We start from the raw sequence: 57,671 nt of genomic DNA, 5'->3' as shown, positions 1-57,671 counted from the left end.
ACCAGCCACACCATAAAAACACGCCATAAAAACCTAGGACCCTCCTACCTGGGGTTCTCCGGTTATTGGAGGAGGGAAGTGGGTATACTACTTTTTTTATCTCATACTATATTCTTTTTCTTGCAGAGGCGACGCGTAATGGTTGGGGAAATACCACCTGGTCTTATAATATTTGAGCCAACATCCAAGGGTACTGCAACAATACTTAAGGTTAAAAAGATACTTGTTACAACAAAGACGAAGTATCAAGATGTCGTGATAGCTGATTTAGAAGACTATGGCCGGGCGCTAATACTAGATAACTATGTGCAAAGTAGTGAAGCTGATGAATATATTTACCACGAAGTTCTTGTACACCCAGCTCTAGTGACACATCCTAATCCAAGAAAAGTATTGATTATAGGTGGTGGTGAGGGCGCTACACTGCGTGAAGTACTCAAACATAATACCGTTGAAGAGGCGGTCATGGTTGATATTGATGGCGAGGTTGTTGAGTTTGCGAAGAAGTATCTAGAGTATATGCATAAAGGAAGTTTTAGTAATCCCAAAGCCAAAATAGTGATCATGGATGGTAAAGAGTATGTTAAGAAAACACCTGATAAAACATTTGATGTGGTTATAATGGATCTTACCGACCCATATTCTAGTGAGATAGCAAAAGAACTTTATAGTAAAGAATTCTTTGGTGAAATCAATAGAATTTTGAGTGAAGATGGTATAGTGGTCACACAGGCGGGTAATGCCTTCTTTTACTGGGATGTCTACAAGTGGGTTAGAGACAACATTGCAAGCAATTTCCCTATAGTGGTAGAGTACGAAGAATGGGTCCCCGTTTTCGGGTATGCCTGTAACTTCATTATTGGCAGTAAAGTACATGACCCAACCAAGTTGAGTAGCGAAGAAGTTGAGAAACGGCTTAGAGAACGAAATGTAGAAACAGTATTCTATAATGGTAAAGCACATGTAGGCATAATGTATAAACCAATTACATTACCAATAAGATTGAAGAAAATACATTAGACGAATATATAGCTAGGCTTTTATTTTTATAAAATAGTTCTATAAACTATTTAAAGAAAAACAAGTGTGATTATAGTAGTTTAGGAAAGCGATACTTATTTTTGCTTAGATGATAAAATAATGGTTCTGGAGGTATTCTATTGTCTTGAGCACCCGTGATTATAGAATATATGATCACCCAATTATCGATTTTAGACGTGGACGTAAAATAACATTTTACTTCGAAGACAAAGTCATAGAGGCCTATGAAGGAGAAAGCATTCTTGCAGCACTTTATGCTGTGGGCATAAGGATTTTCTCATGGAGCCCCAAGCTATCTCGTCCACGAGGAGCCTTCTGTATGATCGGCAAATGCAGCAGTTGTCTAGCAACCGTTGATGGGATACCGAATAAACGTATTTGCATAGAGCCTGTCAGAGAGGGAATAAGAGTCTACAGACAAAAAGGTCTACCCGAGACGCCGAATGTTAAACAAATTGAAGAACTTGATACGGTTGAAGTAGAGACAGACTTGCTTGTCATCGGTGGTGGTCCAGCTGGTCTCCAAGCAGCTTTGACTGCATCAAAACTTGGTCTCAATGTAGTTATCGTTAATGACCACTATAAGTTAGGCGGACAGCTCGTAAAACAAACACATAGATTTTTCGGGGCAAGACAATTTAATGGTGGTATGCGTGGCTTCAAAATAGCTGAAATGCTTGAAGAAAAAATAAGGAAACAAAACAACATTAAGGTCTATACACAAGCACTAGCCTATGGTTACTTCAAAGGAGGAATTGTTGGAGTAGCTGTACGTGGACCAAAACCCGTGAATCTCCTCGTAAAACCAAAGGCCATAGTGGCAGCTACGGGTGCTTCAGAAAAGGGATTGACGTTTGAAAATAATGACCTGCCAGGTGTTATGGGTGCTGGTGGAGCGCAAACTCTCATGAACGAGTATGGTGTACTGCCTGGAGAGAAAGCTTTGATCATAGGATCGGGTAATGTTGGGCTCATTATTGCCTACCAGCTTATGCAGGCAGGGGCAAAAGTACAAGCCATAGCTGAGATCTTGCCGAAGATCGGTGGTTGGTTTGTTCATGCAGCCAAGATAAGAAGGTATGGAGTAAAGATACTTACCAGACACACTATAACTAAAGCTATTGGCGAGACTCATGTAGAGAAAGCTGTTCTACAAATGGTTGACGAAAACTTTAGACCAGTCCCTGGCACAGAAAAAGAGTTCGATGTAGATCTAGTATTGTTGTCAGTTGGGTTAACCCCTGATACGAGGTTCTTCAGTCAAGCTGGGGCTGTTATGAAGTGGATTCCAGAGTTAGGAGGATTAACACCTATAAGAACAAGATACCTTGAAACAAGTGTTGAAGGACTGTACATTGCTGGCGATGCAGCTGGTATAGAAGAGGCTACTACAGCGTTCATAGAGGGCGAGATTGCCGGGTTATCGGCGGCAATAAAACTTGGTGTCGATAAAAAAGAGGCTTACGAGAGAAGAGAAAAGCTGCTCGATTATCTCTGGAACGAGTACAGGATGTCTCCTGTGGTAGAGCGTTCTCGTATAGGTAAGTTGAAGGCAACTGTTTCTGAAGAAGAAATGGAGAAGATCAGGAGGGGGTTATGATGGGGTTCAAGGAAACAGGTGTTATTACTCCTCGTGAGTTAGAAGAAAAAGGTCTTCTACCACCGAAAGAGAGACTTGAGAAAGGCCCTGTAGTGATAATTGAATGCCCTGAGGAAATACCATGTAATATATGTGTTGACGCTTGTCCGTTCAATGCCATAATTATGGATAAGATCTATGAAATACCGAGAGTACAGTGGGATAAATGCACTGGTTGCGGTACATGTGTTCCACAATGCCCTGGGCTAGCCATATTTGTTGTAGATTTATCTAAACCAGATAAGGCATTGTTGACGCTGCCGTATGAATTCAAACCAGAGCCTACTAAGGGAGCTGAAGTAGATCTTCTTGATAGAGAAGGTAGAGTTGTTGGTAAAGGGAAGATAGTCAATGCACGTGTTTATGATAAAACATGGGCTGTTACAGTTGAGATCCCACGTGATAAATGGCTTGAGGTGAGAGGGATATGGATCCCAAGAAAGTAATTGTGTGTAGGTGTGAAGACGTTACTCTAGAAGATATATACAAAGCTATCGAAGAAGGCTACACTGATCTCGAGTCGCTGAAGAGGTATTTACGAATAGGTATGGGTCCCTGTCAGGGTGCTCACTGTATACCCATTGTGGCACGTATACTCGCGTCAAAAACTGGCAAGAAATTCGACGAAATCTATATTCCCGGTAATCGTCCCCCACTAAACCCTATTCCATTAAAGTACTTCTTGAAGAAACAACAGGGGTGATGGCTCATGGTAGGGAAAGCTGATATTGTGATTATTGGTGCAGGAATTATTGGCGTTTCAACAGCGTATAATCTTGTAGAAAAGGGTATTCGCAACATAGTTATCATTGAAAAGAATTATCCCGGATCCGGCGGGTCCTTCCGTTGTGCAACAGGTATTAGAGCATCGTTTACAAGTGAGGAACACGTCTTGCTCATGAAAGAAAGCGTGAAGCTATGGAAGGAACTATCAGAGAAGCATGGCTTCTTCTACTTAAGAGGAGGATACGTATGGTTGTTGTCTACTGAAGAGCAATTAGAGTTGTTTAAGAAATTTGTTGAATTCCATAATAGTCTTGGTGTTCCCACGAGAATAATTAGTGTTGAAGAGATCGAGAAGCTTGTACCAACGATTAACACTAGTGGGCTAGTAGGAGGAGTATATGATCCTCTTGCAGGGAAAGCTGACTGCTTCAAATCACTGCTTCTGCTACTCAAGTATGTAAGAGATAAGGGTGTACAAGTGTATACTGGTACTTTGGCGAGGAAAATAGTTGTTGAAAATAGTCGAGTACAAGGTGTTGAGACAGATAAAGGGTTTATTGAGGCTAAAAAAATCGTTGTTGCTGCAGGATATGGTTCCAGAGATTTATTAAAGACAGCCGGAGTAGATGCGCCACTGAATAACTTGCCCAAACACGCCCTTGTTACCGAGAAATTTAATGAGAGATTCAAGCCTTTACTCGTTGACTGGAGCTCTACGTCATATATGGTACAAACATCATCAGGAACATTCCTAATTGGTGCCGAGATCGAGGAAGAATATAATGTTAAACCTGTCAATAGGATAGAATTCCTCTACAAAGCAGCTCAAGTATGGGTAAAATATTTCCCATGGCTCGCCGAGATAAATGTCTTAAGGTATTGGACAGGATACTACGTTATGACACCGGATCATCATCCAATACTGGGTCCAATAGATGATATAGATGGACTATATGTCGCAACTGGGTTCAGTGGACACGGCTTCATGATGGCCCCTATTGTAGGCAAACTTATGGCTGAATGGATTATTGAAGAAAAACCAAGTATTCCTATTGCAGAAAACTTGAAGCTAAAACGATTCCGTGAAGGAAAAATGATAAAGGAAATAGCGGTATTTGGATAAAAATAAAATTTTTTACATAATATTTTTGATCTCAGCGAGGCAGGCTTCATCAACTATGTAGTCAGTTGTGCGTAACCTCTTCATCGACCCTATCTTACAGGAATATTTCTTCTTCGTAACCTCTATTAAAAGTACTAAGTGAGTACTTTATTCTTGTAAGCATTAGCGTTAATAATAGTCTTATACTGTTCTTTCGTGGTTCAAGAGTATCTTTGTTATCATTACTTGTTTCAAGTTCTTCAATCGCTTTATCAATAAGGGATGAGAATGTCTCTCTTATTCTTGGGTTGGGGTCATTAGTTATTTTCGATAGAGTATCTGTTATCTGAAGTACTGTCTTGTATTCATCTCTAGAAGATTCAACTAAATAATGAGCTGCATCATGGAGTTTATTTATGACGTTTGTTAAGGTCTCGTTATTAATTAATGGAGTTTCATTCAATATTTTTAGTGCCTCGATGATTTTTTTGATTGCTATGGTATCGCAAATACCTTTGACTGCTTCTCCAAACATGTATGAGTCTTTTTTGCCGGACTTTAATCTAGATAATAGTTTTTTGAGGAGCATAGAGTAATAGTTTTCAGCGTTATACATGTATTCATGTGCCTTATCAAATTCTTTTGCGAATATATTGTGGAAACCATAGAACTTCATGGCTCGTGCCAATGATAGTAATGCACGGTGTTGCACACCTCTGGCTTGATAGTATTTGGCAGCTTCTTCAAAGTCTTTCGCGGCTTCTTCAAGTTTTCCTTCATTGACGCTTATTCTTGCGTGAACTTCGTAATACCAAGATAATGCGGCATTCTTGAGGTGCGGACTAAGTATTTCATCAGCTATTTTTATTGCTTCTTCGAATATCTTCAAAGCATTCTCTAGATCCTTTTCAACAAGGAGCTTGCACTCGCCACTACTAATTAATGCTTTACAGTACATTGCTTTTGCTTTGTTTTCATACTCGCTTCCAAGCATTCTATATATTTGTGAAGCCTCGTAGTACAGGTCTTTAGCAATACATGATTTACCATGCATTATTTCTAGCTCGGCTTGAAGTTCCTTGCTTAATGCCCTAGCTATTTCTGCTTCTCTAAACGAGCCTGAAGACGCGTAGTATTCTATGAGTCTTTGGAGCTCAGATATAGCCTCATTATATTTTCTATGGTGTGCTAGATTCCGTGCTTTGCTCAATATGTATTTTGCATGTGAACGATAAGCCTCTTTAGCTAGCTCAGGATGGCTTCTGGCAATATTGACTGCTCTATTATACAGTGTTTGAGCTACTTCAAATAATAGATTATGATAGAAGTAGTCACCAAGACGCTCGTAAGCATTGTATTTATATTTATTCTTTAGTATAAGTAGCTCTTCATAATCTGTGTCAAGTTTTGATAGAATATCTGCAACGATCATTGCAAGTGCTTCATAGGCAGCTGCTTCAAGTAATCTACCTTCTTTCAAGCTTGCATCTGCTCTGGCTTCAAGACCCGATAATAGATCTGCTAGTGCTTTAGCTGGTTCTCTTTCACTTGACACTATACCGCTTAATGCTAATCTATTCAGGATTTCTCCAGTTCTATCAACCGGTATATTTAAACTTTTAACGATACATAACACCAGGTCATCCGGTCTTCTTATAAATATTGTTGCAGATAATCTTTTTATGACATTAACTATGGCTTTAATTCTATAATCTATTGGTTTGGGCTTGTACATTCCATCAGTTTCTTGTATAAAACCCATAAGGAGCAATAGTAGTATTATTTTCTCGACAAGCTTTTCGTGGACACTATAGACTTTATGTACGCCTCCATACAGAGTCTTTAGGGCAACTTTTGCACTTATCTCCTTAGCTTCTAGTCCGGGATTCTTTTCAATAACATCGTATACTGGATGAGCTACTGCGAAAAATGCTTTGACACCACGTGTTGTCAGTATAAAGAAAACCTCGTCATTCTTTTGAAAAGACTTTAAGACGCCTTTGTTTACAAGCTTGTACACTAGGTTAGGATTTAGCTTATCAAATATTGTACGGGAAATATAGTCTTTGAACGTACATGCTCGTTTCTCGCTAAAGTTTATAAACATTGTATTAAGCATTACATCGAGTTCGATATTGTTTAGACTAAAATAAGCTATCCAATTGACTTCTTTCTCTTTAACTACCAAACTTCGGCCCCATGTATATTTATGATAATGATATAATATATTTTTTCAATAATATCAGATTGAAAATTGATTACTACTCTTTTCTGGTCTAAAATCTTACTATTAAAATAAGGTTTTAATTCATCAAAGATGGTTACTATAGAATGTTGGAGGTGGTCTACTATCCAGTACAAAGACGTAGTTGACGAGATCTATAAGATTCTACATCCACGGCCAATGAAGTTCTTTACAGCAGGACCTGTTGCTTGTTTCCCTGAAGTACTAGAGGTAATGAAAGTACAGATGCTCAGCCACAGATCAAAAGAGTATCGTGAACTACACAAGGATACTGTTAAGAGGCTAGCAGAGTTTCTTGAGGCAAAGAAGAGTACGGTAATGTTGTTTCCAAGCAGTGGAACAGGGATCATGGAGGCTAGTATAAGGAACGCTGTTACACCTGGTGGAAAAGTATTGGTTACAATTATTGGTGCGTTTGGGAAGAGATACAAGGAAGTTGTTGAAACCAATGGACGCATACCTGTTGTCCTCGAGAAACCACCAGGCGAGCCCGTGCTACCCGAGGAACTCGATGAAGCCTTAAAGAAGAATCCCGATGTAGAGGCTGTCACTATAACATACAATGAGACCAGTACTGGAGTCTTAAATCCATTGAAGGAGCTTGCTAAGGTCGCTAAAGAATATGACAAAATGGTTTTCGTTGATGCCGTATCGGCTATGGGTGCAGCTGACATCAAAGTTGATGAGTGGGGTATTGATATAGTCTTTGCTAGTAGTCAGAAAGCATTTGGGCTACCACCAGGTCTAGCAATGGCAGCATTTAGTGAAGAAGTCTTCGAGAAAGCTAAAAAGATACCAAACCGTGGATGGTACTTCGACTTACTGCTCTTCAGGAAGTATCAGGAAGAACAATGGTCTACACCACAGACACCACCAATCCCACAGATAGCTGCACTAAACGCCATACTAAGGATTATAGAGAGAATGGGCGGTAAGTACGTCTGGCTCGACATGTACCAGAAGAGAGCCGAGATGATAAGAAAAGGTGTACAGGAAATAGGGCTAGAACTCTTTGCACGCCCAGGATACTACAGCCCAACAATAACAGTAATAAAGTCACCACCAGGAATCAAGGGCATAGAAGTATATGAAGCAATGAGAAAACGTGGCTACGAAATAGCGAAAGGCTATGGGCCAGTTAAAGAATACACGTTCCGTATAGGACACATGGGTTATATCACATTCGACGATATAAAAGAACTTCTTGAAACACTTAGGGAAGTAATAGACGAGCTAAAGAAAGCCAAGGGTCTAAAATAAACACATGATAGTTTTATAACATTCCTTTTCTTTTTCTTTTCTGTTTAATTATGGAGATGTATGTTTAGAAGTACATGGTGTCTACTAGCGGTAAGCTTAAACACTCTTAAGCACTATTATGTATCTGAAGATGATGAACGACTTCGGGACAGAATATAAAGATGAAGAACCGTGTAAGGGCTGATATAATATTCGGCAATGATACTTTGATTAAGTAAAAAATCATGTATCCTTAATACACTCTATTTACATCTTTAATTAAATTGTATAGCACAAAAACAATTATAGAAGAAGTGCTGTTATACTATACATAGTCTCACTAAGTAGTATTGTTTATGGTGATGATGAAAACCATGTATCTAGAGCCACTTGGGCTACCTTATATAATTCTCATGTCTCTAACGGGTTTTATTGCATTAATTGATGCGAGGGTCACCAAAAAGTTTAAGATTTCATACATTATCATCATCTATATTATTATGTTTGCTTTAATTTATGATGCTGGCACTAATCTACCTAGAACTTTACGTAATACTGCTGGAGTACTTTTGTTCATGATAATTGTATCAATGTTCGTCCCCATACTATTATATTTCAGCTTCTTTGAACATGAATCTCTCCATCCATGGATGTTTGAGCAAAGTGTTGAAGAATATAAGCGAAGTTTTCTTGGAATCGATATAGTATATTATGTGTTCGCTCATAACCCTCGTGCAGTTGTCTTAACGTTGTCTCTACCAATCATACTGGGCATCACATCATTCTTTTACTCAGCATTCCTATGGATGCTTAGGGATGATGTCGTTTTTATGGCTGATATCCATTTGTTAAGGATAATAGACACATGCCTATCTATAGTATTATTACTGACGCCACTTATTATTGGTGGTCTTCTTTTACTAGGAGTAAACACGCTATGGCAGATTTATGGGGATAAATATGTTGAAAAAAGTGGTGAAGATTCAGGGCGTGAAGAGGATGAGGTAAAAGAAGAGGTATTATATGATGTTAATCCAGGTATGATACGTCAGTAGTTTTCATCCCAATGGAACTCATGTGTTTTACTCTCGCTTTAGGTATAATGTCTCTTTGATAACAATAACCCTAATATTAAACCTGCTATCAAGACAAATATTGCTACCATACCTGTATTCAACCAATTACTTTGAGTAATTGTTGTAGTAGTATTAATGATTGCCGCAGTGGTTTCAGTTTTTGTTTTAGTTATTGTTATTGTTGTAGTTATTTCCTCGGTCACCGTGGATGTTGTTATGGTCGTAATAGTGTGTGTTACTGGTTCTGCAAATGGTTGTGATGTTGTGGAAACAGCTGATACAGGTGATGATACCGCTACTGCATATAAGTGTTTTATGTTATAGTCGGGCTTATAGACGACACGATAATATGCATGGGGTTCAACTTTCTCAAACACATAAGTTATAGTGTTTTCTCCTTGGGCAAAGACCTTGCTTATAGTACTCCATGATATACCGTCATCGCTTCCTTGGAGAATGATGTATCCTTGTAGTCTTGATGCCTCAGCTGTTATTTTAACGGTTATTTTGTAAGACAGTACATCCTTGTCAATACTAACTATTTTTGCTTCTACTGGTACACCAAGTATATTGGGTACCATGTGGTATTTTCTTAGCCCATTTATATCCTCTACTTCGAGATAAGCTACTGCCACTTGAGAATAACATGAAGTGTCACTTCTCATTAGGACGCCAACATATTTTATGTCATCGTAATCATACATGGTATTCGCGTAACGCCAAGTAAACCTCTTTGCCTTATTATAGCCCTCATTTTCTTTCCATAATTCTACAGTAAAGTTGTTTTGTCTATAGGTTACTTGACCCCAGTAGCCTACAGTAGGCCACCATGGTATTAAATAACGGTATTCACCGTACCATTGTTCTAGGTCACCTTTTTGCCTCCATGCATTAAAGTCGTATGGATATCGTCCATAGTTTTGTTCGGTGCTGAATCCTGCAACGAGTTTCATCATACCACTTGCATTGTTCCAGTGTTTATCGTTTAGCGAAGGCTCTTGTTTCCATGAAACTAATGCAAATCTTAGCCTCATTTCACGGCCCCATATATGCTCGGTCTCCATTAATGCTTTAACTCTGACATAGTCTCCGCTATTGTCTACAGGTACGTATATTGCTGCAAACGGGAAATCTTCATGTATATTGGAGTATATGTATAATCTCACAACAGGATAGTCTTCACGAATACCATAGTCTATTGATGCTGCATCACTATGTATAAAGTACACTCCACCAGCTTTATGTATGAATATATATGTCTTAGAACTCCAGTATTCTCTACCGTTTTTATCTACTATGTGTATCTGGAGTTCATGTTGCCATTCACTATACTCTTCTGCATTGAAATAAGTTTCATAGAGTCCACCGTATTCATTAGTTTTTACTGGAGTGAAATCACTGATCTTCATGCCATCAATATATAGTTCTACTTTGTCTATAGGGTTATTAGATATAGCAAAGGCAACAACTTTAACTATACCACTTACAACAGCTCCCTGCTCTAAGTTAACGATCAATCCGATAGGATATTCGCCTGGACGGGCAAGCGTTGTTGAGACAATGCCATTATATACTGTTATTATTCTATACACGTAACCTTTTCCTGTATACCAGCTTCCAACACCTGTTGGCCATGGCCCTCTTAGGGTTAGCGGTGCTGTGCCAATCCAGTACTTGCCATAGTGGAAAGTGACCCAGTTCACGTGTACATGGCCATAAATGTATCCAAGGACTTTGCTGTAACTTGATATTATTCTAATGAATCTCCATGGGTCACATCCAATATCATTAAATGGAGTGGCTCTGTAATCCCATCCACCTGCTGTAACGTTTTCATCAGTATAAGGACCTGGCGGGTGGTGTCCAAAAACCCATATCCCCACGCAATTAGGGTCGTTCTCAGCTTCTTTGATTACTCTTTCTAGCCAGTCAAGCCTACCTGTATCAAGGCATCCTCCTGTCTTTCCGACAGCAGCTGTGCCAACAGCGATATATCTAACATAATGAGTACTATTGATATACTTGTCCCAAACATAGTATGGGGACCCCATGTATTGTCTATAATAGGTATCAGTTGATTTGAAATCATGATTTCCTGCAGTATCTAGTCTATCAATCCCTGTTCCAGTTAAGTCGAGGGTATTCTTGTAGTATTGATAATAACTGTAATCACCAGAGCTATCGACAATATCTCCAGTATTTATTATGACGAGAGGTTTTATGGGAAGCATACTATACAGGTTCTTAACATCGCTTGCAAACACCTCTAATTTAGATTTATCACATAATTTACTGCCAAGATGCAGGTCTGTTATATGAATAAAATAGTAGAAGTAACCATCTTCTTCACCGCTATTATTAGCGTACACTATAGAATATGATGAAATTAATGATAACATTAATGTAATTATTAAGAAAACTATTGTAACCGCTTTCTTATCCAAAGCGTGCCACCTTACATGGTTTTTCTTTCTAAAATATATCTAGCCAAGGTGCGTATAATACTAGTGCTTTCTACAATTACTTACTGTTTTCCACTCATCATGTCTAATAAGTTCCTATATCCGATTTAATGGTGGCCACCAAGGATGATGTGATGACGTATAGCTGCTATGCGTGTTTATATTACATAATAGTCGAAATTGTTAATTCTCTCGGTCGAGTACTTAGTATTGTCTGGAGAAACTATGATGAAGGCTGTGAACACTGATTGGTTGTTTTATAGTGTGATGAAGTGTTTCAAGGCTGATGTAGATATTATAGTATAACTGGTATATCAGTATTACCAAGAACTATTGTGTTGTGCTTGGGTGTAAAATAGATGTTTATTGCCTTAACTAATACATTGTGGTTAATAGCCTCTCTTATGAGATGGTATATTTCTGGATCGATATTTTTATTTGGAGTGAAATATTTGATGTGGGGTATTGCTGCTATAAACACTATGCCTGTATGGAATCCTTTTGTTACATGGTAGTGTATAAGTTTTCTTATATGTCTTCTACCTCTAGGTGTGGGGCAATCAGGATAAGATGCACCGTATGTATTTACTCTTTGGACAGCACTTTTAACCTCTATGTAGACTCTATTATCATTCTTTTCCAAAAGATAATCAAGAATAGAATGATCTAATCTAGGGTTTCTTTTTGCGATCCTGTATCCTTCAAGCCATGGTATTAAATTGAGGTCTATAGCTTTCTCGAATGCTTTCATCTGAATAAATGTGTCTAGTACTGCTCCTAATCCATGTTCCTCTACTGCTATGATTCTGTATTGTGTTCTTCCACTTTCTTTTGGTACGCAAAAAGCTTTTCTTCCACATACTATGTAGTCCGAAAGTTTTCCTGTATTAGCTAAATATCCATACTTCTTTTTGCCACTAATTTCTACTACTACAACGAATTTGTTTAAGCGCTTGATTATCTTGCATATTTCAATGTTATCTATCTTTAAAAGAATATTGTTCATGATCTACTTTGTCCTCTATTAGCTATAACACTGTTTAGCTGATGGTTTATTCAGCCCTCACACGGTTCTTCATCCACGTGGTCGGGTCCGAAGTCGGTCATCATCAATATATGTTATTTGCTTAGCCGTAATAATACTTTTAGATTAATAATCAATAACGTGCTGCCACGTAATATGTAAGTAGCGATCGTAACGTTATATTATTGTAACACAATAATATATATGCTATAGTCATTTTATAACAGTAATTTGGGAGTGGAGGATCATGTCGAGAGGATCAGTGTTCGTGGGGTTAATGTTTCTTGGAATGGGTATAGGTCTAATATTTGATCAAGCTGGTGCTGGCACGCTAATAGGTATGGGTTTAGGCTTTATCGCTCTTGCGTTAATTCCGAAGAAGTATAAACGTGGTGATGTAGTGTATATCGAAATGCAGTCTAAGCTAGGTCAAATAGCAAAGATCATTATTGGACTATTGTTTATTATAGGAGGACTATATCTAGCAGGATTATTAACAATACCAGAGTTTATCGCAAGGAACATTGGAGCATTCTTTCTTATCGCTATAGGCTTATTGCTGATAATAAAAGCTTTGTTTGAGTTATCAAAGAGCTTTAGTAAAACAAGCACGGAGAGTTCTTAAATTATGTATGGCAATAGAGTAGCAATAGTGGCATCCTTATTAGGCGCTCTCATCAGATCCTGCGTGGTTCATCATTTTTATATGATTCAGTAAAAAATATTCATCATGTTGTCTTTTTACCTAGTGGCTAGAGCTCTGTTCTTAGTCTTGGGTTGAACATTTCATCCACTGCGTAGGAGAATAGTATTAGTCCTACTTGTAGTCCTATTACTGCTAATATTGGTGCCAGTATGTAGTGTATCGTGTTAATGCTGTGTAGGGCTCCTGCTTGCGCGTAAGCCATGTTGAGCATTATGCCCCAGTTGAATGATGTGAATGGTAGTACTCCTAGGAAGTAGAGTCCTACAGAGGCGTAGATTGCTCCGGTTGTGGCGAATATGAAGTTTATAGCTATATAGCTCATTAGATTGGGCATTATTTCTTTGAATACTATGTGTCCAGTCGATAACCCGAGAGCTTTTGCGGCTTCAATAAACTCTCTTTCCTTAATGGATAGTACCTGTGATCTAATGCTTCGCGCCAAACCGGCCCAGGCTGTTACACTAAGCATTAACCCTATGACCCATGGGTCTGACGCTCTAATGACTGAAGCTAGTACTATTAATAGCGGTAGACCGGGTATAGTCATTACTATGTCTGTTAGACTCATTAATATGGAATCCACTATTCCGCCCTTAAAGCCAGCTATCATACCTATGGTTATTCCCACGAGTGTGGTGATTAGTCCTGCTATGAATGCTATTTTGAGGACAATTGGTGCTCCCCAAACTATTTGTGCCCATATATCCTTACCGAAATAATCACATCCTAAGGGATGCTCCAGAGATGGTGGCCACTTCAGAAGTGTTGGCTTCAAGTATATTGGGCATGTAAATGATCTTGGATAGGGTGTTATATACGGTCCTATTGTTGCCATGAATATGTAGAACATTAGTATCAGGAAGCCTACAAATGCCTTCTTGTTCTTGATAAGTACTTTTCCTGGAACGATGACCCAGTCATGTATTATTTCCTTGATCACTGTTTTTCTCGATAATAAAGCCATGGTTTCCATAATATCTGACTTGATTTTCTTAACCTTCTCAACTCTGGCCATTACCTTACACCTCTTCTAATTCGTGGGTCAAGGAATCCATAGAGTATATCAGCTAGGAAAGTACCTGTTACAACAGCTATTACTATTATATCGAATGTTCCTAGCATGAGATACCAGTCCCTATTTGTTATTGCTTGGTAGAGCATGAGACCTACTCCAGGATATGAGAAGATGTATTCAATGAATATAGAGCCTCCAAACATGAATCCTAGACTTATCATGAATGAGGTAAAGATTGGCAAGATGGCGTTTCTGCCAATGTATGTGAACACTATTCTTCTTGACGGGATCCCTCTAGCTCTAGCATATGTTATGTAATCTTCGCCAAGTACACTAATGGTGCTTCCTCTCATTCCAAGAGCCCATCCTCCAATATGGACTATTACCCACGTCATTATCGGAAGAGCAGCGTGATATAGTACATCGTAGACAAACTCTAGAGTAAAGCCTGGTTCAACACTATAGGCTCCTCTTGTTGGGAACCATTTTAGCTGAAAGGCAAATATTGATAACATTATTATTGCGACGATATACTCTGGTAGTGAACGTGTTATTGAGAAAATTAACGCTAGTGCACTATCCAGTCTACCGCCATGTTTGTAAGCCATGAGCATTCCTATTAGTATACCTGCGCCAAAACTTATGATCAGCGACGTTGCGACAACAAGTACTGTCCACGGGATACGGTCTGCAAGTAGTTCTACAACAGGAGTGCCGGTACTGTATGATATAGATACTCCAAGATCTCCTCTCAAGAACTTAGACATATAGTCTATGTATTCCTCAAAAATATTGCCTTTAGGAACATAAGGTGCTATACTTTCGGCGAGTGCACGGGCTTCTTCGTAAGTCATATGGTACTGATATACCAGCTGCTGAGTTAAAGCATCAATTGGATCACCAGGCATGCTTCTTACTACAACAAATGTTAGTGATGCAGCGAAGTATATTGTCAAGAATGCTAGTATAGCACGCTTAATAATCCAGTTCAAGATACCATCGTCCCCGTTTTGCAGGTCTTAATACTGATTACATTTATCTACTACCCGTGCGTCTCTTATAAAAAATATATCCTTATGGATAAAACAATAAACAAATTAGTTCAATTAGTCAGGATTATGGGGTTTATTGTTAATGTAAAAAAGAAGTGTGTTATTATTTTATCCCTCTTTTGTGCTACTTCTTCTTGAGAACGAGGAAGTAGTAAGCTCCTCCAACTATTATTATGATTATTATGATTGCTGCTACTATTAGTCCTATGTTGACTCCTGGTGCTGGTGGTGTCGTTGTAGTTGTTGTGGTCGTGGTTGTTGTAGTTGTCGTTGTAGTGGTGGTCGTAGTCGTAGTAGTTGTTGTAGTTGTTGCTCCCCAATAGCTTGGGTTGGGCTCTACTAGTCCCTGCTTGATCATGAAGGCAAGTGCTTCTAGGTGTCCTCCGGCAGCGTTCTGCCAGTAGCTGTACTTCTCTTCAGGGTCTGGCCATAGGAAGTGCTCTTTGTTGTAGAATAGGACTAGTTTCTTCTCGGCAATTGGGTACTCTGGTAGGTACTGGTTGACGGCATAAGCTAGCTTCATAGCTGCTTCTTTCTGTTCAGTCTTGTCGAAACTTGTAGCTAGTACCTCTACGAGTTCTGTTACGTTAATGTCCTCGTTGAAGTAGTCTAGGTGGTATACTATTGTGAAGTTGCTTCCTTGTACTTGTGTTCTTGGCCTGTTGTTTACCTCAATGAACATTCTCTCAAAGGCTCTCCATGGATAGATCATCCAGGCACCGAAGAAGTCAATAGCTAGATCGTAGTGTCCACCAAGATACCACTGGTCGCTCCAGTAGCTTGGTGACTCGGGTGTTAGTAACTCTACTGTGATACCGAAGCTAGTTAGCTCTTCAGCAATCTCTTGTGCGGCAGCAACCCAGTCAGTCCAGCCACCAGGCGCGATCATTGTTAACTTGAATTCTTCACCGTCTGGCGTGTACCATTTACCGTCTCTGTACTCGAATCCAAGGGACTCTAGTAGCTGCTTTGCTTTATCGGGGTTGTATTCGTATTTCTCGAGTACGCCAGCGCTGATTAAGTCACCAATCCACTCATCCTGTGCTAGCTTGAGTAATCCTGTTGGGTATTCTACTGGGTCGAAGAAGCCTGCGCCAGCAGCAATAGCGATCTTTGTTCTGTTTAAGGCATAGGCAATGGCTTTTCTTACCTCGGGTTTGCTTAACCACTTGTTGTCAAAGTTGAATACTAGTGCGAATCCTGATAGGTCATAGATCTTTACTATGCCTGCAAATGGCTTCTGCCTGAGTTCTTGCTCTACTTGTGGTGGCATCATGAAACAGTCGTAGTCTAGCTGTCCAGACCTATAGTAGTCCCATCCAACTTCGTTGCTTGTAATGTAGGGCATTACGATCTTGTCAATCTTTACGTTGTCAGCTGCCCAGTACTTGTCAAACTTCTCTAATACTACTTCGCTTGATGTTATTTTAACGAACTTGAATGGGCCAGTACCAATGATTGTATCTGGCTCGTAGCTTATTAGATCTTGTAGTATTGTATCATACTGGTCGGGTGTGGCGTTTGCTATTTGATCAGCCCACTGGCCATAGATGTGGTATGGAGCAACAATTAATCCGTCCTCGAATAGTAGGTAGTGTAGTATTAGGTAAGCCCACTTCTTGACATGGAATTCAACAGTGTAATCATCAACAACTTTGACGTCATCAATGTAGTTCCATATGTTTCTTCCCTGGGCCTTATAGATCATGAATGTTGTCCAGACGTCTTTTGCAGTAAACTTTGTACCATCATGCCAATAGACGTTCTGCCTTAGATGTACAATGATCTTGTTGTTCTCTTTATCAACAGTCCAGTTGACAGCAAGTTCTGGTATATACTCATTACTCATTTTATCCCAGAATGCGAGTCTCTCATAGATTAGTCCTGTTATTCTAATGCTCTTTGGTGCAAATGGGTTATATCTGTTTGCTGGTGGTGGTTGCCACCAACCATGTGTATATAGTGTTACTTCGGTGTCTTCTGCTGTCAATACTAGGGATAAGGGTGCTACTAGTGAGGCTATAATAATAGCGAGTACTATGGGGGCTAATATGTGTTTCATAATATCACCATATTAACACGTAGGTTATATTCAAGATTTAAATCTAAGAGTGAATTAATATAAGTCTTTCTCATAAAGGATTTTATTATAGTTTTAAAACACTTGATTAAAAAACAGTGTATTATTTTGTCAAATTAATTTGTATATAACTTAGATACAATTTGTATTTATATCCCTTTCTTTGTCTGCCAGTAGTAATCTATTGTAATAATTATTATGAAAATGATAAGAAGTATTACACCTATTATACATGCTACAAATGATGCAGTGCCAGGCTTTAGAAATAGTAGTGAGAATATGTCCAAGAACAAAAATGTTAATGCTATTGATAATAGTAATTTATACATTTTCGAATACATGACTACGTAGTTCACCTTTTTTCTTCTAGATGGCATGCAACGTAGTGTGAAGGCTTCACTTCAATGAGTTTAGGTATTTCCTTGCTGCATTTCTCTATGGCAAACGGGCATCTTGTATGGAACTTGCATCCTGGCGGTGGATTTATAGGGCTTGGTATATCAAGGCTCTTTAGTTTAATAGGCTTCTTCTTCCTTGAGATCTCTGGATCGGGGACTGGTACAGCTGATAATAATACTTTCGTGTATGGATGTAATGGGTTACGGATAACTTCTTCAGCCGGACCTATCTCTACTATATTGCCAAGATACATTACAGCTATTAGACCTCCACCTTTTGCAGCGAAATAACGTGCTGCACCGAAGTCATGTGTTATGAATAGGTATGATGCACCGATTTTCTTTTGTAAGTCAAGCATTAGGTCTAGAATTCCTATTCTTAGAGAAACATCTATCATTGTTATGGGCTCGTCCGCAACAATTAGTTGTGGTCTGACGCTTATGGCTCTAGCTATGACGACTCTTTGTCTCTGCCCACCGCTGAGCTGGTGTGGGTACTTGAACAGAAAGTCTTTGGCGGGATGCAAACCTACTAGCTCTAGGAGCTCTGAAACTTTTTCAAGTAGTTCCTTACGAGTTTTCGCTATACCCCACTTCTTTAGCGGGACTGCTAGAGTATAAAACACCGTCTTAGTGGGGTTGAGGGATGAGAATGGGTCTTGATGTATTATCTGTACGTTTCTTCTATACTCACGGTATTCCTTCCGCTTCATCTTCCGTATGTTCTTACCCATGTAGAGAATCTCTCCGGCTGTGGGTTTAACTAATCCAGCTATGGCTCTTCCTAGTGTTGTCTTCCCACAACCGGATTCGCCAACGAGAGTAACTATTTGTCCTTTATCAATCACTAGATCGACTCCGTCAACAGCTTTAACATAACCTATCTTACCAAAGACCCCCTTCTTTACGGGGAAGTATATCTTGAGATCTCTTACCTCAATCAAAGGCGGATTACTCATCTGTTTTCACCCTTCTTTCTTACTATATAGCCAACAAGCAACAAAATGATCTTTTTTGATCTCTATATATGGTGGAGGTGTTTTTCTGCAAATATCCATGGCTTTACTACATCTTGGTGCAAACAGGCAGCCAGGTGGTGGATTAATGAGGTCAGGTAGTGTTCCAGGTATCGACTTCATCTCGTTGATATCTCCTATAAGGCTAGGAATACTTTTCATTAAAGCTAGTGTATATGGGTGATAGGGATTCTTGAATACAGTGAATACATCACCTACTTCAACTATTTTGCCAGCATACATTATTGCAACTCTATCGGCAAGATCAGCTATAACTGCTATATCGTGTGTAATAAAGATCATTGTGATACGAGTTTTTTCATGGAGTTCTTTGAGTAGATCAAGTATGAATCTCTGGGTGAGAACATCCAACGCAGTAGTAGGTTCATCGAGGATGAGTACTTCAGGCTCAAGTAGCATGGCGAGTGCTATTAGGACTCTTTGCTTCATACCACCACTAAGTTCATGGGGGTAGCTCTCAAGTACACGTTCAGGATCGAGACGCAGTAGTTCAAGTAATTTACTAGCTCTATCAATAACCCATTCACGGTCTTTAATGCCGTGAGCCCTGGCCGTTTCAAGAAAATGGCTCTTGATCTTAAGTACCGGGTTAAGCGCATTTAATGCAGCTTGTGGTATTATTGATATTCGCTTCCAGAGAATTTCTCTTAACTCACCCTTCTTTAACCTAACAAGATCTTTTCCATCAAAGAATATTGATCCACTAACTATTCTTGCCGTTGGAGGAAGAATATTCATGATCGCCATTGCAAGTGTTGATTTTCCGCTACCAGATTCGCCGACAATACCCATTATTTCTCCTTTATATATCGTTAAGTCAACGTCGTTAACGGCTTTGAGAAACCCCCTTAGTGTCATATAGTGCACGCTGAGGTTTTTCACATCAATAATAACTTCTTTGCCTCCAGGCATACTATACAACACCGCCATAGCGGGAATATTGTTTCAGCTAATACTTTAAATTGTGGCTATTATTTATATAATCTTCTCATATTCCGGGGTCCAATGTGTCCTTTCTCTGTTTGTACGATAACTGTCGTAAGTCCTTGCTCTTCTAGAACCTGTTTTACTTTAATCATTTCAGTATAACTTGGTCTTACAAGATCTCTTCTTCTAAATGCTGGGAAGTAGTCAAGAACAGTGACTTGTATATTGGGATCTATACTTGCTATTTTCCTACCGGCATCGGCTATTTCGTCGAGTGAAATAAGTTGTTTGTTGTAGATTAATCCAACACCAAGGTATACTTTGTCTCCATACTGGCTATGAATGTACTCTATAGCTTTCCATGATGTTTCAAGGTATTTCCTTGCTAGATCACGATCTCTTATACCAGTTATTTTCATGTATGTCTCCACGTTGAGGCATTTCGGCTCAACACCGATATTATTGCAACCGCTTTCAACTAGGTCATCTATGTAGCCGGGTGTAAGCACTGTACCATTACTATCAAGGTGACGTCTAATCTTTGGATTAACTCTTTTTGTGACCTCGCGGAAGAACTCAACAAGCCATCTCCTATTGATTGTTGGTTCTCCACCGCTGACGGCAATCCCGCGTGTCCCATAAAGCTTATGACATTTCACAGCCTCAATAGCTGCCTCCCGTGGAGTTAATGCAGGAGAAGTATTATCGTAGGTAACCATGTAGTTTTGGCATTGTGGACAACGAAGATTGCAGCCGGCAACCCATATTGCTGCCTCGACATAGTGTTTATAATCAACTTGCCACCAAGGAGTAGCTTTACCTCCAACAACATGGGGGCCTGGACCATGGACCATTCTTCTCGGTGGAACACCATCTACATTGGTTTCTATACGTAGCCCATCCTTTACGGGGGTAATGCATGTTCTCTCAAGAGAACCATTAATTATTAGTGCACAAGACCAGCATCCACCAGTTCGGCATGCAAGTGAAGGTTTTTTAGAAGAAGGGTCACCATAAACAAATCCAATACGTTTCAATGCTTCTGATAAAGGAATTGAGGTAGGAACACTGTATGGGATCCCGTCGACGTATATGGTGGCCTCCTTTACATCAGTTTCTACGGTTTTTACTACTCGTGCCTCAAAAGGGCATGACCAAAAACATGATAGACAACCAATACATGCACCAGGGCTATGGCACCTATTTATTGTTGTACAAAATCCGCAATCTCTACACTTGTCCTCATCTATAATAACAACAGACTTCTTAACAACTACCATAACAATACTGCCCTGTGATACTATAGTCAGGATAGCTAATTAACTGATTAGCTCATAGAATACAGTAAGGTGGAAATACGTGAAACCAGCTCTTATAATAGTTGACATGCTTTACGAGTTTGTTAAAGGACGACTTCGTTCTCCACAAGCAGAGAAAATCGTGCCCATTATCAAGAAACTCATTGAGGCAGCCCATGAAAGAGGTGTCCCTGTTATCCATGTTGTAGACCAGCACTATCCCTCTGATCCTGAGTTAAAACTCTGGGGTCCACATGCATTAGCAGGAAGTAGTGAAGCCAAAATAATAGATGAGCTTGCACCATCAGAAAACGATATTGTGATTCCTAAGCATGGATATAGTGGTTTTAGAGACACTCCCCTAGATCTTGTTCTGAGATCTAAGGGTGTTGACACAATTATTGTTACGGGGATACATACTCATATATGTGTACTGCATACTGTTGGTGATGCATTCTACTATGGATACAATATTATCGTCGTTGAGGATGGTGTTGCAGCGTTTAGTGAGAAGGACCATGAGTATGCCCTTGAGTATATGAGGAAAATTTATGGAGCAAAAATAGTTGACTCAAAGACAGCTATAGAAGTCATGAAGACAGGTAAACAGGTATAGGTAGTATTCTTCCATTAATTTTTACGCGGATGAATTTGACATTGTAAACTTTTTCTAGAACATTATCTTCGACTACTTTTTCAACAGAACCATACTTTACGACCATTCCGTTCTTTATAAGGAGTATATAATCGGCAGTATTAATTGTGAATAATATGTCATGGCTTGTAAACACTATTACATGGTCTTTAGCAAGTTCTTTTATCATATTTGAAACCATTATTTTAGAGTGGAGATCGAGGTGACTATCGGGTTCATCTAACAAAATATACTTAGGTTCCTTGGCAAGAGCCATAGCGATAACTACTTTTCTAAGCTCACCAGAGCTGAGCTCACTTAATTTCCTATCACTAAGATTATGTATGTTCAGTCTCTTCATGATTTTATCGACAATAGCTATGTCTTCTCTTTTCTCGAAGAAACCCTTCATTCTAGGATATCTAGACATGAGCAAGGCTTCTTTAACTGAAAGAGGCATGAAGTCTGGTGTCCTGATATCGCTAGCATAAGATATGATACGAGCTATAGTTTTCATAGGAGTCCTGGCCACCTCTGCCCCATCAATATAAATAGCACCCTTGTAATCAACAAGCTTTGCTATAGCCTTCAGTATAGTAGTCTTGCCAGCACCATTGGGTCCAAGAATTCCTAATACCTCCCCCTCTTTTACGCTAAAACAGATATTCTTGACAGCCTCGATAACGCCACGATACTTTACCACAAGATTTTCTACCCTGATTTTCTTCATAGCCTCCTCAACCTCTTAGCGAGAATTAACAAGTAGAATGGAGCGCCCATCAATGATACAAGTGCACCCACGGGAACCTCGCCTATACTTGATACAAGATATATCCTCGAGAAATTATCAGCTATCAAGAGTATAAGAGAACCTATTACAAAAGATAAAGGTACAGTATACCGGTTATCGCTTGTCTTCAAAAGAAATCTTGCCAGATGTGGTACAACTAGTCCAAGAAAACCTATGGTACCACAACAAGCAACAACTATCGATGAAACTATTCCTGCATACAATATTGTAAAGAATCTTATCTTCCTGGGATTATATCCCAATTGATGAGCATATTCGTCCCCGAGAAACACGGCATTCAACGGTTTTGCTAATAGGATATATGAAAATATTGATACTATATATAATGAGCCAAGTATTGGAATCCATTTTCGTGAAGCAAGAACTAGTGATCCTATGAGTGCATGCACAATATACGGATGCTTTGGTATGATAAAGCATGATAAAACAATGGCAGCCCCACTAAATACTGATGTAACACCTATTCCCGCCAACACATAAGCTGTATCACTTCCGCCAACGTACTCTGCTACAATAATTGTTATTGTTAAGGCTGTGAGTCCGCCAACAATGCTGAACGCTGATTGGAGATAAACTAGATTGTAATTGCTAATACCGTGGATATCAACGATCAAGTAGAAAAGATATGTTGAGAAAACAGCGCCACTACCAACGCCGAGTATATAGTGGTCGACAAGAGGGTTCCTCAGAGCTGATTGCAGGTAATTACCAGATAATGCTAGGATACCACCAGCAAAAATTGCCAGTAATATACGCGTTGTCCTGTATTCAATTACGGCGGGTATGGGGGCCCCTGTTCCCGCATGGAGAAAGTATATTGAGAGAAGAACAAGAACGAGTATAAACAATGAAGTGTAAAATACAAACAAAAACATCTTTTCTTTAAGCATAAAACCCACTTCTCATTATCTTATCTTCTTACCTAAGAAATATCCTATGCCCAGCGCCACTATAGCAATTACCGCCATAGCAATATAGGGAATATAGTTTTGTGATTCTTGTTCTTGTATTGATGTAGTTGTGGCTGTCGTTGTTGTGGTAGTCTCTGTTGTTGTGGTTGTTGATGTTGTGTATTCCTTAATTACCGATGTAGTGGTTGTGGGTGCAGGGAATAATTCAGCTATTCTTTTTGCTAAAAGAATAGCACCATATCCTATTAGTGGACCCGGCCTGGTCAGTAGATCTGTTTCTTTCGGTGAAAGCAGTAGTATCTTCGTGCCTATACTGGTTAGCCCGTATTCTTCTAGGGTGCTGTTTGTTACAAAACCACCCATGTTGGTTACAACTATTACATCGGGGTTTAACGCTGATATTGTCTCTATGTTTACTGTATACCATCCAACGTTGTTTGCCACGTTTACGAGACCTATTCTTGATACTATGTCATCTATGAATGTTGCTTTTCCTGCAACCCATATACCATTATAGAACCCTACGACAACAAGCACTCTTACTGTTCTATTGAACCCGATGTTGTCAATGATAGTTTTTGCTTTGGAAATATTCTCCTCTATATCGTTTATTAGTTGTGAGGTAATTGTATTGTTTACACCGAATATTTTACTTATAACATCTATGTCATAGTATATGTCCTGAAGGGATTTTGCTGAACCACCGTACAGGTATACAGTGGTTAGATTATATTCTTCAAAGGTATCAAGTAGTTTAACATGGGCACCGGCATCAGCTAAAATAAGATCTGGTTCTAAAGACAAGATTGTTTCAACACTTATTGTGCTCCACCAGTATCCTCCTACACTAGTTACATTGTTCTCAATAACGTACTTGTGAATACCAAGATAAGTATCATTGTATGAAATAGAGTCTACACCAATTACCTTGTCCTCAAGACCTAGTGCAAACAATATCTCAGTGATACTTGGTGCCAACGAGATAACTCTAGATGGTGTTTTTTCGATAGTGATGGTTCTATGTAGAGCGTCTTCGATGTATGTCTGTGCGTATAATGGTGTTGATGCAGTAAAGCACAATGTTATCAGAAGTAACGCAATTATCGTGTAGTAATGTTTGTGCACCATATGGTCACCTCAGCCATATGGTTTTCTAGTTGTGTAGACCAGCAATAGAATATATAAGATTTACTAAGTCGCCGTGAATTACCTTAATGAAGAAAAGTACTTGTATACGTCATCAGGCATTTTGCCGATATACTTAAGTATATCAAGTTCTATTGGATGGGTTTTGCCAACGATAATTATTGAATGAGGTGGATCAGGATACTTGTATTCTTTGAGTCTATACAAGTAATCAGCTCTAATAAACTGGTTTCTTGTTCCAAGTTGTGCGCATCCTACTGCTAATGTATTAGCTAGTATTGGCTTGCAGTTGTATTCTTTGCAGTACTCGTTTTCAAGCGTGATGAGTATGTCTACAGCCTCATTAATTGTCATCGCTATGTTTTCTTCAAGTTTTAAATCAAGAAGAACAAGAGTGTGAAGACCTCGTTGTTTATTTTCTCTAATGACTTCTATTGTAGTATATGGCTTCATGTTTCTTGGATAAACTAGAGTTACTGTTTTACCGAATTTGTATGCTTGTAAACCCGTGGCACTAGGCGCAACTGAATAGATACTCACGCCATGGATTACATGTACTTCAATACCTTTTTCAAGAGCCTCAAGTCTTATAGCATCATGAGTAGTAGCTATAAACGGATCACCTGGCACTAAAATAGCTATGTCGGCGATGGAAGCTTCTTCAATTATTTTCCTAATATTCTCTCCCTCAAGATCCTTTCTTTCAGCAAGAAGAATGTTTACATTGTCTCCAATGATTTCCTTTAGTTTTTGGAGAGAGAAATCTGGTACAATATTAGTGTAGGAGTCAACATAGATTTTGCTACATCGCCGAAGCACATTAATTGCACCAATAGATAAATGCTCTATCGTAAGACCTAGGCCAATAAAATAAAGTGCCAATACAGTCTACCTCGATCAATCACTTGTAGATTACATAAAATTAGACTAAAGTAATCTAATTTATTTACTTTTGTTTTTTGTAAAACCATTATTGTGTGGTGAATCTTGAGCGAAGACCCGTTTATATGGCTGGAAAACCTTGATGATCCAAAGACAAGAAAGTTTATTGAAGAACATAATAAAAAATTTAGAGAATTTGTTGGTGATCTGCCTAGTAAATTTGAAGAGAAGATAAAGAAATACTATGGAATGCCGTATATCTTGCTTTTTGTGCCAACTGCTAAAGGTTTCTACATGCTTGTGCGTGAATCGAATGTATATAAGATCAAGTTGCTTAAATGGAGTGGTGAAGTAGAAGACGTTGTTTCATCTAAGGAACTTGGGGAGTATGTTATTATAAGTGCTATTTATGCGTCACATGATGGTGATAAACTAGGGTTCTTCTATACTGTAGCGGGTAGTGATGAGGGTTTCTTGAAAATAATTGAGCCAGAAAGCAAGAAAGTTATTGACGAATTAAAGGGTTCTGTATGGGGTATTGTATGGATTGATGAACGGAAGTATTATTATGCTAGATTCTATAGGCGTGGCGAAACACCTGATGGAGTGAAAGCGCCTGCCGAAAGAATATTTCTAAGAGACTCTTCTAGTGGTGAAGAAGAGATAGTTTTTGGGAAACAATTTGGCACGAATTACATGATGTGGATTGAAGAAACATGGGATCCAAACAGGATCTTTATTGTTGTCGAGTATGGTTGGAGTAAATCAATAATTTACGGAGGATATAGAAAAGATCCGTCTACATGGAAACTTGTCCTTGATGGCGGTCAATATAGAGCACAACCAATAGGGTATAATGGCGACTATGCATACATTATCTACTATGATGGTAATGGGCTTGGTAGAATAGTTCGTATTCTAAATGGCTCTATACAGGAAGTAGTTAGTGAAGACAAGTATCCTCTCCATATGGCTATACTTGTTGGAAACAAGATTTATGCAAACTATCTTGTTGACGCATCGAGTAGACTTAGAGTTTACAGTCTAGACGGGAAATTAATTAGTGAACATAAATTCAAAGAACCTTCTTCTATAAGAGGCATGAGGTTCTTCGATAACAAGGTCTATTTCACTGTAGAATCCTTTAGTAATCCTCCAGTATTATGTGTTGTTGAAGACAATGGTGTTAAAGAGGTTTATGGGCACAAAACAGGTTTAGACGTAATTGTAGAAGAAGAGTGGACAACATCCAGTGATGGTGCACGTATACATATGTTTATTGTGCGGAACAAGAGAAAGCAATCAAGTAAAGCAATAGTATATGGTTATGGTGGTTTCGGTATATCAATAACACCTTTCTTCCTAAGCGGGATGGCTGCTTTTGTTGAAGAAGGTGGAGTATTTGTTGTAGCTAATCTACGTGGTGGAGGAGAATATGGAGAAAAATGGCATCGAATGGGTATGAGAGAAAACAAACAAAATGTATTCGAGGACTATAAAGCAGTTCTTAAGTACATTAAAGACAAGGGGTTGAAGACCATAGGTTGGGGTATTAGTAATGGAGGGCTTCTCGTAGCTGCAACAATGGTCCAGGCGCCAGAACTCTTCGATGTAGCATTGATAGGCTATCCTGTCATTGATATGCTGAGATTCCATAAACTCTACGTAGGGAAGCTATGGACTACAGAGTATGGTGACCCCGATAACCCGAAAGACAAGGAGTTCTTAATAAAATACTCACCATACCATAACGTCAGGGAAGGAGTGAAGTATCCTCCGGCACTGGTGTATACGGGGCTACACGATGATAGAGTACACCCAGGTCATGCACTAAAATTTGTTGCAAAACTAGAGAAGGTTGGGGCACCAGTATATCTTAGAGTGGAGACAGTAAGTGGGCATATGGGTTCATCGCCTGAAGTGAAGATCAAGGAGTATTGTGACATACTAGCATTCATAAGGAAAATACTGGGCAACTAATAACCTGTTTTTAACCCCTCTATTTATTTGTAAAAATATTATGGGTTGAATGATGTTACCAGCTATCGCTGATTCTGTGATGAAGATTGGTCGTGCTGAATAATCATGTTTATGTTGTGATAGCTTTTGCTAACCCTGGTGGCGTATCTATTGGCAGTCCTTGTTTTCTTCCAATATGATATGCTAGGAGTTGTAGCGGGATAATTGATGTTATTGGGGAGAGAACTCTATTAGTAGGTTTTGTCTTGAGTAGTAAACCGTATCCTTCTCCATCCTGTGTTACAGTAACTATTAGTGCTCCTTTACTTAGTGCCTCTCTTGCAACGCGATTATATAGCTCTATTGCGGCTTCTTCAATAGGTTTAATGAAGATTATTGGATAATTCTCTCTGACTAAGACCATGGGCCCGTGTCTTAATTCACCTAGCTGAACTCCTTCTGCGTGAAGCATTGCGGTTTCTTTTAACTTTAGTGCGGCTTCTAGGGCAACAGGATAGTTTATTCCACTACTAACTACGTATAGGTCATGCCAGCCAAGTAGTTTCGAGGATATTTCTTCGGCTACTTTATCATAGGTTTTTATTTCGTCACGTAGTTTCTTGGCATGCTCCCTTAGATCTTTGATTAGTTCTTGGAACTCATTATAGTTAATGGTGCCAGTATATAATCCTGTATACCCTGCTAGTATTGCCATTGTGGTCAATGTTGAGATGAAGGTTTTTGTTGCTGGAACAGCGATCTCAGGTCCGGCTCCTATTGGTAGGTAAACGTTTGATTCAAGAGTTAGTCTTGAACCAACAACATTTGTTACACCAACTATTACTGCACCACGTTGTTTGGCTAGTTTAACGCTCTTGATAACATCACTTGTTTCACCGCTTTGGCTTATTGCTATGACTACTGTACCTGTAGACACATTTTCGAGAGCATAGTATGGGAATTCGGCGGCGCTAACTACATTGACGTTTATGCCAGCTAAGTCAGCGAAGTAGTATGATGAGACTAGTCCTGCATGGAGACTCGTGCCATTGGCTATGATGTACACGTTCTTTGCGCCATAAATAATCATTGAAGCCAGCCGCAAGTACTTCTCCATGAGTGAATATGTTGTCCTAATAATGGCGTCCGGGATCTCATATATTTCTTTCAACATAAAGTGGGGGAACCCAGCCTTGTCAATGACTTCGATAGGGTACTTGACGCGTTTCTTCTTAAGTTCTCCTACTTCTGTGAAGGATGAGATATCGATAACCTTTATCTCATCAAGACCCACTTCAGCAGCCATACCCTCCTCAAGAATAAGAGCCTCATCAGCAAAGCCGTAGAGACTAGGTATGTCGCTGGAAATATAGACGCATCTACCATCATTTCTTAGACCTATCACTATGGGCTGGCCCATGTTTACGGCATAGAGCTTCTTTCTCCCAGAAAACAATGCCGCTATTGCGTAGACTCCACTAAGTTTTCTTGAGGCCTCTGCCATGGCTATTAATGGCTCTTTATTGTCTTTGTAGACTAGTTCTTCAAGTAGGTGAGCAAATACCTCGGTATCAGTTCTCGAGGAGAATTTATGTCCTTTCTTTTCAAGCTCTTTCTTTACATCTTCATAGTTCTCGATAACACCATCGCCGACAACAGCTATTTTTCCATCACAGTCGAGAAGAGGATGAGTGTTCTCATATGATGGCCAGCCTCTGCTAGCGTATCTCACATGCCCTAATACGATATCTGAGGGAGTTTCATCTAAACCAGCTTTTTTAACAGCTTCATCGAGATGTCCAGGTGCTTTCTTCACGATAATATTGCCTTTTGGATCGAGAAAAGCTACTCCAGCGCCATCGTATCCTCTGTAAATTAGCCTCTTTAACCCCTCTATTACAACACCTTTACCTATTTTCTCAGAGCATATCACACCGAATATACCGCCCATTATATCACCTCACCTGGGGTGTTCAACGAACTATTTTTCGTAAACAAGTTCTCCTTCAACCATGGTCTTGACTACTTCGAGGTTTTCATCGAGGAAAACAATATCTGCCTTGAATCCTGGTTTGATCAAACCGATCTTCTCCCTGTATATAGCATGGATTGACTTAGCCGGATTCAAGGTAGCCATTGATAGTACTTGTTGGAGACTGTAGCCAAGGCTATACACGTTTCTAACGGCTTTATCCATTGTAAGAGTACTACCGGCGAGTGCATGTGTTGAAGCAAGCCTTGGGACGCCTTTTTCGACTATTACATCGAGTCCCCCTAGACTGTATTTTCCATCAGGGAGCATTGTCGCGCTTATAGCATCTGTAATCAATACTATGCGTTCATAGCCTGCGTAGTCAATGGTAAACTTCACCATAGGCTTGCTTACATGAATAAAATCTGTAATTAATTCTATGTAGACACCAGGGTTTTCTAACAGGGCTATGATAGGACCTGGTTCACGGTGATGGATAGACTTCATTGCATTGTATAAATGGGTTGCCTTGGATGCCCCGGCTTCAATAGCTTTCCTGGTTTCCTCGTAGGACGCATTCGTGTGACCAATAGAAACTGTTATCTCGTTTTCAACAGCATAGGGTATGAGATCAATTACACCAGGAGCTTCCGGTGCTACAGTGATCTGTCTGATATGGTTATTTGAGGCTTTGATGTATTCTCTGAGTTCTTGTCTTGAAGCTGGTCTAATGTATTCTGGGTTTTGGGCACCTCTTTTCTCTTTACTAATGTAGGGTCCTTCAAGATGTAGACCAAGTATTCTAGCTCCTCCGCCATTCCATGATTTTATTGCTTCGTAAACCGCTTTTGACGCCTCCAAAAGTGTTTCATGTGATGCCGTGACAGTTGATGGGATAAACGCGGTTACGCCGTGTCTTGTAATGAGTTTTGAGATTTCGAGAAAACTCTCTGGTTTACAGTCATTAGAATCATAGCCTTTGTATCCATGAATATGTGTATCTATAAAGCCAGGGGCTACAATAAGGTCTTCGGCGTTTATAATATTCGAGCATTTTATGGGACATGGCTCGCTGCCAACGTCCTTAATTATGCCTTCCTTGATGTATATGAATCCATTATCTATTATTGTTAGAGGGGTATAGATCCTTGCATGTCTTATCAATAATTCGCCGGGCAAGGTATGGTATCCTCTATGAGTGTAATCTCGTCCTCCGCATTTTGCCTATGGATATAACCATATTTTAGAACCTCGTAAGTAACGTTTATACATAAGGATAACGTATAACTAGACACTATTTATCAAATTGGTTTGATGAAGTCTAGTTAGAGACTCAAAGATTTTTCTGGGTGCGTATATAATGGTTAGCCTCGTTAAGAAATACTATGATATTGTTGTAGAATTATTGACTCAAGTTCTTAGAGACGAACAGGAGAATATAGATAAAGCGTCAACTGTTGTAGCCGAGGCTTTGGAGAATGACAAGATAATACATGTTGTTGGGGCAGGACATTCTGCTATGGTTGGTGAGGAAATGTTTTACAGAGCTGGAGGTTTAGCAGCTATTGATCCTATACTTGATAACGATATTACGGTCCATCATGGTAGTCTAAAATCAACAGCAATGGAGCATATCGTAGGCTATGCTGAAATACTGTTAAAGCATCACGGTGTTTCTGCTGGTGATGTAGTAATAGTTGTTTCAACAAGTGGTGTAAACCAATTTCCTGTTGAAGCAGCTATAAAATCTAGTGAAATGGGTGCCAAAACAATAGGCATTACCTCGGTGAAATACTCTTCGCAACTTGAGCCGAAGAACAAGTTTGGTAAGAGGCTTTATGAAGTTGTTGATGTTGTTATAGATAACCATGTACCACGTGGTGATGCTGTACTAGAAGTCGAGGGATTTAGTACGCGTGTAGCACCGGTATCAACTATACTCAATACATTCATAGTTAATAGCATCGTGGCTGAGACCATAAGAAAACTTGTTGAGAAGGGTGTGGAGCCACCGGTCTGGATTAGCTCGCATTTACCGGGTGCTGATGAATACAATAGGGCTTTGTACGAGAAATATAGGAGTAGGATAAAGTTGTTGTAATGATATTTTTAGTAACCGTTACAACCCTGTAATTACATATGTAATAATATCTTTGTCTCCCTAACAATTTTGACTAGACTTTGGTTTAACGAGGGTGTAACTCGAAATTGTTTATCAAGGGTATATGGGTTCATCCCTGGGATATAGCTAACATAGGTGTTGACGAGTTTCTTAGTGATGTAAAGAATCTTGGATTCAATAGTGTCAGTATGGCCATTAGATATGTTGAGGAAAAACAAGCCTACCCCGGTACAAGTGTTATCTACAGGAACCCTGTGAGGAAAACGTTTGTCTCTGAAGAAGCAACAGTATACTGGGATCTTGATGAGCGACGCTATACGGAACTACCTGAGGAGCTGAGACCACGTCGAAGCCGTGATGTAGGATATGATGTTGTTAAGGAGTTTTCTGAGAGGAGTCGTGCACAGGGTATTCGTTGTGTTTTCTGGTTACCTATGCTTAGATGGGGTAGTATCGTTAGGGCGAATCCTGATTATGGTGTTAAAGATGTTTATGAGAGTATTGCAGGCTATAAACGATATTTTGTCTGTCCAAATAACCCTCTTATAAAGAAGCTCATTCGTCTTATTGTTGAGGATATTAGTGTGAACTACGAGTTCGACGAACTTGAACTAGACTACATAAGGTTTCCTCACCCGCTTGCTACAATTAAGGATCCATACATACTATTTTCACAGCTTCCATGCTTCTGTAAAGACTGTAGAAGAGAAGCTGAGAAGAAAGGGATAGACCTCAATAGAATTGCTTCCAAGATAAAACAATTGCTTGAAGCCACCATTAGTGTTCACGAGAAAACTTCCGTGTATTGTACGAGTAATGATATTGATTGTGTTGAATCAAGGTACTGGAGCTTCATCAATGATATACTAGGCGATGAGATGCTGGCTAAATGGATAGAGTTTAGATGTGAAAGCATTGCTGAAATAGTTACTATTGTTAGGGATACACTGAAGTCCTATAGGCAAAATACGTTGCTGTCAGCAGACCTGGTTCCTCCATCGAGAAGTTGGCTTGTTGGGCAATGCTATAGTGTTATTGGGAAGCTTCTTGACTCTGCAAAGATAATGCTTTATACTGAGCCATTTAGTGAATCTCCCAATAGGATACCCTATGAGATCATGAAAGCCAGGCAGATGCTTCCAGGTCATGTGAAGATTATTGCTGGTCTAGCTGCTTGGCCTCCTCAAACACCCGAGACTCTAGCTAGAGACATAAGGCTTGCTATTAAAACAAGTGTTGATGGTGTTTACCTGTATTCTTATGGATGGGCTCCGCGTGCAATTTTACGTGAGGCATCGTGCGTACTCACGGGGGTGTGTTGAATGGGGTTTAAACTAGGAGTAAATATATGGAGTTATCCTAAGTCTCTTGATATAAGAGATATTATGAAACATGCGGCGAAAACTGGATACAATGGATTTGAGCCAGCTATAACTCTAGATGATATCGAGGTTTTTGGTTCAAGCAGTTTTGACGAGAAATGGCGGCGTATAAGTGAGGAAGCCAGTAGTCTAGGACTTGAGATACCAAGTATTGCTACAGGGTTATTCTGGAGATACAATTGGGTTAAGGAAAGTGATGTTGAGAAAGCTCTACGTGTTGTTGAAGCAGAAGCTAAGGCAGCCAGTATTGTCGGCGCAAAGGTAATACTTGTTGTACCGGGTGTCGGTGTACCAGAGTTGAGTTACGAGGAGCATTTCGAGAAAGCTGTAAAGGCGTTATCCAGAGCAGAAAAGATAGCGAGAGATTACGGGGTAAGAATAGGTCTCGAAAAAGTATGGAATAGAGTGTTTGCAGGCCCCCTTGAGTTCAAGAAACTCCTAGACAATCTCGACCCTGAGGTATTTGGGGCGTACTTTGATGTAGGAAATACTCTTCCTCATAGTCTGCCAGAACACTGGATAGAAGTACTTGGCAAAAGAATACTCCAGGTACACGTAAAAGGATTTAACATGGCGGAACTGAGATTCGGCATACCACTCTTTGGAGACATAAACTGGAGTGTTGTACGGAAGAGGCTGGAGGAAATAGGTTACAAAGGATTCATAGTGGCTGAGGTACCTCCATATCGCGGTGATCCCTACAAAGCTGTTGAAGACACCTTCACCAGCCTGAAGAAGATCTTTGGTTAACGGGGGTAGTATTAATGGAAAAGCCTAGATTTGGGATTATTGGAGTAGGCCAAATGGGCTCGATTCACCTAGATTTATTGAAGGAGCGAAACGATGTTGTTGTAGAAGCTGTTTGTGATATCGATGAAGAGAGACTTAGGGAAGCTGAAAAGAAAGGTGTTAAGAGGCTTTATAAAGACTATCAGGCAATGATTGATGAAGGCGGGTTTGACGCTGTTATCATTGCTACACCTCCCAAACATCATGTTGAGCAAGCTATATACGCTTACAAGAAAGGGCTTTACGTCCTTCTAGAGAAACCGGTTGCAACAAGTCTCGATGATGCATTGAAATTGTATAATGTTACTGGGGATACTACTAAGATCATGGTAGCTTTTAGTCTACGTTATCACCCGTTTTACGAGAAAATAAAAAAGATCATGGATGAAAAACTAGGGAAACCACTACTACTATGGCATATCGCCCTAGGGAGAATACCGCCAATGAAATGGGTTACTGATAGAAACATTAGCGGCGGTATGCTCAACGAAAATGGTGTTCATATCATATACCTTTACTATTGGTGGGCTGGGGTACCGAAGAGTGTAACAGCGAGAATGTGGACACTGACAAAGGGTATCAGTATTGAGGACAATATTATTGTGGAAATGGAGCATTCATTGGCAAGATCATCTTTTATACAGAGCTGGAGTGGCGGGCATAGATGGAGGAAATGGGGAGTTGTTACCGAGAAAGGAAGAATTACTTGTGAAGGATATTTGTCTGGCAACTACACTATATCGTTGTCTCAGGATAAGATTGTTGAGGAATCAAGTATAACTATTGACCCCCTCGATATGTACAGGAAACAGCTAGACCACTTCATAGACTGTATTGTCAATGGCATAAGACCTGTAACAAGTATTGTTGATGGTGTTAAAGTACAGGAAATAATAGAGGCGGCGTATAAATCAGCTAAAGAAAATACATCTATTAGACTTCCTTTACTTTAGTTTTAGTTAGTGTTGACGATAATGCCAAGTCTTTGATCCCGCATCCCAATGCTTTTTTGATAAGCATTTCTATCTTAGGGTACTCACTAGGATCAATCATTGATACTACTTCCTCATAGGAGACTAGTTTTGGGGAATGTTTCTTATATGGTATGTAACCCCAATATCCGTTGGCGTAACCTACGAAAACTGTATACTTGGTTGTACTGCATTGCTTCGCGCTAATCTGGTATTCTATAAACGCCTCGCCAGGGAAGAATAGTATTGATAAATAATCGCCTATTCTAGTCAACGCTATCTCGAGTTCAATGAATCTATTCTTCTCTAGAAACCACCTTCTTTCCTTAGATATCAGTGTTGCTGCTAAATCGCTTTTTAAGCCCCTCAATACAGCTTCGTTATAGTTCTTCTTCAGAGCCTCTTCAAGCCTTCTTTTTAACTCCATTTCAGCAAGTCTTAACTCCTCTTCACTAGGTGGATTTCTGAGCTTTATAGTCTCTTTATGCCATGTTGTTGTAATTGTTGACACGGGTATTTCTTCAAGTCCTTGTGTGAGCTTCTCTTTTATTTTATTAACTATTAGTGACGCGAATTTCTCTACTTCATGATAGTCTTGGCTTCTACGTGTAAATCTGGTACTTACATTACCCGCAGCTCCATTGAGGTATAGGCATACACAGTTGTATGTGTCTTCAATGATTTTAGATACTTTTCCTGCTAAATCTCCGGAGTATAGTGTATTTAGGGGACCTAGTACCGTTGGGTGGCATGCATAGTTTATCACAATAGCCCTTATGTTGTCCTCGCTATCTTTGATGGTAATGATTACTGTCTCGTTATCTATAGGGCCATTGGGGTCAACTCTATTGCTGGCAACACCCTCTATTTGTGTTGAACCAACTTGTATCTTTACGGGGTGCAGGTTATTGAGAGCCGTACCTACGGTTTCGGTAATTTTTTCTAAGAGAAAATTCCTGTATTCTCTAACAAGCTCTTTTTCAATGTGATTAAGTGGCTTTGTATTCCAGACTTCCAGACTTATTTCCGGTCCCGAATGTGTATGTGTAGCAACTACGTGTATTGAATCAGGATTGAGGTTATACTTTGTGGCAATAGTGTTTCTCAGTTCTTTATATAATTCATTGTCTATTCTTATCAAGTCCAGGGACACTATTAGTACCGAGCCCTTTAGGGGGGATTCTAGGTAAAGAACACGTGCATAAAGATCGTCAAGTTTGCCTGTTGCATGGTGCTCTCTATTAATGTAGCCTGCCATAGGCATGCTTTTCTCTGGGGTTATCACGGTCTTTGCAAAGCCGGCAATATAGTTGTTTACCAAATTACTTCTTCACCTTACATCTCCATAGTCTATAGACGCCAGTTATGTAGTGTGGATTCTAGAAAAATTAAGGAGTACTTAATTAGAGTCTAGTAATGCGTTAGTAAAATTAGTGCATCAATAACTATACTATTGAAAAGCAAGTAATGCATGGGGATAGTGTTTATGAGTACGCGCGCTCTCTTCAAGAAGCTATTCTATACCCTGCCATCCATGGATCTGGTTAGGCGTGTGATAAGTGTGTTAAAGGACAAGGGTGTTAACGTAAGTATTGCTGGGTATACGATGAAAGGCAAGCCTATATATACGGTTGAGATCGGGGAGGGAGAGACTAGGCTATTAGTAATAGCTGGTATTCACGGAAATGAGCCTGCACCAGTCAATGCTGCATTATTATCGTTACTAATTTTGTCTGAAAAAAGAAGTCCGTTTAATCCATACTTTAGTGTCAGAGACTATTTGAGAAAAGTGAAAGTGACTATAATTCCAACAGCTAATCCTGAGGGTCTTGAAGAGTACGATAATTGCGCCGCACTAGACAATAAGCCTTTATGGAGTAATACCTGTAGTAATGCACGGACAAACAGCCTTGGTTATGATATAAATAGGGACTGGATGTTTCTTACACAAGCTGAGACAAGAATACTACATAAAATAATAAATGAACAGGACCCACACTTAATAATTGATCTACATGAGTTCTATGGAGGAGAGAATACGCCACCCCAATGGCCTTCTAGGACACTAGGTTTCATGATAACGCTGACGGATGCACCATATATGTGGGTGAACAGTCTTGTGAATAAAGCATCTTACATAGCAATGGAGTCAATAGCTACGACACTAAAGTCACTAATGGGCGCAGGTTGGCCGATAAAATATAGGCATTTCACGGGCGGTGATGAAAGCGAGAAACCTGTTGCATTACCTTCGATACTTGGTGCTCACGTGGCATTGGAAGGTTATCCTAAAGTACTTGTTGAAACATGGGGTGTTGGACTTCATAACTATCTATTTGAAGAAAGAGTTATAGCACACTTCTATACAGTCATGACATCAATTGATGTTTTGTATAATAATGAAGACCTATTTATTAATGCAAAAACTGATCATTTAAGAGAGGAAAAGGAAGTTTTCAGTATGCACGGACGTAAGTATGTTGTGAAAGGAAGTGAAATTGAGGAAGTGAAAGAAGTTCTGGAACTTCATAAGATTAATTATGAAGCAGGAAGTGATGGAATCATAATTAAGCTTCCTCAGGAAAGAAGTAGAATGGCGTTGATACTATTGGATAGTGAATGTGAGTATAATAGAAAACTTAAGGAAATGAAAAAAGGACCTTATACGCTCGATAGATTTTATGATGTATCTATAGAAGTAGTTTAGCTACCACTTATCAATAAGTGATACATAGTGGGTGCTCTTTTTACGTACAATTCTATCTACTAGCCGTAGTTTGTTTTTAATATTGGTATCGTTAATGTATACATTATCTCTAGAATATTCTTCATAAGCACTAGAGGCTCCAAACAAAATCCTCAGGAAACCTTCTTCAGTAATAATTGTATCTGTTGAACAATTATCTTTGTGGAGTATTTCAACTCCTTTTTCAGATAAATATAGTTCTACACAACCCGTATTACCTACCGATACACCTATTATGCATGGCTTACCACTATAGTTCTTTTGCAAAGCCCATGCTATGTTATTGAAGAATCTTTCGTAATCAATTATCTTTACCATGAACACTTCATCAGTTCCTACATCCATACAATACTTAATGACAGCGCTGTATTCTATAGGGGTACGAAATACAAGCGTTTTTATACCATTTGATAATGCCTGTCTGGCTACTAGAGATACAATATTTTTCAAAGAATCTTTATTGCTTGCAACAAGCTCGGTAACAATGGCTTTTGAGGGATCAATTAGTCCCGTCAATACACTTTTTCTGATCGGATGTAATACAGCGTAGCCGTTTTCTGTATCATCGACAATAATATGGTTATCGTTTTCAGTACTTAGAAACCACGTTGCATATGGATTATACTTTATTACTCCTTTCCAGAACTTGTATTTCCTCGCTATACTACCACAGTATTTTTTCAAAATATGGTTTCTATAAATTCTGTCTAAGATCCTTATGGAAGCATTAGTACTACCTTTTGTATTTCTTCCAAGTAATGTAAGCTTGTTAATATCATCAAGAACACATACGCGATCGCTGTAAACCACGATATCTTTGAAACCAAGTCTTCTATAAATTCTATGTGCAGGACTACCATATCCTGTAAATAATGCCGCCAAACAATAATCTTCATGTGGTTCCTGTAGAATACTGCTTAGCAGTTTTGATGCATATCCTCTTCCACGGTGTTGTGGATGAGTAGCAACATTAGCTATGCCATAGGTTTTGATCACTGTTGTGCGTAGCGATAACTCTCTTAAAACAACCTGGATTACAGATACCGGAGTATCCTTGCTGTAATAAGCATAAATGAAACCATTTTTTACGCCATCATCGAAAGACATGATTTTCCTCATGTAGCTGGGTTTTAGATTTATGTGCCTAAATACAGTGAACGCCGACTTCATTACTTCGAGCAACTTCTCTAATTCACTACTCCGTGTTTTACCTAATTCATGTTTTGCAATATACTCTTCCATTTTTATTCCTCCACGTAAGGTAATTTCGCATACCAAGTAATAACTTGATGAGATGGGGAGCTTATTTATACCAAATTTATGTATAGAAAAAAGACTTAGTATTGTGTAATTAATAGTATTATTTTTGTTATTTCTTAGTGAAAGCGAGTACCATTGCTCCAAGTGCAGTTATTGATAATACTAATGCTCCTATGGCTAAGTATAAAGTGTTCCTACTGCCTGCTTCAAGGTCTGATACCTTATCTTTGATGGTGTCTATATCGGTTCTGAATGTTTCATTGATTCTACTCAAGTCTTGGTCTTGTTTTTCTAGTGATTGTTTGAGCTCTACTAATGTACTGTTAAGGCTTGCTATAATGTTCTCTATGTTCGTTATATTGGTGTTCTTTAGCTCCATTAATTCATTCTCTAATTGACTTATCTTTGTTGTTAGTGAACTTATTGACTCTTCATTCGATGCTGTCTTCAATGAAACTCTTGTTAGGTTTTCTTTTAACTGTGTTATTTCTTCTGCGATATTATCAACAATTGCTGTAATTACCTTGATCTCGAGAATACTTATTGTATCTGTTATTTCTTCTAAGAGGAGAGTTCTTTGACTCAAATCGCTTGTTGTATTAAGTCTTGATAGTAGTAGCTCTAATAATGTTATAGAGCTACTGTATTCTTCAAGATCATGTGTTGTAATGAGGTTTCTGAGTAGTGTAATCTTCTTAGCGATTACTGGAGCCAAGTTATCTATTACCAGCAGTACTTTACCATAGGCTTCTGGTATGAACTCTTGTGGATTTGGATACAGTACTCCTGCTTCAACAGCGTCAACTATCATGTAGTATTTGATAAGATCGTTTGAGATAGTACTGTTTGGCTGTAGAGATGAAACTGCGCTGATTACCTTTGGTATTAGTGAATACAGTTCATCGTATGCGTCAGAATACGTACTCCATGTCTCTCCCTTTACTGTTGATCTATAGGTTGCCCATCTGAAATAGACATACCCTAGTACCCCGCCCTCTATTGCCAGGCTTTCTTCTGTTCTAATATCATCGTAACCTACACTCCATGCTTGTAGACCTATCAGTGGTGTACCTCCATATTCGTTAGTTACGGATACAACATATTCAGCGACGGTTTTGATCCAAGTAACGTTTTGTCCATAGCTAACATAGTACGCCATTGGTATTAACCAGAAGCCCAGTCTTGCAAAGTCTTCATATATTTGTCCATAATGAAGCATCTGGAATACTGGTCCCGGTATCGTGAAGTTGTACCCCTCTATTGTCCTGTTAATAGTAACGTCGGGCATTAATGCTGCTGAGAGAATGGGTTCAGTGCCATATATTGTTCCTTGATCTCTTGCTGCCTCGGCTATAGTCGTTATTGCGTTGACTATGTCCTGTCTCCTAAGACTAAACCATTTAGTAATGTCGGGATCTCCATTTATGTAGAGTCTCCACACATATGTTGGATCATAGCCGCCTGAATAATCTGTATAGAATGTCCTTCTAATTGCATCAATAACTTTTGTGACGTTTATACCGGATGCCTCAGCTCTCTCGATGTCTCTTGGCGAGAAACTATAGACCATGTGTCCGTAACGTATGTAATCTAAATGTATTCCATCGAATCCCATGGAAAGAAGCTCTCTCGTAAACTCCGCCAAGATGTTAACGTATGTCGTGTTTGCTGGTCTAACATACTTTGTCACAGGATAGGGTTTCCAATTGCTTATAGATTTACCGACATGCCACACGGGATCCTTTGGTCCCCATACCTCTCTGTCATAGAAACATGGTATCCAAGCATGTACTCTTATACCATACTCATGGAGCTTTACTATTAATGGTTTGTATAAGTTTGTGTTATTATATGGTTCTAGAGGATATGGTGGGAGGACATTGCTTGGATAGAATGCATATCCACGAGTAGACTTGACTTCTATAAACACATCAGTAATTCCGTAGCTTGATAATTCGTATGCGAATAACTCGGCTGCATAATAGGCTGCCTCGTCTTTAGTTAGAGCCGGATAGTTTTCTCTGATAAACTCGTAGATGTACCTGAATGTTGATGGCCAGATCCATGCTCCTTTGAGGGCTCTTGCTAGAGTTATTGTGTTGGAGTTTGACACATAGTATATTGCGTTGAATAGCATTCTCCAGTTATACTTGGTTGCTAGAGTACTGTTTGGCGCGTAGCTTGTATCACCGCTTGTGAGTTCTGGATGTATGCTGAACAATACTATCTTGCCTTTTCCGTAGTGAGAGAATGTTACAGCCGAGCCGCCGGCCATAACGTTGTCGACGTAGGATTGGTCTAAGTCACCCCATCCATAACTGAAAGCACCTGGTTCATGGCTTGTTGAAACGTATTTTACAAGTTCAATATATGGTTCTACGTCTATTCCTAGTGTTGTGTTATCGCCAAGATCTTTTGGAACAAGTATTGGGCCATTGTAGTATATTGCATCGAATCCATCGCTAAACCCGTATACAACAGGGTTATCAGGATTAGTTACCTCTACATGAACTATACCTGTCCCAAGCCACCATGTTGGCCAATTCTTCAGTTTCGCATCAACTAGCTGTAGGAGTGCTGTCCAGTTATTGTATCCTTCTATGACAGCATACGCGCCAGCACAGATACCTATTAATCCTCCTCCTTCAGCAACATATTCAGCTAATTCTCTAGCTCCTTCCTCACCCAATAGCTTGGCTATGTATGTGCCGCTTCCTGGTGGTAGTATGAAGACATTATAGCCCTCGTTTAAGAGTCTGTCTACAGCCGTAGGGCTTACAACACTGTAAACAAAACCCATTTCTCTCAAAACACTATGTATTGTATAAGTCTTGCCGACGTCAAGTATACCTATCTTAGGTGGGTTAAGAGTTAATACCTTGACTGCTGGTAGAGCATGTAGTTCAACAACAGTTATTCCCAGAGACTTCAGCTCTTGTTCTAGCTCTGTTGTATCACCAGTAACTATTATAGACCCCTTTGGCGCAGTTGTGCCCTCAATAACTTCATCGTTTACAAGCATGTATGCTTTGACTTCTCCACTATATAGTGCCTTGTTAATTGTTATCAATGCTTCAATAACATTGTCTGCTAGAACAGGATCGTCAGGTATGCTTGCAGGCAATACTATGAGTAGAATACCTGAGCTCGAGTTGTTAGTGTTGATACTGGGATTAATGGTAGTGCCATGTGGTGTTAATGCTACTAGATTAATTAGCAGTAATACAACTAAACTAAATAAAGGCAGCAAACGTGTTTTTCTCAACATAATCTCGCCCAGTATTCTTGTAGAGAAGATTTTGTAAAAGAATAATGTACTATAATTACCAACTTTGTTTGAACAGTTTATAACAAAGGGCTTATGTATAGTTCTTACATTTGCTTATGAATTCATTTTCGTTAAAAGAAGTATTTTGTTTCCTTAATTCATGTAGTACAAGAGCACACTCTATTGGTGCGATAGGTTCTTTTATCGTTATTTTAAACCCAAGTATTTTCTCGGATTCCGAATCAATCAGTTTAGCTAGTATATTTTTTGCTCCACTATAGAATCCTCCAGTGAACCCTATTTCGCGTCTATCATAATGGAGTTTTTCTATACATGTCTTGATTGTTAGAAGGGCTTCTTTTACGGCATTTCGTAGTATTCTTGCTGCAACATCATCTCCTTCATTATATGCTTTAACTACATATGGTGCAAAGCTGGCTATGAGCGTCTTTGGCGAATTGCTTGTATATATCATTGACACGATCTCGTATACACTATCTTGTTTACCCCATTCTCTAAGGTAACGTAGTAATAATGTTGGTTCTCCTCGTCCATCAAAGTACTTCAATGCCGCGGTAATTCCTTCTCTACCAACATAGTAGCCGCTTCCCTCGTCTCCGAGCAAATGCCCCCATCCTCCTACGAGGGCTTCTTTGCCTCGATAGTATCCATAGCAACTACTTCCGGTGCCCATAATGTATATTATTCCCTCGCCTTCAGGAAAGCATGTATAAAGCGAAGCCTTATAGTCTTCTAGAACAATTACTTGACGAGCTATTTTCTCACGGATGAATGTCTCTACGTATCTTCCTCTATACTTACCCCATCCTGTATAGGCAACGCTTGCAATGATTTTATCGACATAATCTAGTTTCGCCTGTTGCAGTGCATTGCGTAGTGTCTCTACTATATTTGATAAAGCGTTATCCCAGCCTAAAGCAGTAGGGTTTCCTGGTCCGCCCATGGTTTTTGCAAGAATATGTCCATTAGAGTCAGTGATTACTACTTTTGTTTTTGTTGCACCAGCATCAATACCTGCTATAAACATGATGGTAATGCCTCAACTAATGTATTATGTCAACTAATATGATATTTGAGGAAAATAAAATGCTTTATATGGATAAAAAAGAATGGTTTCAAATTTTTATTTAGCCTTTGAACGCTCTTATGAGACCAATTATGTTTAGTATTAGTGATATGGCGACTATTGCTAGGAGTATGTTTACTGTTGATGCTAGGCTATCGACTTTGCTGGCTGTATCTGAGGATTCTGATGCGGCTTTGGATGCTTCTTCTTTAGCTGAGCTTACATCTTCTGATAGTGTCTGTAGGGTGTTCTTCATTTCGCTGAGAGTGTCTGATAGTTCTTGTAGTGTTTGTGCTGTTGTGTTGAGTGTTGTTGCTACTGTTACGAGTGTTGATCTTATGGATGCGATGTCAGCTGTTGTAGCGTTTTGTAGTGATGATAATTGTTCGTTGAGTTGTTGTACTAGACCGCTTAGCTCATCTACTCTCTCACTTAGGCTTGATACTGATTCACCTAGCTTCTTTAGAGTAGCTGGTACTAGTAGATCCTGTATTTGCTTGTTTAGCTTCAGTATGTCGTCTTCAGGAGCCTTGTATACCGGGAATGCATCGATGCTTAGTTCACCATACTTTAGTGGGCCAGGCCCTAGTCCAGCTACTTGGCTTCCGATGTAGCTCCAGTAGTTCAGAGCGTAGTTCTCGGCTGTGATAACCCAGTCCTGGTACTTGTCTATTCTAACAGCTGTTACAACGTATGGGTGATAGAAGCCTATCACTGGTAGGTCGCGGGCTATTATGTACTGTAGCTCGTAGGCTTTGTAGGCAGCTGTTGTGTAGTCGCCGCTCATGAATGCGTTCTTGAACTCAGCATATATGGTGTCGTACTCTCTTGACCTGAATCCTGGTGTGTTGCCACCACCGGGCCTGTCCTCGGTTGATGTGAGCCATGATAGGAATGTTAATGGTACCCACCAGCCTGCTTGTGAAGCTAGTGCTCTGTCTGAACGTGGTGTTACCCATCCTACAACAGTCATCTCGAAGTCTCTTTGTGCAAGCATTGACCAGTAGTCAGAGCTGCTAGCGATTGGTGTGAACTCTGCATCGATTCCAACTGCTTTGAGGTAGTTTGCTATGTCTTCTGAGATGAGGTCTCTATAGAATGCATCGTTTGGTACTTGTATTATGTGTACCTTGAAGTCGCTTCCATCAGGTAGTTCTAGGTAGCCGTCTCCATCAACATCCTTGAAGCCTAGTACATCTGTTAGTATCTTCTTGGCAAGCTCTGGGTTGTATGGATATACGTCCTCCTTGTATGCATACCATGTGAAGTTACCACATCTTGGGCTAACGAATCCTAGGTTACCTGGGGCAGCGAACACCCATTTTCCATAGTACTTGGTTACAATATCGGTTACATTGATTGCTAGTGCTACTGCTAGACGGAATGCTTTCTCGCTGAATGGGTACTTGCGTAAGTTGAACATTAATACGTGTGTACTGGAACCTAGACCCTGCCATACAATGGCTTTTCCTTGCTGTACCAGTTCGTTTAGCTTAGATGTGTGTACTTTCTTGTATACATAGTATAATCCAGCGTCAGCTTCACCGGTGTAGATTAGGTTTACTGCCTCATCCACGCTAGAGACAAACTTGAATGTTAGTGAAGCTGGTTCGGGTGTTCCACGGAAGTGCTGGTCGAATCTAACAAGTTTTATGTAGCTTCCAGGTACATGTTCAGACCACTTGAATGGGCCACAACCAATGATCTTGTCCTCTGGTAGTGATGCTGCAAGCTGGTCTGCGGGTATGGTCTCCCATACATGTTTTGGTACAATGTATATTGATGCGAGCTTCTCTAGTACTGGGACAGTCTGGTTGAATACTAGTTTTACTACAGTAGCATTCTCGACTACTACGTTTTGTAGTGCAGCATAGAAGTCGGCATTACCGCCCTGGAGCTCTGGGTGTTGTTTGGCGAGTAAGAGTGTGAAAGCTACATCTGAGGCGTTGAATGGTTCTCCGTCATGCCATACTACATCGGATCTAAGATAGAATGTCCATGTATTGTTCTCGCTAGTCCAGGATACAGCTAGGTTTGGTACAATCGAGCCGTCTGGAGCCATTCTGACTAAGGGCTCATAGATTGCCTCTAGTACTACTTGTTCGTATACTGAAGTGTATGTGAATGGGTTGATTACTGATGGCTCTGTTAGTAGTACCAATACTAAGTCTGGTCCATCCTCTGCACTTACCTGAAGGGCTGGTATGACTGGTAGTATTAGGGTTAATGCTAGTAAGGCAAGCAGGGTTTTTGATAAAACTGTATTGTATCTCATGGGACAATCCCTATTTCGTTTTTATTTTTCAAAAAATTATTAAACCTCATTTACAAAGCCGTAGTAACCGTATTTACCCCGTTAATACGCATTTTTTTATTACACACATGGACAATGCTAGCTTGGTGGATTGCAGAGTGGCGGGGCTAGCAAGACATATTGTTAAAATCTTGTTACAGAGATTGCTAACGTTTCTAATAATCTTAACTATAATCTGGGGTTTAACAGAATTATCGTTTATTATAACAGGTAAAACACCGTTTGACCAGTTATTAGAGCGTAGAGAACCAGGAGTCTTCCAGCAATACCTATACTATCTTGACAGGTTTGGATACAAATACGATGAGGAACTCGGAAGACCGGTATACAAGGACCCCATATACATTAGGTACTTTAAGTTCCTAAAGAGCGTGTTTACCTTCGATTTCGGGCCATCGGCACGTCATGGACTCCGTCCTGTTAGTGAAGTAATTCTAGAGAGGTTGCCATGGACTATAAGCCTTGTTGGTAGCGCCTTCATATTCGGGTCGATGATAGGGCTTGCTCTTGGAACATATCTTGCGAGAAAGAGGGGAACTCTACTAGACATAAGTATGACGTGGCTTATAGTAGGTATAAGAGCTCTACCAGTGTTCTGGCTCGGTCTACTATTACTGTACCTCTTCTCCAGCAGTAGAGGCTGGTTCCCCTGGGGACTTGAAACAGGTGTAACAAGGGCTCCTGACATAGGATCGCATATGGTGGCATGGTTCTGGATGAGTATATTGCCTATGTTGACACTATCGAAAATCTATGCTGTGCAGTATCTTCTTGTAGTAAGGAATATGACTACAGAGGAAATGACTCAAGATTATGTTGTAACTCTGCGTGCAGCAGGATTGCCGGAAGATAGTATATTTAACAGGTATATATTCAGAGCAGTAGCGCCATCAATTATAACTCTCATGGCAATAGATCTTGGTTTTGTATTCGGTGGTGCTGTCGTCACCGAAACAATATTTCATTACCCTGGTGTTGGAAGTCTCTTGTACGATGCTATGAAGGCTAACGATCAACCTCTCATCATAGGCGGGTTCACGATAATAACTCTTGCAGTACTCATTGCGATCACCATAGCCGAGATGCTCTACTCCTATCTTGACCCACGTATTAGGAGGTGAGCATCTATGACACAGGTAAAGGATATAGATAGAAAACAGGTGAAAAAGAAGCCATCGCCACTTAAAGAAGCTCTTGAGGGAGTAGTTGATTGTATCAAGTTTGTTCTAAGAAACAGATACGGTATTACAGGCGTAGTGATATTATCGGCATTTATTATAATAGCGTTGTTCCCATGGTTATTCACACCCTATACACCTGACCAAGATTTTAGGCGTGAAATTATTGCAATGGGAGGAGAAGTCCCCTACCCGCCGACGCCTGATCATCCACTGGGTATAGACCAGAGAGGACGAGACATATGGGCTCGAGTGGTTTATGGTACACGAGTGTCGCTGACGGCTGGAATTCTAGTAGCATTAATAGCGACGATTATAGGTGTTCTCGTGGGCTCTATTGCTGGTTATGTACGTGGTAAACTAGATGCTCTATTAACATTATTGTCGGATGTTATAATGATGATACCGAGTCTATTATTGATACTGCTTGCTATAACATTGTTTAGAGAGATATGGAGTATATGGCATACAATAGCATTGATAGCTATCATCTCGTGGCCGAGTACTGCTAGAGCAACTAGAGCTCTCACAATGCAGTTAGCATCGTCAGGATATGTTGATGCAGCTAAGGCGCTTGGTGCAAGTGGTAAGAGGATCATAACCCGCCATATTCTACCACAAGTACTCCCGCTAGCTTTTGCTAGGGCGGCAGTACTTATTGCAGGAGCAATAGTTACTGTCGCATCCCTGAGTTTCCTAATACCTCAAGCTAGTGGGCGGGCTGACTGGGGAGCCGTTATAAGTGATGCTTTTGCTAACTGGAGTTATGTTACCGACCAAGGAATGTGGCTATGGTTTATTGTACCGGGATTATTCATAGCCTTGACGGTGATAGGGTTTATCTGTTTAGGTGAAGCATTATCGGAGTACTTTAACCCAAGGCTCCGTAAAAGGTGATGTACTATGGAGGCCAGGATTATGGTCAAAATAATAGGGCTCATTCTCATACTAGGTCTTGCTATATATTATGGTTACGTACTGTATAGAGTATGGGTTGAAGGACTACCATACCTTGGCATTGCATCACGTCTAGGAGAGAAGCTCGTGGGAATAAAGTTTTCAGCACTAGCAGTATTCTTGATGCACATTGGAGGAGCATACGCTATCTATAGGAACAAGAAATTCCTTTACATGATATTCCTCGGCCCAATGATGTTTGCAACGGTGTCAATACCATTTTGTGTTGAAAGTATCGGTAACAATATACTAAAGGTAATTACAGCAACGGGCCTCATAATAATATATGTTATAGGCTTTATAGCATCAACTATAACAACGTATAAGATTAAAATAGAAGTATCGGAGAGAGGGTAATACCTGGTTATAACGTTACTTACAGAGTAAATATAGTGTTTTCTTCCATAATTATTTCATGGTCGATAATATTGTCGTGGCTTGAGTTAAGGAAAATTATTCGTGTCGGAGAAAAAAGCTACGCCGTAACAATACCTAAGAAATGGATACAATCACTTGGACTCAAATCAGGAGATACAGTAAACCTAATACTCGAGAAAAATGGGTCAATATGTATTCATCCTAGTAAGGAGAAGAGTAAAACAAGTATACCTAATAAAGTAGTAGTGGATTCATCAGGATTCAATGGAGATATATTGTCTAGAACCATTATGGGATGCTACGTCGAAGGTTATGACGAAGTAGTACTTGTCAATACAAAACCTGAATTCACAGGTGTACTCAATGCTCTTGCCACTAAACTACCCGGTATAGTAGTACTAGAATCGCCATCAGGGGATATAACAATAAAGATCGCTATATCAGAAAACATGGTCGATATAGAAGAAGTGCTAACTAGGATGATTAGAGTATTGAACCTAATGTACGATTATGTTGAAGATTATATTGAGAAAAACGATGAAACACTTGCAAAGAAAGTTCTTGAAACTGATGACGAGCTAGACAGACTGTATTTCCTAGGTTTAAGACTTATTAAACGCGGCAAGGGATTTGCCTCACTTACTGCGCCCAAATACCAAGAACTCCTAGACCAGCTGTTACTAATAAGAAGCATAGAGCATATAGGAGACTCGTTAGACCGTAGTATAAGGATCCTCATGGAAAACGACTGGTCTAAAGCAAGAGAGTATATGCTTAAGTCATTCGCGTTCTCAAGAAAAATAATATCAGATGCAATAACGGCATATATCAACTCCGATATAGGGCTTACAGGCAAATTACTCGTAAGAAGGCGTGAGTTCAAGAAAATGATTGCTGAAATAAGAACAAAATTCCAGGAACTCCAAGGTGTTGCAAGTGAATTGGAATTATTATCAACAATAGCGATGGATATATCAGAACTTGCAGTGAGTAAGTACATAAGAAACCTAGCTTCTTCACACAAATAGTGTCTTGGATGTAGAATTTTATAGATTAAATACGTCCTAATATTTAATAATATTGAGACACGTATCTTATTCTATAGAGTAGATATAGAATTTATTAGTGTGGTTATATTGTCGCTAGAAACTGCTAAAAGAATTTTCTTCAAATATATGAAAGTGGTCAATATAGAGAAAATTCGACGTGTCCTTAAGTATGTTATACTAGTTGAGTCGATAATTATACTAACATTGTTGGTCTTCATATTGGCTGACTACATATTGCCTTATGTTGCTGAACCACGTACTTCTGGCAGTATTGTTGTATTTGATGCTGAGGATATTGTAGAAAACAATTTCACTGGTGTTAAGGTCGTGGTTGTAAAGGGATTTATGTTAACGGATTTATTCTCGTTGCCCAAACTAGACGCTGACTTAGTTATTATTGTAGCACATGGATTCATATATGAGGACAATGAATTTATTTTAGGTACTTCAGAAGAACCCTCGGTCTTCTATCCTGTTTTTCATCCTCTTTATGTAGTTGAGGGTGCTGTTGTTCGTGGGAAGACGTTTGATGGGGAGCAACGTATTGGAGTATCACAAAAAATACTTGACTATATTCCATCGCCAATAAATAAACCAATAATAATGCTTACTTGTGGGTTCGGCAATGTATCTGGTTTTGCTGAAAAGCTTGTGGAAAAAGGAGCTTCTTATGTAGCTTACTATAATGGGACAGTAAAAGAAGAGTATGTAAATGATTTCATTAACAAAATAATTAATTCATGGAAAAACAATACACTTCGTTCATGGCTGGAATCAAACAATTTTGTTGTAGTTGAGAGAAAGGCTAGTCAAAATACGGTGCCCTAGTACTTAGTATCCGTATATCTCACTGAGCTTTACAATACGTTTTTCTTTGCTAGAAATTCTTGCCGCCTCAACAACAGCCTGTACTTTAATACCATCTTCAAGACTTGTATACGGTTTTCTACCCGATTTCACTGCTTCAATGAAGTGTTTCATCTCATTAAGATACATTTCTTCAAAAATCCTTGGGTACTCTATTGTATATTCCTTTTCTTTCTCATGTACTCTTATCCTCCCTTCAAGATAGCCATCGACATGTATTGACCCTTCCTTTGTCAAGAAATCATAGTATCTTACTATTTGTCCTCCAGTCCACGACCTAACCAGTGATGATGTTGTATTATTTGTATGTGTCATTACGAGAACGAAGTTGTCATCAATACCTGATCCGGTGATTGAGTATATTCTCGAGAAAACACTATCAATATCGCCCATATACCATAAGAACAAGTATATTATGTGTACAGCATTTTCATTAAGTAACCCTCCAGATAGGTCGGGATTCTTAAGCCATGGTATATCTGGTAATCCGCCGAGAGCTGTATGGTGAGCTATAAACGCCCCGTCATGGGAGTCGATTAGCTCTTTGATTTTAATGTACATGTCATGATATCTTAAACTAAAGCCAACCATTACAACTGTATCGTACTCTATTTTGAGTAAGGGTTTTACATCAGCGAACTTTATGGCTAAGGGTTTTTCTACAAGAACGTGCTTGTTGTTCTCCAGTGCTTTAATAAGATATTCGATGTGGGTATTTGGATAACTGGCAATAACTATTGCATCAATGTTTTTATCAGTAATTAGGTGAACAGGATTATCATAAGTTTTTATCCAGGGATAATCCTTTTTTGCGCTCTTCAAAGCCTCGTGTGAAACGTCGGCTATAGCATATAGTTTTGCATCTTGTATTTTTGTTAAGCTCTTGGCATGCATCCGTCCCATAAACCCATAACCTATAATGCCGACGTTGACAATCATACACTGTACACCCAAGCCCTACTCAATACCAACAGTTTCTTCATATTTTGGCTGATAGCGTTTCTCTGGCCTAACAAGAATAAACCCAACTATAAATGCAATGCTGATGAATAATAGTAATGCGAATAATATTTTTGGGGATACAAGGAGAAGACCAAGCTTGTCAGCGTAATTCATTGATAGCGTGAACTGTGTAATGAGGTTATGGTTAGACTTCAATGTATCAGCGAGTATACTTACAGTACTATAAACTGTTATTGATTGTATAACATATATTGCAAGCATCAGCATTATGAGAGTGTACGCGGTTCCCATGGCGTAAGATTCAGTCTTATCAATAATTACCTCTACTCCTATAGCTAAGAGGATAAGAGTCATTGTGATCAATGATATGTATGTGTAGCATGAAAATAGTATAAGTGGTATCTTGAAGCTGGTGTCCACACTATTAACTGCATATGGAATAGTAAAGGGCATTACTATTAAGAGTAGACACAAGATTATCGACATTGCTACAGGGGCTACGTTACCGTATTCTCCATAACTTGCAAGATAACTGATTACAGCTAACCCTATCAATGTAAAGCCTGCTAGTATAGCAGGCAATAACATGTAATCATTAAATACATTATACTCTATAGCAAAATAACCAAGTATAGAAACAACAGCTATGGAAATACCCTGCTCTATGACCTTTACACCAATAGTCATTTTCTCTTTATCGTTGACATTTCTTGAATAATAGACTATACCTGTTAAAACCATAATAAGACTAATCAATATAAGTAATTGTATGATTAACGAATAATGTGGCATACCAAGGTAGAGTATTATTGTGACAAGTACCAGTAACGAACCAAGTACACCATTGTATCGTACATCCATGCTTTTACGTGTAGTTGACATGAATTTATTTATTAACCTATCTATATTCCTCTTCGGTACACGTGCTAAAGTATAACTTACTATAAATGAGATAATCGCTACAGTAATACTTGACACGATGAGCCCCTTTATTACATCTAGGATATAGGGGTCCACATCACTTGGCGTTGTTAATATATACATATTAGTTGCAATAACAACTACCATTAAGAGTATCATGTAGGCACCAAATACCTTAAAGAACTTGATCCAAAACGGATTTACTTCATAGCTTATATTATTTTGCGCCATTTATTTCATCCCGTCATCTTCTTTGTCACTGATAAGTTCTCTAATCCCGTTTATTGTCTATTTAATGTAATAAAAAGAACTTACTAACATTTAAGTAAACCTCAACTAGTAATGATAATATGGTTTTCTTATGTAAAAATCATCCTTTAACCCACTTCATTGCATCAAGTATCTTCTGCAGATCGGCTTCATAGATGACGAGTATTTCATCGTCCTTACCGGCACTCAATAGCAATTTATCTTTATACAATGCTGCTCCACAGACAAATATTGTACCCGGTCTAGCACCATGGTATAACCTGGGCTGCGGCGATATGACGGGTTCTGGTGTTACACCAAGTAATTCGCCGTCTTCAGAAAATACTGCTGCATACTGTGGATACTGTCCATAGATATCGACTGCATGGAATATAAGTAGGTACTCATTGCTCCCTATCTTAACTGAAGCATTACCGCCAGTCTTCTTTTCATCTCCATGGGGTAGTAGCTCTGGTATTGGCTCCAGGGACTTGAAGTCAACTGTTGTCTCTTCTCTATATCCAACGTATACGCCGCCCGTGTTAATGCTTGTGAGCCATGGGCGTAACACCATTGTCTTCGGGGACAATGGAAAGCTATCTCTAAAGTCCCTAATGATAACTATGTCATCGTCTAAAGTGAAATGTATAGGCTCTACCTCATATGGCTCCATGGACTCGTTTAGTTTCGCTCTAAACATCAGTACAGCAACATCCATGCCGTGTACTCTATAGAACAAGTAGTACCCACGGACATGATATAGGTCATGTGGGTTTAACGGGTCTACACGAGGGTCTTCTATACATTCGGCACTGAGAATAGGGTAGAGAACCGGTTTCGCCTTCACTTTAACTTCTCCAACAAGATCCTCGTAATCTATTTCCGTGTAGCCGATAAATGTTCTGGATAATCTGCAGCCAAGCATGAAACCTCCTAGACTCAATAGTCTAAGGAAAATACCGAATTTACCTCCTCCCTTATGGAATATTGCTGAGTTCATGACAAGTTTTGTCTTGATCGGTATGCCTTCAGGGGTACGGTACTCTACATTCCATGGGAGAATATAGGCTCTTACATTAAATAGATCTCTATCAACATATTTCCTCTCAACCCTGATACGCTTACGTGCCTCAAAATATTTTGCCTCAAGAATCCTCTCTATACTTGCATGCCTTATCTTAGCCATAACATTAAACATATACTTTTTGAACTCATGAGTTGTTACTTTATCATAGTTCCTGAAGACAAGTTCATTTAAGGGTACTTTTTCTCTAATACCCATATCCTACACCCGGTTTTAACCAACTATTACATCACTAAAGGATAGATAAAATAGTATGGTAAGTAAACGTATATAACATGAAGTCTTTTATATTTAAAACAATAATCCTATTAACTACTAAGACCTAGTTTAAGCATTGTTGAAACAAGGTCTTCGACAAGAATATACAATGAGTACAAGTAGCCCCTATACTTAGTGTTATCGTCTTCTATTAGTTTTCTAACATCATTAATGCTTTCATGGAGTTTAATGATTTTCTCTATATTCTCGTTTTCAATTAGCGATAGGCTGTCAAATAATACTTTGTCTAATCTCTTAACTACATATAACTGGTTTTCATTAAGAGGCTCTGTGATATTCTTTGAAAAGTCAAGCATTACCGACACAAGGAGTTTAATTATTTTTATTGTTTCAAATATACTATACGGATTAATCCTGCCGTTTTTCTTCTTTATATAAATGCTTTTCCCGCAAAGCCTCATCAACAAGAGGATATTCTTGTTTATATCATAGTATAGTTTCTCCATATCATTTGCTTTACTGGTTCCATCCGCTTCTATAACTGTTTCAAATAAGTCGTAGTATTCTCTTAATAGAACAAGAATGTCGTGGTAAACCTCTTTCCAGTCTAGAAGCTCTTCAGATAATGCTATATTTATCATTACAAATCCATTGTTGAGGTTAGTTATCACACCCGGATAGATTGATATAATATCCTTTACGAGTGTTTTACTCAACCTGTTGTTCTTTAATCTAATTTTATTCACGCCAGTACAATAGGCAGCCTCTATAATTCCTTTAACACTATTAAGTGAAAGATCTAGTTTATCATCAAATGTTAGTATACGATATTTCGTAGAATGCTCACTATCGGCATCAATAGGTTTTACTTCAATAATACCATTATCATGTAATACTAATTCAAGTAGATCGCCTGGCTTAATGTTAAGCCTCTTGGCCCACTCCTTAGGTATAGATATTGCGTAGCTTCGTTCTCCCACACGCAATACTTTTCTTGTTTCATAAAGTGGCAACCTCTCACCATCATATATATTATAGACAACTATTCAGAAATATATTTTTCCAACATAAAAAGTATTTTATAAGGAGACTCAATTACATACATATTCATCAGCTTTAAAGACATGTTTTGGAGGCGGTTGAAGGATGCCATAATCAGGGCTGATGGACAGGATAATAAACCTAATGTAGCATACTTCATCAGCTTTTTCGATAGTTTACGATAGGTAACCGGTATACACGCTGTATATTCATACATAATTTTAAATAGAATGTGTAAAGGTAATTTTCATGACTTAGATGGATAAAAGAATTATACAGTATAAAAAAGAATTTGGATTAGTTAATTAGGATGATATTATTTAGCCTCTCTTTCCAGCAAAGAAACCGATGAGTAGCCCTATAATTAGCAATACTATAGCGATAATGCCTGTCATTGTCCAATCTGTTGTTGTCTGTGTTACTGTTTCTGTCTCGGTCTTTGTGGTTGTTTCAGTGGTAGTCACCGTTTCTGTTGTTGTCTGTGTTGTGGTTACTGTTTCTGTTGTTGTCTCGGTTACCGTTGTTGTTACAGTTGCAGTGTATATCTCGCCTAGCTTGAATAGTCTTGGGTATGGGTCAGCAATTCCGACACCATCGGTTATGTATGGCTGGTCTCCATACCCGTCTAGATTCTCGTCAGTGCCGGTGTAGTCGCTCCAGTAGTTGTACTTTAGTACGACACTGCTTGAGTTTATGAGTGCTTGTGGCTTGTGGTAGTTGTCTATGAAGTCGTTCCATATTACCGTGATGTTTTCGGTATTCTCTTCAATTACTAAGCCGTAGCTGTGTTCAAGTGTTGTGTTGCCATAGCCGTTGTGCTCTATTACGTTGTATGCTATTAGGATGTTCTTCTGTCCTCCAGTAACTCCTTCGATGTTTCCTCTCTGTATCTTGATACCAGATCTGCTGTTGTATGCAATGTAGTTATCCTTGATGACTACATCTCTGCTGTAGAACTGGTGTGCACCACTCCAGTATATGCCAACACCATAGCCGTCCTTGGCGCCTGTTATGGTGTTGTTCTCTATTACAACGTTGACTGAGCCGAAGAGTATTATGTTGGTTCCGCTGTTGTTGTAGATATTACTGTCCCTTATGATGACGTCCTCGCTTACATATACTTGTATACCGTATCTTGTGTTGAAGGCTACTTCACAGTTCTCTACGACTACGTTCTTAGCGTATTTAATGAATATACCGCTCTCCCATCCTTCACCATTGCTTACAACTCCCTTGATTACACAGTCTTTGATTACTATGTCACGGGTGTTCTTATCGTCCTTGCTTCTGCCCTCTACTCCTAGTCCTGGGTGCCTGAACCAGACGCCTTCACCATCGATTACTACGTGCACGAGTGTTGCATTGACAGTGTTGTAGAGCCATAGTCCTTTCCACTCGGCTCTCTTGATTACAACGTTCTCTATATAGACGTTGTATACTTCGCCGCCGTCACCAAATACTACTCCATCACCGCCGGTTACTATGCCGTTGAATGTTGTGTTGATGATTGTTATGTAGGAGCCGCTTACTACCTTCAGGTCATGCCACTTGGCGTTGCCTAGGAATGAGTTCTTTAGCGTGAAGTGGGTTACATTGTATACCTGGATTGCGTCATCTCCAGTATTATCGATCTTGATGTTGTCTAGTACTACGTAGTGGCTGTTCTTCAAGTAGATGCCTTTGTATTGTGGGTTATAGATCTTTACGTTGAGGAGTTTCACGTGGTCACAAGAGTCCATGTAGACACCGTCCCATCCACTACCCTGCATGTCTATGTATACTTGATCAAATACTACGTTGCTAGCTCCCCATAGACCTATAGCCCATCCTCCAACAGGTCCTATAGTGAGGTTCTCGACAACTATATCGCTGGCTCCATCAAGAATTAGTCCATGCTTACCTGAACTTGTGATCTCTAGGTCTTCTATTCTGACTAGACCTGAGGATTCTCTACTTACATAGACAGCGGCTTCGCTTTGTGAGCCGCCTACAGCACCCTTGACTACTATGTGATACTGTGTCACGTTTATGTAGACAGCGTATCTATAGCTTTCGGGCACGTTGGTCACATGTAAGACAATGATGTATGGGTCTTCAGCTGTACCACTACCGCTAACAGCTAGGTCAGCAGCATTGTCATCGGTTATGTTGATGAAGTACAAGTATGTTCCTGAGTATATTGGGTATAAGTCAACGACATTGCCTGCGCCAGCCCAGGCATATGGTTCGTCGGCAATACCGTCTCCATCAAGATCTCTTGCAGTGTGGTCTGTGTATAGGTTGTACATAGCTACTACATCGCTGCTATCACTGTATGCTTGTGGGCTAACAGCGTTGTACCAGAATGTGCTGTTGTGTACAATAACGTTTGATGCATAAGATTCTATGTAGAGACCGTAGTCTTTTGCATGGCTAATGTTTGTATATACTATCTCCACGTTTTCTGTCTTGTTTAAGTAAATACCATTGATCTCAGCGTTTTCGAGAAGTACATTCCTTATTAGCACGTCTTTTGCGTTGAGTAGGTATATTAGCCTACCACAGCGCCCGCCTTCCCATCCAGCTGGTGCTGAACCATGTACTGATACATTAGCTATAACGAGTCCTTCAATATAGTCGCTGGTATCATACTGGGTTATCAAGTCTTCATCGTAGATAGTACCGTTCTCTATGATGAGATTCTTTACTGTGGCAGTACCCCATGCACCTATTCCTATGAATGGGTTCCTGCCATTGGTTCCAGGGTACTCCATTGATACGAAGTTCCTTATTGTTATGTTCTCGAAGTGTCCCCTGTCCAGGATGAATTCTTTCCAGCCAGCGCCCCAGAAGAATATGTTCTCGAATACTGTGTTGTTGACGTTTACTAGATAGAATCCGTTACCGTCGATCCAGTAGTCGTCGTTGGGGTTGAAGTATGTTAGGTTAATGTAGCTGAAGTATCCGCTACTAATACCCCTGATATCGAATCCATCGCCAGCTTTGTATACATTCATGTATGATACCAGGAATAGCCCGATCTTGTTGTTATCATTGGGTATTGACATGACTTTTGATATTCCGGAACAGTTTACAAATGATACTGATATGAGATCTATGTTTACTTGTGGGCTGAATCCTAGGAGGTATCTGCTGTCAGTGAATACTATATTGGATAGCGTTATTGAGTTGATGTGTATACCAGCTGCATCAGAACCTATGTGGACAAGGTCTTTGCCAAGCCCATGTGCTTCTACTCTTTGCAATGTAAGAGAGTTCATGTCCTCGCCTGAGTATATTGCTACAAAGTGTGTTGTAATGGCTCCATACTCTACATATACATTGTTTATAAACAAGTTGCTTATATGGCCATGTTTAACATAGACACCATACACGAGCCCTGGTCCACCGCTTTTTACTGTGGTGTTTATGACGTAGACATTGTCAACGCTTGCCTCTACTTCA

47 protein-coding genes (2 of these 47 only partly in view) are annotated in these 57,671 nt (G+C 39.5%); 21 read left to right on the top strand and 26 right to left on the bottom strand.

Going from position 1 to position 57,671, the window contains the following annotated elements; genetic code table 11:
• From J4526_08870 to J4526_08845, 6 genes are all read left to right on the top strand, one after another.
• On the top strand, nt 1–16 hold the 3' portion of the coding sequence (locus J4526_08870; protein ID WFO76390.1) for an aspartate--ammonia ligase. It extends 1,202 nt beyond the left edge of the window; only the last 16 of its 1,218 coding nucleotides appear in the window; its start codon lies off the left edge, out of view; its stop codon occupies nt 14–16.
• A 122-nt stretch (nt 17–138) separates the two neighbouring features.
• Nucleotides 139–1,020 carry a polyamine aminopropyltransferase gene (gene speE / locus J4526_08865; GenBank protein ID WFO75169.1) on the top strand — a complete coding sequence of 294 codons (882 nt, stop codon included), beginning with the start codon at nt 139–141 and terminating at the stop codon, nt 1,018–1,020.
• Between the two features lie 145 nt (nt 1,021–1,165).
• Nucleotides 1,166–2,641 carry an FAD-dependent oxidoreductase gene (locus tag J4526_08860; protein ID WFO75168.1) on the top strand — a complete coding sequence of 492 codons (1,476 nt, stop codon included), beginning with the start codon at nt 1,166–1,168 and terminating at the stop codon, nt 2,639–2,641.
• Nucleotides 2,641–3,126 (top strand): 4Fe-4S binding protein, encoded by a 486-nt coding sequence (locus J4526_08855; protein ID WFO76389.1) that lies wholly within the window; start codon nt 2,641–2,643, stop codon nt 3,124–3,126. The genes J4526_08860 and J4526_08855 overlap by 1 nt, the downstream gene beginning before the upstream one ends.
• A complete protein-coding gene (locus tag J4526_08850; protein WFO75167.1) occupies nt 3,108–3,383 on the top strand; it encodes a (2Fe-2S)-binding protein in 276 nt (91 codons plus the stop codon). Before J4526_08855 ends, J4526_08850 begins: the two co-directional genes overlap by 19 nt.
• A 6-nt stretch (nt 3,384–3,389) precedes the next feature.
• Nucleotides 3,390–4,529, top strand: coding sequence for an FAD-binding oxidoreductase (locus tag J4526_08845; GenBank protein WFO75166.1), 1,140 nt, complete (start codon nt 3,390–3,392; stop codon nt 4,527–4,529).
• Nucleotides 4,530–4,623: 94 nt separating this feature from the next.
• On the opposite strand, the gene J4526_08840 is transcribed toward J4526_08845, so the two are convergent.
• Nucleotides 4,624–6,696 carry a hypothetical protein gene (locus J4526_08840; GenBank protein ID WFO75165.1) on the bottom strand — a complete coding sequence of 691 codons (2,073 nt, stop codon included), beginning with the start codon at nt 6,694–6,696 and terminating at the stop codon, nt 4,624–4,626.
• 129 nt (nt 6,697–6,825) lie between these two features.
• Between J4526_08840 and J4526_08835 the strand changes: the two genes are divergently transcribed.
• Entirely contained in the window at nt 6,826–8,013 is a 1,188-nt protein-coding gene (locus J4526_08835) for an alanine--glyoxylate aminotransferase family protein (GenBank protein ID WFO75164.1), read from the top strand.
• A gap of 353 nt (nt 8,014–8,366) precedes the next feature.
• On the top strand, nt 8,367–9,047 hold the full coding sequence (locus tag J4526_08830; protein ID WFO75163.1) for a hypothetical protein: 681 nt from the start codon (nt 8,367–8,369) through the stop codon (nt 9,045–9,047).
• Between the two features lie 38 nt (nt 9,048–9,085).
• Here the strand turns inward: J4526_08830 and J4526_08825 are convergent, their stop codons facing one another.
• Nucleotides 9,086–11,512 (bottom strand): metallophosphoesterase, encoded by a 2,427-nt coding sequence (locus tag J4526_08825; protein WFO75162.1) that lies wholly within the window; start codon nt 11,510–11,512, stop codon nt 9,086–9,088.
• 313 nt (nt 11,513–11,825) lie between these two features.
• Entirely contained in the window at nt 11,826–12,536 is a 711-nt protein-coding gene (gene sfsA / locus J4526_08820) for a DNA/RNA nuclease SfsA (GenBank protein WFO75161.1), read from the bottom strand.
• Between the two features lie 265 nt (nt 12,537–12,801).
• Between sfsA and J4526_08815 the strand changes: the two genes are divergently transcribed.
• Complete coding sequence (locus J4526_08815) at nt 12,802–13,179, top strand: hypothetical protein (protein ID WFO75160.1); 378 nt, start codon at nt 12,802–12,804, stop codon at nt 13,177–13,179.
• A 127-nt stretch (nt 13,180–13,306) separates the two neighbouring features.
• Here the strand turns inward: J4526_08815 and J4526_08810 are convergent, their stop codons facing one another.
• The 7 genes from J4526_08810 to J4526_08780 all read right to left on the bottom strand — a co-directional run bounded on the left by J4526_08810 (nt 13,307) and on the right by J4526_08780 (nt 21,049).
• Nucleotides 13,307–14,275, bottom strand: a complete 969-nt coding sequence (locus J4526_08810) for an ABC transporter permease (protein ID WFO75159.1) — start codon at nt 14,273–14,275, stop codon at nt 13,307–13,309.
• The gene (locus tag J4526_08805; GenBank protein ID WFO75158.1) at nt 14,275–15,267 is read right to left on the bottom strand and encodes an ABC transporter permease; all 993 of its coding nucleotides are present in this window, start codon (nt 15,265–15,267) and stop codon (nt 14,275–14,277) included. The genes J4526_08810 and J4526_08805 overlap by 1 nt, the downstream gene beginning before the upstream one ends.
• A 184-nt stretch (nt 15,268–15,451) precedes the next feature.
• Nucleotides 15,452–17,389 (bottom strand): ABC transporter substrate-binding protein, encoded by a 1,938-nt coding sequence (locus J4526_08800; GenBank protein WFO75157.1) that lies wholly within the window; start codon nt 17,387–17,389, stop codon nt 15,452–15,454.
• Between the two features lie 167 nt (nt 17,390–17,556).
• Nucleotides 17,557–17,748: a hypothetical protein gene (locus J4526_08795; protein WFO75156.1), complete on the bottom strand. Its 192-nt coding sequence runs from the start codon at nt 17,746–17,748 to the stop codon at nt 17,557–17,559.
• Nucleotides 17,749–17,759: 11 nt separating this feature from the next.
• Complete coding sequence (locus J4526_08790) at nt 17,760–18,764, bottom strand: ABC transporter ATP-binding protein (protein ID WFO75155.1); 1,005 nt, start codon at nt 18,762–18,764, stop codon at nt 17,760–17,762.
• A 6-nt stretch (nt 18,765–18,770) separates the two neighbouring features.
• On the bottom strand, nt 18,771–19,754 hold the full coding sequence (locus J4526_08785) for an ABC transporter ATP-binding protein (GenBank protein ID WFO75154.1): 984 nt from the start codon (nt 19,752–19,754) through the stop codon (nt 18,771–18,773).
• A gap of 59 nt (nt 19,755–19,813) precedes the next feature.
• On the bottom strand, nt 19,814–21,049 hold the full coding sequence (locus J4526_08780) for a radical SAM protein (protein ID WFO75153.1): 1,236 nt from the start codon (nt 21,047–21,049) through the stop codon (nt 19,814–19,816).
• A 79-nt stretch (nt 21,050–21,128) separates the two neighbouring features.
• Here J4526_08780 and J4526_08775 point away from each other — a divergent pair, with 79 nt between their 5' ends.
• Nucleotides 21,129–21,683 carry a cysteine hydrolase gene (locus J4526_08775; protein WFO75152.1) on the top strand — a complete coding sequence of 185 codons (555 nt, stop codon included), beginning with the start codon at nt 21,129–21,131 and terminating at the stop codon, nt 21,681–21,683.
• On the opposite strand, the gene J4526_08770 is transcribed toward J4526_08775, so the two are convergent.
• The 4 genes from J4526_08770 to dph5 all read right to left on the bottom strand — a co-directional run bounded on the left by J4526_08770 (nt 21,658) and on the right by dph5 (nt 25,451).
• The gene (locus J4526_08770; protein ID WFO75151.1) at nt 21,658–22,431 is read right to left on the bottom strand and encodes an ABC transporter ATP-binding protein; all 774 of its coding nucleotides are present in this window, start codon (nt 22,429–22,431) and stop codon (nt 21,658–21,660) included. The genes J4526_08775 and J4526_08770 overlap by 26 nt on opposite strands.
• Nucleotides 22,428–23,387 carry an iron ABC transporter permease gene (locus J4526_08765; protein ID WFO76388.1) on the bottom strand — a complete coding sequence of 320 codons (960 nt, stop codon included), beginning with the start codon at nt 23,385–23,387 and terminating at the stop codon, nt 22,428–22,430. The genes J4526_08770 and J4526_08765 overlap by 4 nt, the downstream gene beginning before the upstream one ends.
• A gap of 30 nt (nt 23,388–23,417) precedes the next feature.
• The gene (locus J4526_08760; GenBank protein WFO75150.1) at nt 23,418–24,551 is read right to left on the bottom strand and encodes an ABC transporter substrate-binding protein; all 1,134 of its coding nucleotides are present in this window, start codon (nt 24,549–24,551) and stop codon (nt 23,418–23,420) included.
• A gap of 78 nt (nt 24,552–24,629) precedes the next feature.
• Nucleotides 24,630–25,451, bottom strand: a complete 822-nt coding sequence (gene dph5, locus J4526_08755; protein WFO75149.1) for a diphthine synthase — start codon at nt 25,449–25,451, stop codon at nt 24,630–24,632.
• A 105-nt stretch (nt 25,452–25,556) separates the two neighbouring features.
• On the opposite strand from dph5, the gene J4526_08750 reads away from it, so the two are divergent.
• Nucleotides 25,557–27,431: a S9 family peptidase gene (locus tag J4526_08750; GenBank protein ID WFO75148.1), complete on the top strand. Its 1,875-nt coding sequence runs from the start codon at nt 25,557–25,559 to the stop codon at nt 27,429–27,431.
• A gap of 109 nt (nt 27,432–27,540) precedes the next feature.
• On the opposite strand, the gene glmS is transcribed toward J4526_08750, so the two are convergent.
• On the bottom strand, nt 27,541–29,361 hold the full coding sequence (gene glmS / locus J4526_08745; GenBank protein WFO75147.1) for a glutamine--fructose-6-phosphate transaminase (isomerizing): 1,821 nt from the start codon (nt 29,359–29,361) through the stop codon (nt 27,541–27,543).
• 30 nt (nt 29,362–29,391) lie between these two features.
• Nucleotides 29,392–30,561 carry an N-acetylglucosamine-6-phosphate deacetylase gene (gene nagA / locus J4526_08740; GenBank protein ID WFO75146.1) on the bottom strand — a complete coding sequence of 390 codons (1,170 nt, stop codon included), beginning with the start codon at nt 30,559–30,561 and terminating at the stop codon, nt 29,392–29,394.
• 181 nt (nt 30,562–30,742) lie between these two features.
• On the opposite strand from nagA, the gene J4526_08735 reads away from it, so the two are divergent.
• The 4 genes from J4526_08735 to J4526_08720 all read left to right on the top strand — a co-directional run bounded on the left by J4526_08735 (nt 30,743) and on the right by J4526_08720 (nt 34,628).
• A complete protein-coding gene (locus J4526_08735) occupies nt 30,743–31,483 on the top strand; it encodes an SIS domain-containing protein (protein ID WFO75145.1) in 741 nt (246 codons plus the stop codon).
• A gap of 107 nt (nt 31,484–31,590) precedes the next feature.
• Nucleotides 31,591–32,826 carry a hypothetical protein gene (locus J4526_08730; protein ID WFO75144.1) on the top strand — a complete coding sequence of 412 codons (1,236 nt, stop codon included), beginning with the start codon at nt 31,591–31,593 and terminating at the stop codon, nt 32,824–32,826.
• The gene (locus J4526_08725; protein WFO75143.1) at nt 32,827–33,636 is read left to right on the top strand and encodes a sugar phosphate isomerase/epimerase; all 810 of its coding nucleotides are present in this window, start codon (nt 32,827–32,829) and stop codon (nt 33,634–33,636) included.
• 14 nt (nt 33,637–33,650) lie between these two features.
• Nucleotides 33,651–34,628, top strand: a complete 978-nt coding sequence (locus tag J4526_08720; protein ID WFO75142.1) for a Gfo/Idh/MocA family oxidoreductase — start codon at nt 33,651–33,653, stop codon at nt 34,626–34,628.
• Here the strand turns inward: J4526_08720 and J4526_08715 are convergent.
• A complete protein-coding gene (locus J4526_08715; GenBank protein WFO75141.1) occupies nt 34,609–35,967 on the bottom strand; it encodes a neutral/alkaline non-lysosomal ceramidase N-terminal domain-containing protein in 1,359 nt (452 codons plus the stop codon). The genes J4526_08720 and J4526_08715 overlap by 20 nt on opposite strands.
• Nucleotides 35,968–36,132: 165 nt before the next feature.
• Between J4526_08715 and J4526_08710 the strand changes: the two genes are divergently transcribed.
• A complete protein-coding gene (locus J4526_08710; GenBank protein ID WFO75140.1) occupies nt 36,133–37,353 on the top strand; it encodes a hypothetical protein in 1,221 nt (406 codons plus the stop codon).
• Here the strand turns inward: J4526_08710 and J4526_08705 are convergent, their stop codons facing one another.
• The 4 genes from J4526_08705 to J4526_08690 all read right to left on the bottom strand — a co-directional run bounded on the left by J4526_08705 (nt 37,354) and on the right by J4526_08690 (nt 45,282).
• The gene (locus tag J4526_08705; protein WFO75139.1) at nt 37,354–38,634 is read right to left on the bottom strand and encodes a GNAT family N-acetyltransferase; all 1,281 of its coding nucleotides are present in this window, start codon (nt 38,632–38,634) and stop codon (nt 37,354–37,356) included.
• Nucleotides 38,635–38,761: 127 nt separating this feature from the next.
• Nucleotides 38,762–41,917 (bottom strand): hypothetical protein, encoded by a 3,156-nt coding sequence (locus tag J4526_08700; GenBank protein ID WFO75138.1) that lies wholly within the window; start codon nt 41,915–41,917, stop codon nt 38,762–38,764.
• Nucleotides 41,918–42,011: 94 nt separating this feature from the next.
• Nucleotides 42,012–42,968 carry a hypothetical protein gene (locus tag J4526_08695; protein ID WFO75137.1) on the bottom strand — a complete coding sequence of 319 codons (957 nt, stop codon included), beginning with the start codon at nt 42,966–42,968 and terminating at the stop codon, nt 42,012–42,014.
• A gap of 100 nt (nt 42,969–43,068) precedes the next feature.
• A complete protein-coding gene (locus J4526_08690; GenBank protein WFO75136.1) occupies nt 43,069–45,282 on the bottom strand; it encodes a hypothetical protein in 2,214 nt (737 codons plus the stop codon).
• Nucleotides 45,283–45,419: 137 nt separating this feature from the next.
• Between J4526_08690 and J4526_08685 the strand changes: the two genes are divergently transcribed.
• From J4526_08685 to J4526_08665, 5 genes are all read left to right on the top strand, one after another.
• A complete protein-coding gene (locus tag J4526_08685) occupies nt 45,420–46,442 on the top strand; it encodes an ABC transporter permease (protein WFO75135.1) in 1,023 nt (340 codons plus the stop codon).
• Between the two features lie 6 nt (nt 46,443–46,448).
• Entirely contained in the window at nt 46,449–47,396 is a 948-nt protein-coding gene (locus J4526_08680) for an ABC transporter permease (GenBank protein WFO75134.1), read from the top strand.
• Nucleotides 47,397–47,402: 6 nt separating this feature from the next.
• Nucleotides 47,403–47,813 (top strand): hypothetical protein, encoded by a 411-nt coding sequence (locus tag J4526_08675; protein ID WFO75133.1) that lies wholly within the window; start codon nt 47,403–47,405, stop codon nt 47,811–47,813.
• A 71-nt stretch (nt 47,814–47,884) separates the two neighbouring features.
• The gene (locus J4526_08670) at nt 47,885–48,862 is read left to right on the top strand and encodes a phosphate uptake regulator PhoU (GenBank protein ID WFO75132.1); all 978 of its coding nucleotides are present in this window, start codon (nt 47,885–47,887) and stop codon (nt 48,860–48,862) included.
• Nucleotides 48,863–48,970: 108 nt separating this feature from the next.
• Nucleotides 48,971–49,711, top strand: a complete 741-nt coding sequence (locus J4526_08665) for a hypothetical protein (protein ID WFO75131.1) — start codon at nt 48,971–48,973, stop codon at nt 49,709–49,711.
• A 3-nt stretch (nt 49,712–49,714) separates the two neighbouring features.
• Here J4526_08665 and J4526_08660 read toward each other — a convergent pair whose 3' ends face one another.
• The 5 genes from J4526_08660 to J4526_08640 form a co-directional block, all read right to left on the bottom strand.
• On the bottom strand, nt 49,715–50,689 hold the full coding sequence (locus tag J4526_08660) for a Gfo/Idh/MocA family oxidoreductase (protein WFO75130.1): 975 nt from the start codon (nt 50,687–50,689) through the stop codon (nt 49,715–49,717).
• An 18-nt stretch (nt 50,690–50,707) separates the two neighbouring features.
• Nucleotides 50,708–51,865: a hypothetical protein gene (locus J4526_08655; protein ID WFO75129.1), complete on the bottom strand. Its 1,158-nt coding sequence runs from the start codon at nt 51,863–51,865 to the stop codon at nt 50,708–50,710.
• Between the two features lie 139 nt (nt 51,866–52,004).
• Nucleotides 52,005–53,165, bottom strand: coding sequence for a hypothetical protein (locus J4526_08650; protein ID WFO75128.1), 1,161 nt, complete (start codon nt 53,163–53,165; stop codon nt 52,005–52,007).
• 110 nt (nt 53,166–53,275) lie between these two features.
• On the bottom strand, nt 53,276–54,199 hold the full coding sequence (locus J4526_08645; protein ID WFO75127.1) for an AbrB/MazE/SpoVT family DNA-binding domain-containing protein: 924 nt from the start codon (nt 54,197–54,199) through the stop codon (nt 53,276–53,278).
• Between the two features lie 348 nt (nt 54,200–54,547).
• Nucleotides 54,548–57,671, bottom strand: partial view of a right-handed parallel beta-helix repeat-containing protein gene (locus J4526_08640; protein ID WFO75126.1) — the 3' portion only. The gene runs 737 nt beyond the window's last position; 3,124 of the gene's 3,861 nt are visible here — the last part of the coding sequence; its start codon lies off the right edge, out of view; it ends in the stop codon at nt 54,548–54,550.

This window comes from Desulfurococcaceae archaeon MEX13E-LK6-19 (assembly GCA_029637525.1).
Taxonomy (GTDB): domain Archaea; phylum Thermoproteota; class Thermoprotei_A; order Sulfolobales; family Desulfurococcaceae; genus MEX13ELK6-19.
The sequence above is the reverse complement of the archived record's forward strand: the minus strand, read 5'-3'. Positions and strand labels throughout refer to the sequence as shown.

Coding starts and splice junctions, on each gene's coding strand:
- J4526_08855 (WFO76389.1), top strand. CDS start 2,641: ATGGGGTTCAAGGAAACAGGTGTTATTACTCCTCGTGAGTTAGAAGAA.
- glmS (WFO75147.1), bottom strand. CDS start 29,361: ATGGGCGGTATATTCGGTGTGATATGCTCTGAGAAAATAGGTAAAGGT.
- J4526_08735 (WFO75145.1), top strand. CDS start 30,743: ATGGTTAGCCTCGTTAAGAAATACTATGATATTGTTGTAGAATTATTG.
- J4526_08705 (WFO75139.1), bottom strand. CDS start 38,634: ATGGAAGAGTATATTGCAAAACATGAATTAGGTAAAACACGGAGTAGT.
- J4526_08760 (WFO75150.1), bottom strand. CDS start 24,551: ATGGTGCACAAACATTACTACACGATAATTGCGTTACTTCTGATAACA.
- J4526_08720 (WFO75142.1), top strand. CDS start 33,651: ATGGAAAAGCCTAGATTTGGGATTATTGGAGTAGGCCAAATGGGCTCG.
- sfsA (WFO75161.1), bottom strand. CDS start 12,536: ATGAACAATATTCTTTTAAAGATAGATAACATTGAAATATGCAAGATA.
- J4526_08680 (WFO75134.1), top strand. CDS start 46,449: ATGACACAGGTAAAGGATATAGATAGAAAACAGGTGAAAAAGAAGCCA.
- J4526_08770 (WFO75151.1), bottom strand. CDS start 22,431: ATGAAGAAAATCAGGGTAGAAAATCTTGTGGTAAAGTATCGTGGCGTT.
- J4526_08780 (WFO75153.1), bottom strand. CDS start 21,049: ATGGTAGTTGTTAAGAAGTCTGTTGTTATTATAGATGAGGACAAGTGT.
- J4526_08650 (WFO75128.1), bottom strand. CDS start 53,165: ATGGGTATTAGAGAAAAAGTACCCTTAAATGAACTTGTCTTCAGGAAC.
- J4526_08785 (WFO75154.1), bottom strand. CDS start 19,754: ATGCCTGGAGGCAAAGAAGTTATTATTGATGTGAAAAACCTCAGCGTG.
- J4526_08790 (WFO75155.1), bottom strand. CDS start 18,764: ATGAGTAATCCGCCTTTGATTGAGGTAAGAGATCTCAAGATATACTTC.
- speE (WFO75169.1), top strand. CDS start 139: ATGGTTGGGGAAATACCACCTGGTCTTATAATATTTGAGCCAACATCC.
- J4526_08725 (WFO75143.1), top strand. CDS start 32,827: ATGGGGTTTAAACTAGGAGTAAATATATGGAGTTATCCTAAGTCTCTT.
- J4526_08800 (WFO75157.1), bottom strand. CDS start 17,389: ATGAAACACATATTAGCCCCCATAGTACTCGCTATTATTATAGCCTCA.
- J4526_08795 (WFO75156.1), bottom strand. CDS start 17,748: ATGTATTCGAAAATGTATAAATTACTATTATCAATAGCATTAACATTT.
- J4526_08835 (WFO75164.1), top strand. CDS start 6,826: ATGGTTACTATAGAATGTTGGAGGTGGTCTACTATCCAGTACAAAGAC.
- J4526_08845 (WFO75166.1), top strand. CDS start 3,390: ATGGTAGGGAAAGCTGATATTGTGATTATTGGTGCAGGAATTATTGGC.
- J4526_08810 (WFO75159.1), bottom strand. CDS start 14,275: ATGGCCAGAGTTGAGAAGGTTAAGAAAATCAAGTCAGATATTATGGAA.
- J4526_08830 (WFO75163.1), top strand. CDS start 8,367: ATGTATCTAGAGCCACTTGGGCTACCTTATATAATTCTCATGTCTCTA.
- J4526_08655 (WFO75129.1), bottom strand. CDS start 51,865: ATGGCGCAAAATAATATAAGCTATGAAGTAAATCCGTTTTGGATCAAG.
- J4526_08660 (WFO75130.1), bottom strand. CDS start 50,689: ATGATTGTCAACGTCGGCATTATAGGTTATGGGTTTATGGGACGGATG.
- J4526_08675 (WFO75133.1), top strand. CDS start 47,403: ATGGAGGCCAGGATTATGGTCAAAATAATAGGGCTCATTCTCATACTA.
- J4526_08850 (WFO75167.1), top strand. CDS start 3,108: ATGGATCCCAAGAAAGTAATTGTGTGTAGGTGTGAAGACGTTACTCTA.
- J4526_08690 (WFO75136.1), bottom strand. CDS start 45,282: ATGAGATACAATACAGTTTTATCAAAAACCCTGCTTGCCTTACTAGCA.
- J4526_08815 (WFO75160.1), top strand. CDS start 12,802: ATGTCGAGAGGATCAGTGTTCGTGGGGTTAATGTTTCTTGGAATGGGT.
- J4526_08765 (WFO76388.1), bottom strand. CDS start 23,387: ATGTTTTTGTTTGTATTTTACACTTCATTGTTTATACTCGTTCTTGTT.
- J4526_08695 (WFO75137.1), bottom strand. CDS start 42,968: ATGTTTATAGCAGGTATTGATGCTGGTGCAACAAAAACAAAAGTAGTA.
- J4526_08710 (WFO75140.1), top strand. CDS start 36,133: ATGAGTACGCGCGCTCTCTTCAAGAAGCTATTCTATACCCTGCCATCC.